General features: G+C 55.7%; 60 protein-coding genes, 3 pseudogenes and 1 other annotated feature (2 of these 64 cut by a window edge). Of the genes and pseudogenes, 42 read left to right on the top strand and 21 right to left on the bottom strand.

Translation table 11 applies throughout. The features are described 5' to 3' along the window. Together QMG93_RS00830 and QMG93_RS00825 are read left to right on the top strand one after the other, a co-directional pair. Positions 1-556, top strand: partial view of a DeoR/GlpR family DNA-binding transcription regulator gene (locus QMG93_RS00830; RefSeq protein ID WP_281933002.1) — the 3' portion only. It extends 230 nt beyond the left edge of the window; only the last 556 of its 786 coding nucleotides appear in the window; its start codon lies beyond the left edge, outside the window; it ends in the stop codon at positions 554-556. Between the two features lie 163 nt (positions 557-719). Continuing rightward, on the top strand, positions 720-1,577 hold the full coding sequence (locus QMG93_RS00825; RefSeq protein WP_281933001.1) for a hypothetical protein: 858 nt from the start codon (positions 720-722) through the stop codon (positions 1,575-1,577). Between the two features lie 81 nt (positions 1,578-1,658). Here the strand turns inward: QMG93_RS00825 and QMG93_RS00820 are convergent, their stop codons facing one another. The 3 genes from QMG93_RS00820 to QMG93_RS00810 are packed head-to-tail and all read right to left on the bottom strand — an operon-like array spanning position 1,659 to position 3,840. Next, positions 1,659-2,303 carry a TVP38/TMEM64 family protein gene (locus tag QMG93_RS00820; protein ID WP_281933000.1) on the bottom strand — a complete coding sequence of 215 codons (645 nt, stop codon included), beginning with the start codon at positions 2,301-2,303 and terminating at the stop codon, positions 1,659-1,661. A gap of 54 nt (positions 2,304-2,357) precedes the next feature. Beyond that, positions 2,358-2,840, bottom strand: coding sequence for a hypothetical protein (locus QMG93_RS00815; RefSeq protein WP_281932999.1), 483 nt, complete (start codon positions 2,838-2,840; stop codon positions 2,358-2,360). A 49-nt stretch (positions 2,841-2,889) separates the two neighbouring features. Continuing rightward, positions 2,890-3,840, bottom strand: coding sequence for a helix-turn-helix transcriptional regulator (locus QMG93_RS00810; RefSeq protein WP_281932998.1), 951 nt, complete (start codon positions 3,838-3,840; stop codon positions 2,890-2,892). Positions 3,841-4,054: 214 nt separating this feature from the next. On the opposite strand from QMG93_RS00810, the gene modA reads away from it, so the two are divergent. After that, on the top strand, positions 4,055-4,900 hold the full coding sequence (gene modA, locus QMG93_RS00805; RefSeq protein WP_281932997.1) for a molybdate ABC transporter substrate-binding protein: 846 nt from the start codon (positions 4,055-4,057) through the stop codon (positions 4,898-4,900). A gap of 5 nt (positions 4,901-4,905) precedes the next feature. Continuing rightward, positions 4,906-5,571, top strand: a complete 666-nt coding sequence (modB, locus tag QMG93_RS00800; RefSeq protein WP_281932996.1) for a molybdate ABC transporter permease subunit — start codon at positions 4,906-4,908, stop codon at positions 5,569-5,571. Between the two features lie 42 nt (positions 5,572-5,613). On the opposite strand, the gene QMG93_RS00795 is transcribed toward modB, so the two are convergent. Further along, positions 5,614-6,162, bottom strand: a complete 549-nt coding sequence (locus QMG93_RS00795; protein ID WP_281932995.1) for a DoxX family membrane protein — start codon at positions 6,160-6,162, stop codon at positions 5,614-5,616. Between the two features lie 585 nt (positions 6,163-6,747). Here QMG93_RS00795 and QMG93_RS00790 point away from each other — a divergent pair. Next, on the top strand, positions 6,748-6,840 hold the full coding sequence (locus QMG93_RS00790; protein WP_010493267.1) for a hypothetical protein: 93 nt from the start codon (positions 6,748-6,750) through the stop codon (positions 6,838-6,840). Positions 6,841-6,911: 71 nt separating this feature from the next. Here QMG93_RS00790 and QMG93_RS00785 read toward each other — a convergent pair. Both QMG93_RS00785 and QMG93_RS00780 read right to left on the bottom strand, forming a co-directional pair. Next, a pseudogene (locus QMG93_RS00785) lies at positions 6,912-7,116 on the bottom strand (cell wall hydrolase); the annotation flags it as partial. Beyond that, positions 7,061-7,213, bottom strand: coding sequence for a hypothetical protein (locus tag QMG93_RS00780; RefSeq protein ID WP_281932994.1), 153 nt, complete (start codon positions 7,211-7,213; stop codon positions 7,061-7,063). The gene QMG93_RS00780 and the pseudogene QMG93_RS00785, both read right to left, overlap by 56 nt. Positions 7,214-7,394: 181 nt before the next feature. On the opposite strand from QMG93_RS00780, the gene QMG93_RS00775 reads away from it, so the two are divergent. The 3 genes from QMG93_RS00775 to QMG93_RS00765 all read left to right on the top strand — a co-directional run bounded on the left by QMG93_RS00775 (position 7,395) and on the right by QMG93_RS00765 (position 8,845). Further along, positions 7,395-7,592, top strand: coding sequence for a hypothetical protein (locus tag QMG93_RS00775; protein WP_216791970.1), 198 nt, complete (start codon positions 7,395-7,397; stop codon positions 7,590-7,592). A gap of 23 nt (positions 7,593-7,615) precedes the next feature. Beyond that, entirely contained in the window at positions 7,616-8,434 is an 819-nt protein-coding gene (locus QMG93_RS00770) for a ferric iron reductase (RefSeq protein WP_281932993.1), read from the top strand. A gap of 87 nt (positions 8,435-8,521) precedes the next feature. Then, the gene (locus tag QMG93_RS00765; protein ID WP_036686265.1) at positions 8,522-8,845 is read left to right on the top strand and encodes a DUF2325 domain-containing protein; all 324 of its coding nucleotides are present in this window, start codon (positions 8,522-8,524) and stop codon (positions 8,843-8,845) included. Between the two features lie 61 nt (positions 8,846-8,906). Here the strand turns inward: QMG93_RS00765 and QMG93_RS00760 are convergent, their stop codons facing one another. Together QMG93_RS00760 and QMG93_RS00755 are read right to left on the bottom strand one after the other, a co-directional pair. Beyond that, positions 8,907-9,593: a FadR/GntR family transcriptional regulator gene (locus QMG93_RS00760; RefSeq protein WP_281932992.1), complete on the bottom strand. Its 687-nt coding sequence runs from the start codon at positions 9,591-9,593 to the stop codon at positions 8,907-8,909. Further along, a complete protein-coding gene (locus QMG93_RS00755; RefSeq protein WP_281932991.1) occupies positions 9,590-9,982 on the bottom strand; it encodes a DUF2500 domain-containing protein in 393 nt (130 codons plus the stop codon). Before QMG93_RS00755 ends, QMG93_RS00760 begins: the two co-directional genes overlap by 4 nt. 212 nt (positions 9,983-10,194) lie before the next feature. On the opposite strand from QMG93_RS00755, the gene QMG93_RS00750 reads away from it, so the two are divergent. From QMG93_RS00750 to QMG93_RS00740, 3 genes are all read left to right on the top strand, one after another. Continuing rightward, complete coding sequence (locus tag QMG93_RS00750; protein ID WP_281932990.1) at positions 10,195-11,715, top strand: FAD-binding oxidoreductase; 1,521 nt, start codon at positions 10,195-10,197, stop codon at positions 11,713-11,715. A 3-nt stretch (positions 11,716-11,718) separates the two neighbouring features. Next, complete coding sequence (locus QMG93_RS00745) at positions 11,719-13,092, top strand: (Fe-S)-binding protein (RefSeq protein ID WP_281932988.1); 1,374 nt, start codon at positions 11,719-11,721, stop codon at positions 13,090-13,092. Between the two features lie 336 nt (positions 13,093-13,428). After that, positions 13,429-15,123, top strand: coding sequence for a methyl-accepting chemotaxis protein (locus tag QMG93_RS00740; RefSeq protein ID WP_281932986.1), 1,695 nt, complete (start codon positions 13,429-13,431; stop codon positions 15,121-15,123). A 100-nt stretch (positions 15,124-15,223) separates the two neighbouring features. Here the strand turns inward: QMG93_RS00740 and QMG93_RS00735 are convergent, their stop codons facing one another. Continuing rightward, a complete protein-coding gene (locus tag QMG93_RS00735) occupies positions 15,224-16,945 on the bottom strand; it encodes a methyl-accepting chemotaxis protein (protein ID WP_281933268.1) in 1,722 nt (573 codons plus the stop codon). 198 nt (positions 16,946-17,143) lie between these two features. On the opposite strand from QMG93_RS00735, the gene QMG93_RS00730 reads away from it, so the two are divergent. After that, positions 17,144-17,602 carry a VOC family protein gene (locus QMG93_RS00730; protein WP_281932985.1) on the top strand — a complete coding sequence of 153 codons (459 nt, stop codon included), beginning with the start codon at positions 17,144-17,146 and terminating at the stop codon, positions 17,600-17,602. 61 nt (positions 17,603-17,663) lie between these two features. Here the strand turns inward: QMG93_RS00730 and QMG93_RS00725 are convergent, their stop codons facing one another. Both QMG93_RS00725 and QMG93_RS00720 read right to left on the bottom strand, forming a co-directional pair. Further along, positions 17,664-18,515 (bottom strand): alpha/beta fold hydrolase, encoded by an 852-nt coding sequence (locus QMG93_RS00725; protein ID WP_281932984.1) that lies wholly within the window; start codon positions 18,513-18,515, stop codon positions 17,664-17,666. Positions 18,516-18,798: 283 nt separating this feature from the next. Beyond that, a complete protein-coding gene (locus QMG93_RS00720; RefSeq protein WP_281932983.1) occupies positions 18,799-19,653 on the bottom strand; it encodes a hypothetical protein in 855 nt (284 codons plus the stop codon). Positions 19,654-19,758: 105 nt separating this feature from the next. Between QMG93_RS00720 and QMG93_RS00715 the strand changes: the two genes are divergently transcribed. The 10 genes from QMG93_RS00715 (at position 19,759) to QMG93_RS00670 (ending at position 26,021) form a co-directional block, all read left to right on the top strand. Next, complete coding sequence (locus QMG93_RS00715; RefSeq protein WP_281932982.1) at positions 19,759-20,394, top strand: stalk domain-containing protein; 636 nt, start codon at positions 19,759-19,761, stop codon at positions 20,392-20,394. Between the two features lie 215 nt (positions 20,395-20,609). Further along, positions 20,610-21,191, top strand: coding sequence for a spore coat protein (locus QMG93_RS00710; protein WP_281932981.1), 582 nt, complete (start codon positions 20,610-20,612; stop codon positions 21,189-21,191). A gap of 218 nt (positions 21,192-21,409) precedes the next feature. Next, positions 21,410-21,772 carry a response regulator gene (locus QMG93_RS00705; RefSeq protein WP_281932980.1) on the top strand — a complete coding sequence of 121 codons (363 nt, stop codon included), beginning with the start codon at positions 21,410-21,412 and terminating at the stop codon, positions 21,770-21,772. A gap of 192 nt (positions 21,773-21,964) precedes the next feature. Next, a complete protein-coding gene (locus QMG93_RS00700; protein ID WP_281932979.1) occupies positions 21,965-22,357 on the top strand; it encodes a hypothetical protein in 393 nt (130 codons plus the stop codon). 83 nt (positions 22,358-22,440) lie between these two features. Next, positions 22,441-23,307, top strand: coding sequence for an alpha/beta fold hydrolase (locus QMG93_RS00695; protein ID WP_281932978.1), 867 nt, complete (start codon positions 22,441-22,443; stop codon positions 23,305-23,307). Between the two features lie 135 nt (positions 23,308-23,442). Next, positions 23,443-23,736, top strand: a complete 294-nt coding sequence (locus tag QMG93_RS00690) for a hypothetical protein (RefSeq protein WP_281932977.1) — start codon at positions 23,443-23,445, stop codon at positions 23,734-23,736. A 124-nt stretch (positions 23,737-23,860) separates the two neighbouring features. After that, positions 23,861-24,364, top strand: coding sequence for a phosphotransferase (locus QMG93_RS00685; RefSeq protein WP_281932976.1), 504 nt, complete (start codon positions 23,861-23,863; stop codon positions 24,362-24,364). A gap of 135 nt (positions 24,365-24,499) precedes the next feature. Continuing rightward, positions 24,500-25,210 carry an HD domain-containing protein gene (locus tag QMG93_RS00680; protein WP_281932975.1) on the top strand — a complete coding sequence of 237 codons (711 nt, stop codon included), beginning with the start codon at positions 24,500-24,502 and terminating at the stop codon, positions 25,208-25,210. Continuing rightward, positions 25,207-25,848, top strand: coding sequence for a DUF1835 domain-containing protein (locus QMG93_RS00675; protein ID WP_281932974.1), 642 nt, complete (start codon positions 25,207-25,209; stop codon positions 25,846-25,848). The genes QMG93_RS00680 and QMG93_RS00675 overlap by 4 nt, the downstream gene beginning before the upstream one ends. A gap of 23 nt (positions 25,849-25,871) precedes the next feature. Then, positions 25,872-26,021, top strand: coding sequence for a DUF3658 domain-containing protein (locus QMG93_RS00670; protein ID WP_281932973.1), 150 nt, complete (start codon positions 25,872-25,874; stop codon positions 26,019-26,021). Positions 26,022-26,048: 27 nt separating this feature from the next. On the opposite strand, the gene QMG93_RS00665 is transcribed toward QMG93_RS00670, so the two are convergent. The 6 genes from QMG93_RS00665 to QMG93_RS00640 form a co-directional block, all read right to left on the bottom strand. Next, entirely contained in the window at positions 26,049-27,221 is a 1,173-nt protein-coding gene (locus QMG93_RS00665) for an aminotransferase class I/II-fold pyridoxal phosphate-dependent enzyme (protein ID WP_281932972.1), read from the bottom strand. A 67-nt stretch (positions 27,222-27,288) separates the two neighbouring features. Then, positions 27,289-27,512 (bottom strand) — a binding site (T-box leader). Positions 27,513-27,611: 99 nt separating this feature from the next. Then, on the bottom strand, positions 27,612-28,226 hold the full coding sequence (locus tag QMG93_RS00660) for an ABC transporter ATP-binding protein (protein ID WP_281932971.1): 615 nt from the start codon (positions 28,224-28,226) through the stop codon (positions 27,612-27,614). Continuing rightward, positions 28,216-29,169 carry an ABC transporter ATP-binding protein gene (locus QMG93_RS00655; RefSeq protein WP_281932970.1) on the bottom strand — a complete coding sequence of 318 codons (954 nt, stop codon included), beginning with the start codon at positions 29,167-29,169 and terminating at the stop codon, positions 28,216-28,218. The genes QMG93_RS00660 and QMG93_RS00655 overlap by 11 nt, the downstream gene beginning before the upstream one ends. 48 nt (positions 29,170-29,217) lie before the next feature. Continuing rightward, positions 29,218-30,087, bottom strand: a complete 870-nt coding sequence (locus QMG93_RS00650; RefSeq protein WP_281932969.1) for an ABC transporter permease — start codon at positions 30,085-30,087, stop codon at positions 29,218-29,220. After that, entirely contained in the window at positions 30,084-31,070 is a 987-nt protein-coding gene (locus tag QMG93_RS00645) for an ABC transporter permease (protein ID WP_281932968.1), read from the bottom strand. The genes QMG93_RS00650 and QMG93_RS00645 overlap by 4 nt, the downstream gene beginning before the upstream one ends. Before the next feature lie 25 nt (positions 31,071-31,095). Continuing rightward, entirely contained in the window at positions 31,096-32,691 is a 1,596-nt protein-coding gene (locus QMG93_RS00640) for an ABC transporter substrate-binding protein (protein ID WP_413789248.1), read from the bottom strand. A gap of 377 nt (positions 32,692-33,068) precedes the next feature. On the opposite strand from QMG93_RS00640, the gene QMG93_RS00635 reads away from it, so the two are divergent. From QMG93_RS00635 to QMG93_RS00610, 6 genes are all read left to right on the top strand, one after another. Further along, positions 33,069-33,392, top strand: a complete 324-nt coding sequence (locus tag QMG93_RS00635) for a metal-sensitive transcriptional regulator (protein ID WP_036686215.1) — start codon at positions 33,069-33,071, stop codon at positions 33,390-33,392. A 13-nt stretch (positions 33,393-33,405) separates the two neighbouring features. Beyond that, positions 33,406-33,606, top strand: coding sequence for a copper ion binding protein (locus tag QMG93_RS00630; protein ID WP_010493235.1), 201 nt, complete (start codon positions 33,406-33,408; stop codon positions 33,604-33,606). Between the two features lie 100 nt (positions 33,607-33,706). Continuing rightward, on the top strand, positions 33,707-35,950 hold the full coding sequence (locus tag QMG93_RS00625) for a heavy metal translocating P-type ATPase (RefSeq protein WP_281932966.1): 2,244 nt from the start codon (positions 33,707-33,709) through the stop codon (positions 35,948-35,950). A 275-nt stretch (positions 35,951-36,225) separates the two neighbouring features. After that, entirely contained in the window at positions 36,226-36,906 is a 681-nt protein-coding gene (locus tag QMG93_RS00620) for a response regulator transcription factor (protein WP_281933267.1), read from the top strand. Beyond that, positions 36,903-37,973 (top strand): sensor histidine kinase, encoded by a 1,071-nt coding sequence (locus tag QMG93_RS00615; RefSeq protein ID WP_281932965.1) that lies wholly within the window; start codon positions 36,903-36,905, stop codon positions 37,971-37,973. Before QMG93_RS00620 ends, QMG93_RS00615 begins: the two co-directional genes overlap by 4 nt. Positions 37,974-38,059: 86 nt before the next feature. Beyond that, positions 38,060-38,908: a hypothetical protein gene (locus tag QMG93_RS00610; protein WP_281932964.1), complete on the top strand. Its 849-nt coding sequence runs from the start codon at positions 38,060-38,062 to the stop codon at positions 38,906-38,908. A 326-nt stretch (positions 38,909-39,234) separates the two neighbouring features. Here QMG93_RS00610 and QMG93_RS00605 read toward each other — a convergent pair. Further along, positions 39,235-39,417 (bottom strand): annotated as a pseudogene (locus tag QMG93_RS00605) (polyketide cyclase); the annotation flags it as partial. Positions 39,418-39,794: 377 nt separating this feature from the next. Here QMG93_RS00605 and QMG93_RS00600 point away from each other — a divergent pair. Next, positions 39,795-41,009 carry a Kelch repeat-containing protein gene (locus tag QMG93_RS00600; RefSeq protein WP_281932963.1) on the top strand — a complete coding sequence of 405 codons (1,215 nt, stop codon included), beginning with the start codon at positions 39,795-39,797 and terminating at the stop codon, positions 41,007-41,009. A gap of 164 nt (positions 41,010-41,173) precedes the next feature. On the opposite strand, the pseudogene QMG93_RS00595 reads toward QMG93_RS00600, so the two are convergent. Continuing rightward, positions 41,174-41,467 (bottom strand): annotated as a pseudogene (locus QMG93_RS00595) (SRPBCC domain-containing protein); the annotation flags it as partial. A gap of 445 nt (positions 41,468-41,912) precedes the next feature. Between QMG93_RS00595 and QMG93_RS00590 the strand changes: the two are divergent. From QMG93_RS00590 to QMG93_RS00540, 11 genes are all read left to right on the top strand, one after another. Continuing rightward, the gene (locus tag QMG93_RS00590) at positions 41,913-42,719 is read left to right on the top strand and encodes an ABC transporter permease (protein WP_281932962.1); all 807 of its coding nucleotides are present in this window, start codon (positions 41,913-41,915) and stop codon (positions 42,717-42,719) included. A 4-nt stretch (positions 42,720-42,723) separates the two neighbouring features. Continuing rightward, on the top strand, positions 42,724-43,533 hold the full coding sequence (locus tag QMG93_RS00585) for an ABC transporter permease (RefSeq protein ID WP_281932961.1): 810 nt from the start codon (positions 42,724-42,726) through the stop codon (positions 43,531-43,533). 152 nt (positions 43,534-43,685) lie between these two features. Next, positions 43,686-44,804 carry a radical SAM/SPASM domain-containing protein gene (locus QMG93_RS00580; RefSeq protein WP_281932960.1) on the top strand — a complete coding sequence of 373 codons (1,119 nt, stop codon included), beginning with the start codon at positions 43,686-43,688 and terminating at the stop codon, positions 44,802-44,804. Positions 44,805-44,825: 21 nt separating this feature from the next. Next, positions 44,826-45,839, top strand: coding sequence for a Gfo/Idh/MocA family protein (locus QMG93_RS00575; RefSeq protein ID WP_281932959.1), 1,014 nt, complete (start codon positions 44,826-44,828; stop codon positions 45,837-45,839). Positions 45,840-45,868: 29 nt separating this feature from the next. After that, positions 45,869-46,156 (top strand): acyl carrier protein, encoded by a 288-nt coding sequence (locus QMG93_RS00570; protein WP_309299641.1) that lies wholly within the window; start codon positions 45,869-45,871, stop codon positions 46,154-46,156. Between the two features lie 45 nt (positions 46,157-46,201). Further along, entirely contained in the window at positions 46,202-47,374 is a 1,173-nt protein-coding gene (locus QMG93_RS00565) for a radical SAM protein (RefSeq protein WP_281932958.1), read from the top strand. 35 nt (positions 47,375-47,409) lie between these two features. Continuing rightward, on the top strand, positions 47,410-48,384 hold the full coding sequence (locus QMG93_RS00560; RefSeq protein WP_281932957.1) for a 3-oxoacyl-[acyl-carrier-protein] synthase III C-terminal domain-containing protein: 975 nt from the start codon (positions 47,410-47,412) through the stop codon (positions 48,382-48,384). After that, entirely contained in the window at positions 48,371-49,372 is a 1,002-nt protein-coding gene (locus QMG93_RS00555) for a hypothetical protein (RefSeq protein WP_281932956.1), read from the top strand. The genes QMG93_RS00560 and QMG93_RS00555 overlap by 14 nt, the downstream gene beginning before the upstream one ends. A 229-nt stretch (positions 49,373-49,601) precedes the next feature. After that, positions 49,602-50,309 carry a DUF308 domain-containing protein gene (locus QMG93_RS00550; protein WP_281932955.1) on the top strand — a complete coding sequence of 236 codons (708 nt, stop codon included), beginning with the start codon at positions 49,602-49,604 and terminating at the stop codon, positions 50,307-50,309. 328 nt (positions 50,310-50,637) lie between these two features. Further along, positions 50,638-51,288: a DUF6273 domain-containing protein gene (locus QMG93_RS00545; RefSeq protein WP_281932954.1), complete on the top strand. Its 651-nt coding sequence runs from the start codon at positions 50,638-50,640 to the stop codon at positions 51,286-51,288. A gap of 302 nt (positions 51,289-51,590) precedes the next feature. Next, on the top strand, positions 51,591-51,869 hold the full coding sequence (locus QMG93_RS00540; RefSeq protein ID WP_281932953.1) for an aminoglycoside 6-adenylyltransferase: 279 nt from the start codon (positions 51,591-51,593) through the stop codon (positions 51,867-51,869). 111 nt (positions 51,870-51,980) lie between these two features. Here QMG93_RS00540 and dhaK read toward each other — a convergent pair whose 3' ends face one another. Then, positions 51,981-53,738, bottom strand: coding sequence for a dihydroxyacetone kinase subunit DhaK (gene dhaK, locus QMG93_RS00535; RefSeq protein WP_281932952.1), 1,758 nt, complete (start codon positions 53,736-53,738; stop codon positions 51,981-51,983). A gap of 175 nt (positions 53,739-53,913) precedes the next feature. Here dhaK and dhaS point away from each other — a divergent pair, with 175 nt between their 5' ends. Beyond that, positions 53,914-54,486 (top strand): dihydroxyacetone kinase transcriptional activator DhaS, encoded by a 573-nt coding sequence (dhaS, locus tag QMG93_RS00530; protein ID WP_281932951.1) that lies wholly within the window; start codon positions 53,914-53,916, stop codon positions 54,484-54,486. Between the two features lie 13 nt (positions 54,487-54,499). Further along, positions 54,500-55,498 (top strand): DhaKLM operon coactivator DhaQ, encoded by a 999-nt coding sequence (gene dhaQ, locus QMG93_RS00525; RefSeq protein ID WP_281932950.1) that lies wholly within the window; start codon positions 54,500-54,502, stop codon positions 55,496-55,498. Positions 55,499-55,583: 85 nt separating this feature from the next. On the opposite strand, the gene QMG93_RS00520 is transcribed toward dhaQ, so the two are convergent. Beyond that, a protein-coding gene (locus tag QMG93_RS00520; RefSeq protein WP_281932949.1) for a phosphotransferase enzyme family protein crosses the window boundary here: on the bottom strand, positions 55,584-56,081 show its 3' portion. It continues 489 nt past the right edge of the window; the window shows 498 of its 987 coding nt (coding positions 490-987); its start codon lies off the right edge, out of view — the gene reads right to left on this strand; it ends in the stop codon at positions 55,584-55,586.

Genomic DNA, 56,081 nt, shown 5'->3' with positions numbered 1-56,081 from the left:
CGCCGACGAGAAGAAGCGGATCGGCCGGGCAGCCGCGTCTCTGGTGGAAGACAATGACGTGATCTTCATCGACGACGGCACGACGACCCAGCAGATGATTCATTTTTTGCTTAACAAGAAAAATATTACGGTACTGGCTTTTTCCGCTCCGGCGCTATATCTGCTCATCGATTACAAGAACAAGGAGCTGTTCTCCGGCGACGTTTATTTTATCGGGGGCAAGGTCAATGCCGCGCAGGCGCGGGTGTCCGGCTCGATGGCCGAGCGGATGGTCGAGCAGTTTTATGCGGACAAGGCGTTTATCTCGATCGACGGCCTTATGGTGAACCGTGGAATTACCAGCTTCGATGCCGAGCGGGGACAGCTCGCGCGCAAGCTGATCGAGCATTCCAAGCAATCGATCGTCATGACCGACCGCTCGAAGATCGGCGAGGGGCAGTTCTACAAGCTGGCCGATCTCAAGGAGATCGACATCATTATCAGCGACGTGAACATACCGAAGGAATGGGAAGCCGACCTTCAAGCTTCGGGTGTCACGTGGATACATGCCATGTAGGAAGCAACTGCCTTGCCTTGCGGAACCGTGCAGCCGGCCCGCGCTACCTAAACGAAAACCGTCTCCCTGAGGGTCACAAGCCCGGGAGCCTATCCGGAAGCCTAGGCTTCCGGATTTCGTCGTTTTGCCGAAGGATGAACAGATACAGATAGAAGAGAATGGGATGATGCAGATGGATCGGGATTTATTTGAGGCGATGAATTCAAGCGCGAGCAAGCTTAAAAAGATCGCGGAAGAAAATAAGGAACCAACGCTTGTCGATAAATTTTTTGCAAATAAGTACGTTAAGGCGGCTCTCAAGACCATGCTTTTTATTATGGCAGCCGTCTTTTGCATTTTGCTGGTTCTCTACTTGCTGATGGGCGGGATGGTTTTTTTAATGCTGGATGCCATCTTCAAGCAATTCACGTCCGATGAAAAAAGAGTGCAGGAAGAACTGGCCATTCATTTGAAAAACAAATATCAGGAAGAATTCAGAATTGAAAAGGTCGAGTATAACGGGACGATTGATCATTACGATGTTGAAGTGCGTTCTGCTGCAAAGCCCGATTATAAGATCCGTGTGGATGTTTCGGAGAAAAATAAGCGGTACCTGTTTAGAGACGACTATGTGCAAGCTTTTTGGAACGATGAACTGAAGGAGACGGTTTATCCGAAACTGAAAGAGCTGCTTCCGAAGGAAAAATACCGCATAACCAAAGTGTCGGACTACCATTCAATGTATGGGGAATTTCCAGACGAGAACAAAATTATTTTTGGGCCCAACTATATTTCTTTTCAAGAAGCGATTGACCGGCAGCTTCTTTATCTGGATATCCGGTATGAACGATTGGAAGAGGGAACAGCTGTTGGGGACGAGTTGAAAAATGTATATGAAATGGTTGATTTGGCGAAAAATTTTCGTATTAACAGGATGTGGATCGAAATGAAGTCTAATAAAGATAGAAGGGAACTAAGCTGTCGAATCAACGATGCGAATAGCATCACCAGCATGGCCGATCTGGAAAAGGTTTGCGATTAAACGGTCGAAGCCGGTTTCCTTGTTTCCCTCGTATCCCCCCATGGGGGAGGGATGATTGCCTCTGGCGCGGTGCGCCGGGATTCATCCGGTTCCCCGCTCGTCTCTGTTTAGACCTCGCTGTTCCTCTTTGGCCGCGGCCGCTTTTGTAAAATGCGCCTCGATTTTTTTGCTAAGGAACAGCGAGCCCCCGATAAAAAACACTACATAGAGCAGCTCAAGCGGCTCGCGGACGAAACGCTCCAGATCGTGCCCGATGTACGAGACGGAGAAGATCATGATCGCTTTGCCGGCGGCTACGGCGATCAGAAACGTATGCAGTCGCATGCGCGCGACGGCGGCCGCCATATTGACAAGCACGAACGGGCCGACCGGAAACACGCTCAGCAGAAACACATAGCTGAACCCGTTGTGACGGACCCACCGCATGCTTTTTTCGACTTTGGGTTTGCGTTTCCACCGTTCGAAGTACGGATGGCCGGCCGCTTTGCGAATGATGAGGAAGGTCGTCAGACATCCGGTAATCATGCCGATCCACGAATATAGAAAGCCTAGCCATAAGCCGTATACCGCCGCGTTCACTCCGACGATGACCAGCGTGGGCAGCGGAGGAACGAACGACTTGGCGAACGTCAGCAGGATGCCGGGAAGCGGCCCCAGGGAGCGGTATTGCTCCAGCCAAAGCTTGATGTTGTCCTCTGTCAAATGCTCGATGATTGAAAAATCCATGCTGATGCGATCACCCGAGTCCGGTTAGATTTTGTGCCAAGCGGTTTTCACGATTTATTCGGCCTCAGGGCCTTTTCCTTGGATAGTAAACGTTTTGACCGCTACGAGCGAGCCGTCCTTCCAATACTCTCCTCTATATTCTCCGGGCTCCCAACGATCGGAACGCAATCTGGCGGTAAACAAAAAGTCGCCTTGAGGATAAGCTGGCTCCGTCATGACGGGCAGACCGTCGCGAACGCGGATGACCAGAAAGCGGAAGGTGTGCTCTCCACGTACAAGTTCCGGATGCGCCACAAGCACGAGAATGTTTTTGCCGTCGGGGAACACCGTCCGAGGGTCCGCGGAAAACCTTTTCCATCCGGCCTTCGGAGGGAAAAATTTACTCCTGTAATCGTATAACTCGTACCCGTAAGAAATTTCGTAGTCGCTCGGCAATCGGTCTTGCTCATAAAGATGGTAACGCAGTCTCGGGTATAAGGGAAGGCAAGCCACAATAATGACACAGATGGCGATGATGATCCATACCCATTTTTTCAAATGCCCCACCCCCCAGTCCTGCCAGGCAGCGTTTATTGGAACCGGTCTGTCACGTTTCCAGCAAAACCTTGCCCGTTTCGGTCAAGTCGTACCCGCCGATGGAGCGCAGCTCGCCGAGAAAGGCGTCCGATTGCAGGATGCGCCGCACCGCTTCGATCCATTCGAGGTTGTCCGGCTTCTTCAGCATCACGAGATCGTAACGCTCCCGGATCAGCGGTATAAAATCGACGCCTCCGACGATTCTTGCCGCTTTCTCGATCCCGACCCCGACATCGGCCTCGCCCGCAGCGACTTTGCCGGCAACGCCCATATGGCTCGATTCCTCCGACTCGTAGCCTGCGAGACCCCCCGGTGCGATGCCGTGCAGTCGCAGCTGCTCGTCCAGCAGCACGCGCGCGCCGGAGCCTTTCTCCCGGTTGGCGATACGCAGGCCGGGCTGTGCAAGATCGCCCCAGCTCCGCAGTCCTTTCGGATTGCCCTGCGGCACGTAAAGCCCGGCATTTCGGGTAAGCAGATGCACGACGATATACGAAAAGCCGACCAGCAGCTTGCGGATATACGGTATATTGTATTCCCCGGTATCGCCATCCAGCAGATGCGTGCTCACGATATCCGATTCGCCGCGGTACATCGAGATGAGGCTGTCCAAGCTGCCGACGTACGAGCGCAGCGGGCGGACGCCGGGCGCCTGCTTCTCCAGATGCTTGGCCAGCATGTCGAGGCTGATGTCCTGCCCCGTAATGACGAGCGGACGGATGCCCGGAGCAAAAACGGCCTCCGGCCTAGAGGCGCCGGACGGCGCCGGAGCCGCTGCGGGCGGCATGCGGCCTTCGCGGGCTCTGGCTTTATAGGCCTCCAGATCCGTAGCGTCGATACGCATTTGCTTGCCGACGCGGTAGGCGGGAAGCTCGCCCTTTTTGATCAGGTCGTACACCGTCAGCTTGGATATTTTCAACAGCTTCGCAATTTCTTCGGTTGTATAGGAAACGTCGTTGGTCATGACGCTGAAACCTCCCGTCTTGCATTCGTCTTCGTAGGCAGCGCCGGTCGTGGTCCCGGCCTGGACACGAAGCCGTCACATCTATCATACGATGGAAGCGCCAGTGATTCAAACCGCTGTTTACAGGGTTCCTTTTTTTCGCTTATAATGAGTTTCGAGTTAAATATATCTAGTTATATCTAAACATAATTAAATAGATAGGAGAGAGGACGTTTTGCGCAAAATCGCTGCTTCTTGTTTATTCCTACTTCTTGCTTTATCTCTAGCCATCGGGCTTACCGGCTGTGGCGAAGCCAAGCCGACCCCGGCGGACGCGCCGAAAGCCGGGCAAGAGACCAAACAGGCCGCCCCCGCCGAAAAGGTGGAGCTGACCGTCTCCGCGGCGGCGAGCTTGACCGATGCGCTCAAGGAAATCCAAACCGCTTACGAAAGCAAGAACGCGAGCATCAAGCTGAACTTCAACTTCGGGGCCTCCGGCGCGCTGCAGCAGCAGATCGAGCAGGGTGCTCCCGCCGACGTATTCCTGTCCGCCGCTGCCAAAAATATGAAGGCACTGGTGGACAAGCAGCTTGTCGATGCGGCGCAGCAGAAAAACCTGCTCGTCAACGAGCTCGTCGTCGTCGTACCGGAAGGCGGCAAAGCGCAGGTCGGCACGATGGACGATTTGGCGAAGCCGGAAGTGAAGCACGTCGCCATCGGGGAGCCGGAATCGGTTCCGGCGGGAGGCTATGCCAAGGAAGCGCTGACGAACGCGAAGCAGTGGGACGCTTTGCAGCCGAAGCTCGTCATGGCGAAAGACGTGCGGCAGGTGCTGACGTACGTCGAGTCGGGCAACGCGGAAGCAGGCTTCGTCTACAAGACGGATGCGCTCACGTCCAAGAAGGTGAAGATCGCCTTCAACGTCGATCCGAAAACCTATAAGCCGGTCGAATATCCGGCCGGTATCGTCAAAGCGACGAAGCATGCCAAAGAAGCCGAAGCCTTCTATACGTACCTGCAAAGTAAAGAAGCGGCGGACGTGTTCGCGAAGTATGGCTTCACCATCCCTGCCGGGAAGTAGCCGGCATGCCTGGTATCGATTGGAACGCTTTTCTGTCGCCGGTCCTGCTATCGGTCAAAGTATCGCTGGTTGCTAGCGCGCTGGTGTTCGTTCTCGGGATCGTTGCGGCATGGGGCTTGTCCCGCCGTACGTTTCGGGGCAAAACGCTGCTGGAAACCGCGCTGATGCTGCCGCTGATGCTTCCTCCGACCGTGATCGGCTTCATCCTGCTGGTGCTTCTCGGCAAGAAGAGCTGGTTCGGCCGCTGGATCGAGGAGTGGTTCGCGGCTCCGCTCATCTTCACATGGTGGGCCGCCGTCATTGCTGCCGTCGTGGTCGCCTTCCCGCTTGTATACCAAACGATGAAGGTCGGCTTCGCTTCGGTCGACCGCAGCCTGGAGGACGCCGCACGCTCCGCGGGCGCGGGCGAGTGGCAGGTGCTCCGCTACATTACGCTGCCGCTGGCCTGGCGCTCCCTCGCTACGGCTTACATTTTGGGCTTCGCCCGGGCGCTTGGCGAATTCGGGGCGACACTGATGATCGCTGGCAACATCCCGGGGAAGACGCAGACCGTTCCGACCGCCATCTACATGGCGGTGGAATCCGGCCGCATGACGCTCGCCTGGTGGTGGACCGGCTCGATCATCGTCATTTCGTTTATGATGATGCTAATTGTGAATAAAAAAAAGTAAGACCACGGAATCGATCCGTGGTCTTCTTGTCATATGCTTGCATTATACTCCCATCGGGGCACGGGTGCCGCCGGCGGTTTTGTTAGGATCGTGGCCGTCTTCGCCTTTGTTACGGAACATTTTGCGGAGGTAAGGCAGTACGTAGTAGTCGCCACCGAATTTGCCAGTGTTGGCTCCTGCGGCCAAGAGGACGAAGCCGAGGAGGACCATCCAAGGGTTCGTGCTTACGGTTCCGGCGAACAGGAACATGAAGTTCATCACTAATCCGAAGAAGGCGGCTGCCGTCGCGAGTGTCCCGAGAATTAAGCCGAGACCGACGAGAAATTCACCGAGCGGGATCATGACGTTGATCAGCTTCGCGTTAGGCAAAGCGAAATTTTCGATAAATGCGTTGAAGGTCGGGTAAATCAATTCGTTTGTGGCCTTGTCCATCGGCGGTTTGGCAATGGCGCCCTTCAGGAACCCGGTGGCGTCGAACCCGCCGGTAAGTTTGTGGAACCCGGCCGTAAGCCATGTCCATCCGACGTACACGCGTAATATGAGCAGCAAACCGGCAGCATACACGTTTTCTCGTAACCATTTCATAATCATTATAATCGCTCCCTTTGGGTATCAAATTGTGTCCAAATAGTGACACTTGCCATTCATTATTGCACAACACTAAAGAGATGAAGAGGGATAAATTACCATCATTAAGGGATAATATCCATTTAAACTTACAGGATTAGACGGTTCATCGAATCCAGTTGATTTTCCAACGAGATATCGTGAAAATATTCACAAATTCCCGTAAGAAAAATCGTTCGCTTACCTTTCAATAAGGTAAGAGACTTTGTTAAGGCAAGATTGACTGCTATAGCAGTGATCGTCGGCCGGAGCGGGAACGAAGCACGGTGTTCATATCGCATGTTCCTTTCCTTTGATTGATGTCGGGATTTGCTTCCTCCCTACGCCTTTACTATAGCATGTCCGAGAGGAAAGTGATGTGAAAAAAATCACACTGTCGAACAATGGTTTATCCTGTCGCTTCAACCTGCCAATAGAATGGGCCGTCTGAATCCATGTTCCCCCCTCACTCGTCCATACGGGTTATTCATCCTCCGAATACATTAATATTGCGAATATTCGACATGGGGAGAATGGCGGATATTCAATTTTGTCGAAGGAGTGATCATTGTGGGTGGTTTTGGCGGTTTCACATCGACAGGCGTCATCCTGGTTCTGTTTATTCTGCTCGTGATTGTCAGCTGCAGCGTCTTGTTCTTCTAAGCTTCATAAGTGAAAGCAACGGCAAGCCGGGAACTGTGAGGGCCCGGCTTTTTCCAATGGAAGCCGTGTTCTCATTTGCAAAAAATATGGCTTCCGATTGTTTAATTGCGGCCTGGACCAGATCCACTGCGAGGTGGCCGTAGCCGGATTGAAATAGTACAGCGCTTCGCCGGAAGGGTCCCAGCCGTTCACGGTGTCATAGACCGCTTGGTAGGCTGTGCTATCCGGCGTCAGCCAGATCTGGCCGTCGTCCACGGCGGTAAATGCCCCGGGCTTCTCCGTAAACCGTTCGGGCCATCAGCAGCACGGGGGCAAAAACAAGAGCGAGGCATAGGATTGCTGTGAGCAGCAGTCCGTTCCACCTGCGATGCAAATGCAGCACCTCCTTGCATTAATTTGGGGCGGATTTCAAGTTTTATGCATCGTCCGGAAGACGGGACAAGAACATTAGGAGAAAAGAGGCACCCCATTGACAACGAGAATGATAACCATTATCATTTGTAATATACATGTTGTTGAGAATCATTATCATACAATAAGAGGAGGAGCCGTCCGTGGGTTTGCTGTATGAGCTGATCAGGCATAGAAACCTTAGCCGGGCAGGCAGCATTGCGGACCGTTCGATTCCCGACAGACTACAGCCGCAGCCGGAAGATCGCCGGTACGGTTCATACATACAGAGGATATCGGTTCAAGTGTTGGAAGAGGAAAAGGCTCAGGGGAGCATCGAAAGAGCGCCCGAGCGCCAATAACCGGAACGGGAAGGGAGAGCGGCATGGAGCAGGCAAGGAATGAAGCGCTGGCGGAGCAAGGTCTTAGCGATCTGGAGGCGCAGTTTTTTTTCATACGGGAGCTTCCCGACGAGGGGGAGTTATCGGTCAAGCTGTCGCAGCTGCTCGAACGCCGGCATGCGGACATGCTTCTGGTGAAGTATGGCAAGCATATCCGCGCGTTGGATGAGCAGGCGCCGGCCACTTACTTTAGCGGCTGGCTCGGCATGCTGTGCGCGGCGCAGCAGTATATGATCAGCCGGTATGATGCGGCGTTCGATTTTTCGCCGGGCAATCTGACGGTCAATTTGTATCTGAAGGAAGGCCGTCCGATGTTCGGGTTCCGGCTTCATGACGCCAAGACGCTGTCGGTGCCTGCGGGAGACCGGGCCGGGTGGAGACGCCAGGCGCTCTCCGCCTTGTATGGAGAGACGCTTCGGCCGCTGCTCGCATCGCTGGCGCAAGCGGCAGGGCTTGACGCGGGGCAGCTGTGGGGACAGATCGCGACACGGATGTATTACGTGCATGATATGGCGCTAGCCAAAGCCGATAGCGAAGAGCTGCGGGCCAAGCTGACGGAGGACTTTCAGGCGCTGATGTCGGACTTGCCACTGGACGTATTCGGCCGACCGCGGCACCCGCTCGATGTGAAGTTCCGCTATATCGACGATCCGCGGAATCCCGGAGAGCGGCTGCGGATGAAAGTTAGCTGCTGTCTCGCTTACAAGACGGATACAGATCACGGGTATTGCTACACCTGTCCGCGGATGAGCAGTGCCGAGCGCGAGGAACGGAAGCTCAAGCTGCTCGCGGGCGCGAAATAACGAGAATCGAAGGCATACACGATAAAAAATACATGCGCGGAAGGCTCTCTCAGGAGACAGCCCGTTAACGAAAAGGAGGCTCGAAACATGCCGTCGATTTTGGTCGTAGGAGCGGATCATTTGGGCAATATGCCCGATCATCTGGCGAATATCGGTTTTGACGAAGTGATGCATATGTCCGGACGCAAATGCCAAATGGTGAAGAAGGGGATTCCGGAAAAGGTGGACGCGGTGCTTGTGCTGACGGATTACGTCAACCATAATCTGACCAAAGCCATCAAGCAGCAAGCGAAGGAACAGGAAGTGCCGATTTATTATGCGAAGCGTTCGTGGTGCTCGGTGCAGAAGGCGCTCTGCTCCTGCGCAGACGGCTGCGAATGGTTGAAAAAGGGCGGAGGAGCCGCCCATTAAACGAGGAAAGCCCGTCGGAATATGCCGGCGGGCTTTTTCGCATGCACCTGGTCGTGTGCCATCACGCTTCATAGGTTAAACGGCGGAGCATCTGCTCTACCTTGCGCAAGTGGGAGGCGACGCGTTCTCGGGCAAGGGCAGCGTCCTGCAGCCGGACCGCGTCGACGATGGCTTGGTGCTCTTCAGAGAGCCGGACGGTCTGACTCTGCTCCGCGAACAGCCACAGCCGGCGGCTTTCCCGCATCGCCGGACCCATGGTCAGGAACAGCGTCTCCAGCGTGCGTACGAGCAGTTCGTTGCCGGACGCTCCGGCCAGCTTCAGGTGAAACCGGATATCGCATTGCTCCAGCTTGTCCTCGTCGGTCAGGGAAGCCATCTCGGCGAGGATCTTGTCCAGCTCCTTCAGATGCCCGCTGTCACGGCGCGCTGCGGCCAGTGCTGCGCCTTCGGTTTCCAGGATGAAGCGCAGCTCAAGCCATTGCCGGAGCTGCTCCACGTTGCCGATCTCGGGTGCTTCGATCTGAAGCGCGCCGCTATTGCGGAGCACGAACGTTCCGCCGCCGTGGCGGACGTCCACCCAGCCGTGCGCTTTCAGCGCCATGAGCGCTTCCCGGATCGTGGAGCGGCCGACCCCGAACTTCACGGCGAGCTGCTCGACCGAGTCGATCCGGGAACCGACCGGCCAGACGCCCTGCTCGATCTGCTCGCGAAGGGCGTCGGCGACGATTTCATAGCCTTTGCGGATCATGAATGCTCTTCCTTTCTCATGCGGACAAAATCAATGAAGCGGGTGCCCTGATACGTCAGCTCGCCGAAATCCCCTTCGACCAGCAGTCCGTATTGGGGGCCTTTCAAAGGAAGCTCAACCCGTCCGCCGTCCTCGAATTCGAAGGTTGCGAAATATTTCGTAAACGCACTCGAATCCCCGGACCCGCCCGACACCTGCGTGCGTTTGGCGACCACCCGGCCGGGAACGGTAAGACGTTCGGACGCATTGTTGGCGGACCAGACAGAGACGGAAGAGAAAATCCCGTACAAGACGACACCTACGATCAGAACCAGAATAAGCACAAAGAAGAAGATGAAGAAGGGCGGAGGCCCGTCGAGAGGACCCCTTGGAGTTGAGAAAAAATCCATAACATTCCCTCCAGTCGGGACGTAAGCCGACATTATGCAGCGGCTATGCATGAAGTGACAGCATACAAGATTTCCCTTATTGTACCATGTTTGCCGGGGCGAATCATGTCGGCTTGCGGTACGACGGAAGCATTGACGGAGGAAGTCGGGTGATTTTATAATAAAGTCATCAGATGACCTGATTAATTCAGGGGCATACGGGAGGGAACGCTTTGCTGGCTGCAACGGTTTGTCAACAATTAAGGAGCATTGTCGGGGACGCCTGGTTCCGCGACGATACCGAAACGCTCGTTTCGTACAGCTACGATGCTACGCCGCTGTATCAATCGATGCCGGACGGCGTTATTTTTCCCGCTTCGACGGAAGAAGTGGCGGCGGTGATGCGCGTCTGCGCCCAGCACCGGATTCCGGTGGTCACCCGCGGGGCGGGCAGCAATCTGTGCGCGGGCGTGGTGCCGCTGCACGGGGGGCTGATCATGGTCATGACGCGGATGAACCGGCTTGTGGAAATCGATCAGGATAACCTGACGGCGACGTTCCAGACGGGTCTGAATACTAAGCGCTTTCATGCGGCCGTTGAGGAGACGGGGCTGTTTTATCCGCCGGACCCGAGCAGCATGATCATCTGCACGATGGGCGGCAACATCGCTCTTGGCGCAGGCGGGCTGCGTGGACTCAAGTATGGCACGACGAAGGACTACGTCATCGGGCTTGAGGCGGTGCTGGCGAGCGGTGAGGTGCTGCGGACGGGAGGCAAGCTGGTGAAGGACGTCGCAGGCTACGACTTGACGAGGCTGCTCGTAGGCTCTGGAGGCACGCTGGCGATTTTGACGGAAGCGACGGTTAAGCTTGTGCCGAAGCCGGCGTACCGGCGGGCGATGATCGCGGTGTTCGCCGATTTGCCTGCGGCGGCGCGGACGGTGTCGCAGATTATTGCGAACCGGATTACGCCCTGTACGCTTGAGTTTATGGACCAAGCGACGATTGAGGTGGTGGAGGCGTTCGCCAAAATCGGCCTGCCGGTCGATGCGCAGGCGATTTTGGCGATCGAGCAGGACGGCGACGAGGCGCAGGTGGAGAAGGACCTGGAGCAGATCGAGACGATCTGCAGACGCGAAGGGGCGATTCAGGTGAAGGTGGCCGCGACGCCGGAGGAAGGGGCCAAAGTGATGGAAGCGCGGCGCAGTGCGCTGGCAGCGCTCTCCCGACTGCGGCCGACAACCATTCTTGAGGACGCGACGGTGCCGCGCTCGAAGATCGCCGACATGGTGCTGGAGGTGCAGCGCATTGCGGCGAAGCACAACGTGCGGATCTGCACGTTCGGCCATGCGGGCGACGGTAACCTGCACCCGACGGCGATGACCGATGCGCGGGATGCAGAGGAGATTCACCGGGTGGAACTGGCGTTCGAGGAAATTTTCGACGCGGCGATCCGGCTCGGAGGCACGATCACCGGGGAGCACGGCGTCGGGCATGTGAAAGCGCCATATCTGGAATGGAAGGTCGGCGCGTCCGGCATCAGCCTGATGAAGCGGCTGAAGCTTGCGTTCGACCCGGACGGCTTGCTCAATCCCGGCAAGCTGTTCGCGGAGACGCGCAAGCGCGTTGTATTTAAGTCGGAGCCGGAAGCGGGCGGAACCCCGGGATCGGAACAAGCCGGTGCCGGGGAAAGGGGCTTGTTCGGGGACGCGCTTGAGGACGGCCGCGATCCGGCAGCGAAAGGCGGTGCGTGACGCATGAGCACGGAGATCAAACAATTGACCGAGAAGCTGCAGCTCACGCTCGATCCCGATCAGCTGACCAACTGCATGCGCTGCGGCTTTTGCCAGACCGCCTGTCCGACGTTTCAGGAGACGGGGCTGGAGGCGGCGTCACCGCGGGGCCGGATCGCGCTGATGAAGGCCGTCTATGACGGCAAGATGGAGCCGGACGCGGCGTTCCGCACGCAGATGGACCTGTGCCTCGGCTGCCGGGCCTGCGAGCCGGCCTGCCCGTCGGATGTCAAGTACGGGCAGCTTATCGAACAGGCCCGCGAGTCGATCGCGGCGGTAACCGCCGAGCGGTGGCCCGTGCGGACGGTGAAGCGGTTGTTCATGGAGCGGCTGTTTCCGCATCACGGCCGGATGCGGCTGCTCGGCTCGTCGCTGAAGCTGTACCAAACGAGCGGATTGCAGAAGCTGGCGCGCGGGCTCGGCGTCATGAAGCTGTTCCCGCCTCATATGCGCGAGATGGAAGCGGTGCTGCCGCAAGCGGCCGGCGACGGCGTCATCCGCCGTTGGGAGAAGCTCGGCCTGTCGGCCCGTTGGGAACAGGCCGAAGGCGGACAGTCGCTGCTCGTGATCCCGGCCGAAGGCGAACGTCTCGGGCGGGTCGGGATGTTCCGCGGCTGCATCATGGATGTGCTGTTCACGGAGACGAACGTGAATACGATCAAGCTGCTGCGCTTGGCGGGCTACGAGGTCGTGGTCCCGGCTTCGCAGACGTGCTGCGGCGCGCTGCACGCCCATGCCGGCGAACGGGAGAGCGCCCGCCGTCTGGCCCGGACCAACATCGCCGCCTTCGGCGCGGCCCGCGTCGATGCCGTCGTCAGCAACGCCGGCGGCTGCGGTGCCACCCTGAAGGAGGTGGACCACCTCCTTCACGGCGATCCCGAGGAGGCGGAGGCCCGCCGGTTCGCCGCGCAGGTCCACGACGTGTCGGAGCTGCTTGCCGAAGGGCGTCCACTCCCGCTGAAGCCGCTCAGTCAGAGGGTGGAGCAAGTGACGGTCACGTATCAGGACTCGTGTCATCTGCGCAACGTGATGCGCGTCGCATCGGCCCCGCGGCAGCTGATCCGGACCGTACCCGGCGCGAAGCTGCAGGAGCTGCCCGACGCTGACCGCTGCTGCGGCTCCGCCGGGATCTACAATTTGACGCAGCCGGAGATGTCCGCCAGCGTGCTCGACCATAAGATGGAGCAGGTGGAACGCACCCGGGCGCATGTCATTCTGACGGCGAATCCGGGCTGTCTGCTTCAGATGAAATGGGGCGTGCACCGCCACGGGAAAGACAAGTCGATGCAAGCGATGCATCTGGTTGATTTTCTCGCCGAATCGGCGGGGGAAAGGTAATCCGCAGCGCAGCTCTAGTGCCGGCATATCCTTTAAGGATATGCCGGTTTGTCGTTCCATCGGCGCAAGGAACCGCGAATCGAAACTCCTGCAGCTGCGGAGCTTCCGCGCTCTATGACCGGACGTTAGCGAAATTCCAGCGAGACACTGTGGCGCTCCCCGGTTCCCCACTCCCAACTTCACCTTACTTCTTCCGTCTGCCGTAATCTTTTCTTCTCGTTGAAATTGTCGAAAAAATATTAAAGTAAAAAATTGCATATCATTTTTTTGTCTAAAAATGTCGATAAATATTGTTGAAAAATGTCGAATAAAATCAGGGCATTAGGGGGACTGCGGATGAAGATTTCAAGCTGGTTAAAGGTGATGGGTGGACTTTTATTGGTATTATCGCTGCTCAACTGGTTCAGTGTCAGCAAACTGGAGGATGGCATCGCCCAGGAGCGGCTGGCGGTACAACGGCAGGCGCAGTTTAAGCAGCTCGGCTTTGACTTGAAGAACGCCTCCGATTACTTGACCGAAGAGATGAGAAGGTATGTTCAGTTCGGGGACAAAAAGCATTACGACAATTATTGGAAAGAGGTCAACGAGACGAAGTCGCGCGACAAGGTTATCGAACAGCTGAAAGCGCTTCAAGCGCCGCAGGAAGAGCTGGATTTGATCGAGAAAGCGAAGAACAGCTCCGACACTTTGATCAAAACCGAGGAAGCCGCCATGAAGGCGGTGGAGGAGAAAAATTTCGACAGTGCCCGAAAGCTTATGTTCGGCGAACAGTACGATGCCAGCAAAAAAGAAATTATGGGCTATATCCAACAGTTTCAAACCAAGATGAACACCCGGGCGCAGCAGGAAACGGACGCGGCCCGTCAGACGGCTACTTCTATGATGAACTTCGCCGTGATTCTGCTGGTGGTGACGTTCCTGGCCTTGTTCGGCATTTTTGTCTTGATCTTTATCAAGCTGCGGCCTTTAAAAACGGTGAATGAGAAAATTGCCGAGCTGGCCGGCAACGGCGGCGATCTGACGGCCAGGCTAACCTCGAATACGAAGGACGAGATCGGCGAAATCGCAGGCTCGCTTAACCGGATGCTGGACAGCCTGCACGGCATGATCAAGGAAATTACCGGCACCTCCGAGAAAGTATGGGAGACGTCGGAGAAGCTGATTGCCAATACGAAGCAAACCTCTGCCGCAACCGAGGAAATCGGCAAACGGATGGCGGTGATCGAGCAAGGGGCCGTCATTTCGGTACAGAACACGCTGGACGGATCGCGGGCGATCGAAGAAATGGCCAAGGGCGTGCAGCGGGTGGCCGAATCGGCTACCGAGCTGTCCGAGGCGGCTGTGGATACGGAGAAAGAAGCGGTGGACGGCTACGGACATATGGAACAGGCTCAGCAACAAATGGATCATATCGACGAATCCGTTAGCCAATCCGCCCAGATCGTGTCCAAGCTGGACGAGCGTTCGTCCCACATCGGGCAAATTGCGGATACGATCGCTACGTTGTCCAAGCAAACGAATCTGCTTGCGCTCAACGCGTCGATCGAGGCGGCCCGGGCGGGCGAGCATGGCCGGGGCTTCGCGGTCGTGGCGGCGGAAATCCGCAAGCTGGCGGAAGGCTCCGCCGCCTCGGCAGGACAGATTGGCGAGCTGCTCCAGGAAATTCGCAGCGATTCGACGGAAACGGTCAAAGCGATGCAGCGGGTAAGCGAAGAGGTGGCCTTGGGCAGCCACAAGGTGCGGGCCGCCAGCGATTCGTTCCAAAAAATATTGCAGGCCACCAAAGAGGTCGCCGCCCAAATCCAAGAGGTTTCGGCCATTTCGGAGGAAATGGCGGCAGGCTCGGAAGAAATTGCCGCCTCCGTCTCCGATATGGCTGATGTGGCCAGAGAATCCCTGGACGGCGTGCAGATCGTCAACGACAAAACCCAAGCGCAAACCGCTTTGGTGCAGGAGGTTTCCTCCTTGTCCGAAGGACTAAGCCGAGAGGCAGAAAATCTGGAAACGCTGGTCCGCAAGTTTACAATATAAGCATGAAACATCGTGTGTAATGGAAAAAAAGGGGAGGAAGTCCGCAGCGCGTATATGCTGCAGGGACTTCCTCCCCTTTTTTGGGGCACCTGGGGCGCCCTTACAATTTGAACCGGTTGACCAGTTCGGACAAATCCTGCGCCGTCCGGCTTAACGATTCCGCAGACGAAGCGATTTCTTCGGCAGATGCGAGCTGTTCTTCGGTTGTTGCGGCAATCGTCTGTGCCGACTCGGCGCCATGTCTGGCGATTTGGTTCATTTCCGAAGCGGAAGCGGACACCTGCTCCGAGCTTGCCGCCATTTCTTCGGCTGCCGCCGCCACTTCCTGAATTTTGCCGGATACGTCGTTTGCGGTACGGGTGATTTGCTGGAACGCTTCATCCGCCTCAGTAACGGCTTGGAGGCCGACTCGCACCTCCGACAAGCTGCGGTTCATCGTGAGCACCGCTTTGGACGTATCGGTTTGAATCTGCGTGATGATGTCCGAGATGCTTTGAACAGCTTCGCCGGATTGCTGGGCAAGCTTCTTCACCTCGTTTGCGACGACGGCGAAGCCTTGTCCATGCTCGCCAGCTCTTGCCGCCTCGATGGAGGCGTTGAGCGCCAGCAAACCGGTTTGCGAAGCGATGTCGTTGATGATCTGCAGAATACCGCCGACGTTCACGGAATGCGTCTCCAACGTTTTGATATCGTCGCTCGCTTGTCCGACCGAATCGCTTAGAGCGTTCATTCGGCTCCTTGCTGCTTGAATGGCGTCATTGCCATGCTGTGCTTGGACGGCGGATTCTTGAGACAGCTCGGATACGTCCGACGTCGTTTCGGCGATACGTTGAATGCCTGCGGCCATCTCTTCCATCGCTCTTCCGGTTTCGTCCGAGCGCATCAGCTGACTTTCCGTGCCGGAGGCCATCTCTTGGATGGACAGCGTAACGGTTTTGGTCGCTATCGTATTTTGCTCCGAGCTGGCCTGCAGCTCCTCGGAGGAAGCGGCAACCGTCGTGGATGCTTCTTGAATTTGCACCACGGTCATTTTGAGATGGGCGACCATATCGTTCAGGGAAACAACCAGACTTCCGATCTCGTCCTTTTGCTTAACCGCGAGCGGTTCGACCGTCAAGTCGCCGCCGGCCACCCGGTGCAGCGCTTCGGATACAAGCTTCACGGGCTTGGATATGATACGGATCATCACGATGACCAAGGCGATTCCGATTATGACCGAGATAACGATTATGCCAATCGTAAGCTGGATAGTGCTTTGATAGATTTGCCCGCTTTCCTGCGTTGCCGCCTTGGCGCCTTCGTTATTGATTTTGATCATCTTGTCCAGCAGCTTTTGCATTTCGTCATAGGTTTGCTGGGATTGCGCCATCATCGCCGTCAGTTCTTTTTCCTGCTTCATCGCGCCTCGAACCAGGTCGATTTGCTTGCCCAACGTTACGGTGCGATCATAAACTTCTTTATAGCTGTTCCATTTCGCCCGAAGCTGCTCCGCATTGATGCGATCTTCGTCGCTAACGAACGTCTCGCTGTATAGATCCAGTTGCTTGTCGATTTCCGCAAACGTAGCATCGGCTTCCTGAATGTATTGTTGTTTTTTGGCGACTTCCGGATTGGTCAAAATTTTATATTGCAAAACAAGAACGTGTTCCGTCAAGTAGTTAACGTTGTTGGCAATCCCTACTCCCGAAAGCCAAGCGCCGGTAATTTCCTCCGTCTTGGATTGCATCTTTGCTCCCCGGTCCAGCGAGTTGAGGCCGAAGCCGGCCAGCAGCAAGATCAGGAGCAAAAACGACAAGAACAGTTTTCTCCCGACTGATAGCATAAAGTGATGTTTGCCCATTATGTTCTCTCCTTTGTTGTGATCACTCCTTTTATCGACACAATTCGCTAAAATCGTTAGGTATTTTCTGGGTGAATTTTTTGTTGCTAAAATAAATTGGAAACATATGGGGTTGTGTGCGATTTTGTGCTACACTGTCATCGAAAGGGAGGATTCTAAATTAGAAAGGTGGCGATCTCCGTGATCCAAGGGCTGTACGAAGCACATTTGCCCGTAAAAGATCTGAAACGATCCATCGCGTTTTATGAACGCATCGGCCTGGAACTGGCGCATCAAGGCCGTGGCTTGGCCTTTTTCTGGATGGAGAAAGGAAAGAGCTGGCTCGGTCTGTGGGAGGCAGAGCAGGTAAACGTCCCGTATCATCCGTCGTTAAGGCATATCGCCTTTCAAGTGGAGCTGGAGGATATAAAGCGGGCCAAGCAGTGGCTTGCGGACAAGGGGATTGAGGTGAGGGAAGCTTTCGGGTTTGCGCCGACGGGTCCCATCGTGTTACCCAACCGGCCGCATGCGCACGCGGCCATTTATTTTGAGGACCCGGACGGCAATTTGCTGGAGTTCATTTGCCCGCTTGAGCTGGACACGTCTTCCTTGACGCAAATGATCTATTTGGAAGAGTGGGAGAATAAGCTCAAGGGATGATAGCATCCATTATGAAGGATGTAATCGATAGATAAATGCGTGGAACACCTTGCAGGTGAGTTTAAATAAACTCTGATGCTCCGGACCCTGCCGGCTTCTCGCGCTTCACCGTATCGAGCCAGAGTCCGACATGATGCTGCACCAGCTCCCGCTGTTCGAGCTGCAGCAGATGGCCGGCTCCGTCCAATACGGCATAGGTCGCACGAGGGAACGATTCGAGCACGGCAAAATGATCCTTGTACCCGCAGATCACATCCTGCCGTCCGAGAAGAAACAACGTCGGCTGCGGAAAACGGCTGTCCTCCGGGATCGGATCGCATTGAAAATGGTACCCTTGCGTACGCCACTCCGAAGACAGAAATGCACGGTCGGCGAGCGGACGCCCCGGCTGCCATTCCTCCCGGAATAGCTCCCAGGTCTCCCGCGATTGCACGGTGGCCAACGTTTCGAAGGCGGCCCGTACCTCCGGATCGAGCTCTGCCAGCAGCGCCTCGTCCCGGACCGGCACGCTTCGTTCGGGGAGGGTGCGGGTCTTCCGGTGAAGCGCCGGGGCGAGAAGACACAGCCCGTCCGCCCGGCGGTGCTCGGCGCGCCAGATCCCCTGCGCCATGTAGCCGCCGAACGACATGCCCATAAGCGCGAACCGCTCGTTGTCCGGCAGGATCGCTCGGAGGCCGTCCAGCAGAACCGACAGCAGGTCGTCTGAGGTTTTCATCCAAGGCTCCACCGGACTCCGTCCGTGTGCCGGAATATCGACATAGATACGCTTCCAGCCCGGCCGCTGTTCGAACAGCGGCTCCATCCACGCCATCATCGACCGGTGGTCGGTCGCCAGCGCATGCAGCACGATCAGCGGGTATCCTTCGCCACGGGTTTCGTAGTATAGAGGCGGATTTGTTTTTTCGGTAGTCATTTTAGCTCTGGCCCACTTTCCTTAGTCAGTCGCCGTTGATAATAAAGCACGGCAGATGCCTTAATTGGCCTTAGTATACTGCAATTCGGAGAATAGAGGAACTGCGATGATTTATTGGCCGAAAATCAGGCGAGCGGGATAAAATTCGACACAAATAACGAACGTTCGTTCCTCTGTGTTGTTGGCGGGTGCACCCGTTTTATAGATAACGCATTAGTGTTCCTTTATTTTTCGAAGATATAGGTTGCAAGCCCTGCTTCCCCGGAGTATGGATAAGTTGAATTCATCCATCTACGGTCCAAGTCACTTTAAGCTTGCCCTTGATCCGGTCCCCGCTCGCTACAATGGCGTACTCGCCGTCGCGGTCGGCGTGGATCGTTCCTCCGAATCCGTGGTCGTCGCGGGAGAGCGGCGGACCCGGCCGGTAGTCGGCGTAATCGTTAGGGCCGCCCGGTCCCCGCACCTGCATGCCGTAGCCGCCGCCTTTGTCCGACTCCCACGTCATGGTAAAGGAAATGATCTGGCCTTTCTTCGCATAAACCGGAATGCTCCGCGTACCGTTCATATAACGGAATTCGGCTTCGTATAACCCTTCTCCTCTCGCTTCCTTCCAATCCTGCTTCACGCCCTCGGGATACGCTGTCTGGACGCCTAGCACGATGAGCGGAAGCGCGAGGCCAAGCAAACCCCGGACCCAAGCCGACCGCCGTCCCAAGCGGCTCCCCGCGTAGAAGAGGAGGGCGAAGACTGCCCCGACCGTACCGGCGATTCCGGTGATGACAAGGCTGCCCGGGAACGGAGCGAGGAACGGTATGATCAAGAAGCACAAAAGTCCGGCGGCCGCATGGAGCAAAGCCTGAACGGCGCTCCTGCGAAAGGCAGGCTTCCAGCGCGCCAGCCCGTCGATGGCGAACGTCACGAGCATGCCGTACCCGTACAGCATCAGCCAAAAAAACATGCCGATGCCAAGACCCGGCGCCGCATTGGGCCGCAGCGCTTCGAACGGCTCGAAGGCGTCAAAGTCGCTTTTCACCCACATGTAGGCGAGCCCTGCAGCAATGCCCAGTCCCGCTCCCGAAAGCTTGCTCAGCACATAAACCGCCGCCTGTTTTCCGTAAGGAAGAAGTCTAGTCTCCATAAGTCCACCCTCTCGTTTAACAATTATGCAACCTTTTTCCATGCCAACCTCGTCTTATCCCTAGTATAATGAATAGAATGCAACAACGAATCCAAGGAGGTACTCATGAAAAAATTTATACTTGGACTGCTCTGCGGAGCCGTGCTTGCCGCTTCTACCGCCGTTTACGCCTCGGATGAAATCCGGGCGACGCTGTTTCCCGTAAAATTGAAATTCAATGGAGAGGTTCGCGATACGGGCTCCCGGTTCGCAATCTTGAATTATGACGGACATACGTATGTACCGCTTCGCTTCATGGCCGAGAACTTGGGAGCCGGGGCTGTCTACGATGAAGAAGCCCGTACCGTCTCGGTCGTTTCCGAGCCGAAGAACGCCAGCGACGCGCAGAAAAAAATATGGGCCGCAACGTACCGCCTCGAACGAGGTATGGAGGCCAAGGATGTGAAAAGCGTGCTGGGCGAACCGTCCTTCCTGACGCTGATCGACAGCTCCAAGCAGCAGTTGTGGCGCTACGACTTTGGAGCAGCGGCCGGCTACAGCAGCGGCGGTCTCAGCGCGGACACCGAAGGCTTGCGCCGTGGCGACTTGGAAGGGCAACTGTTCATTCGTTGGAACGCAGGCGGACAAGTCGACCGGTACGAGCTGTGGACGGTGAAGAAAGCAGCGGACGGCACACGTAGCGTTTCCTCCTTCACCGTATACCCCGACGGCTCCACAAGCGGGTCCGCCGCCACAAACTAGGCTGGAAGCCGGTTCCTTTCGGGGCCGGCTTATTTTTATTGCACGATGAGAGGCCGTCGCTTCCAATAACTTGTGAAATCTATCACATTAGACGCAGGACGAATGCGGTCGGTTGCGGACGTCTGCAAAATTTTGGATGTATGGCGCATAATCATTTCCAATCCTTGGACATACTATCGGTGTTCCGAATTTCCATTCCAGTTCAGGAGGTTTTTATGCACACGCAGCAACGTTTTGCCGCCCACGAATTTCTGGAAACCCAAGAGGCGGTCCGCACGAAAGCGGCGCACATCGAACTGTACGGCGTTTTGTTCTCGATGGCGCAGGATACGCACTTGAAAGATATTTTGTTCAATCAGCAGCGACGGATGCTGGAGGGCTACGATTACGGCATCGGTCTGCTGCAAGGCAGAGGCATCGCCATGACGCCGCATACGCCCGAGCTGCGCATTTACGAAAGACCCCAAGTCGGACTGCAGCGGCCGTCCATGCCTGGGCCGAATCCGAACGCGACGCAGCTGTCGGATCTGTCCATCGCGACAATCGCGCTGAACCTGCACAAAACCGGCTCGGCTGTCGCCATGCTGTGGGCCTGCGAATGCGTTGATCCGCAAATTCGCCAGTACCATGCAACCTCGGCGAACATTTGCCAGGAGATGGCTTGGGAAATGTTCCAATACATGAACTACAAGGGCTTCTACCAAGCCCCGCAGCTGGCCGACCATACGATGCGGACCATGATCCAAGCCGTACAGCCTGCAGAGCCGCAGCAGCCTTACCAGACGCATTTTCAATAATAGCCCCCGCTGCTTTCGGGAAGCCGGTCGTTCTCTTCTTCAAGAGAACCCGGCTTTTTTATGTTGGCCATAGACCCTATATGAAGTTCCTTTCTCGGGAAAAATAAAAATATTCGGCTAAAAAAGGGACAAATTGTTCCTTAACCTAATAGTTTCTTAATAAAGCTCTGTCATAATAGGGATAAAACATTCACCTTAGACGGTTGGGGGTATTGCCTATGGCTAAAGTAATGGTAGTCGATGATGCCGCTTTCATGCGGATGATGCTGCGAACGATGCTGACGGAGGAAGGACACGAAGTGGTGGCGGAAGCGACGAACGGCATGGAGGCGGTCAACACTTATTTAACCGCCAAGCCCGACCTGGTCACGATGGATATTACGATGCCCGAGCTGGACGGAGTTGGAGCGGTCAAAGAAATCCGCAAGCACGACCCGAACGCGAAGATCATTATGTGTTCGGCCATGGGCCAAAAGGGCATGGTGCTGGAAGCCATTACGGCGGGAGCGAAAGATTTTGTCGTCAAGCCGTTTCAAAAAGACCGCGTCATCGAGTCGGTCAACAAGGTGCTTGGCTTGTAACACATCCGGCGGAATCAGGGTTATCGGCCGCCGTATCCATAACGGGCTCGAATCGCATTCTCTTCTTTTAAATGAAAAGCCGGTCGTTTTCGCCCAATGGCGGAACGGCCGGTTTTTTTGCATGCGGTGCAACCTTTTCGTGGTTCGTCAGGTCTAGTGGGTAAATGTTACATAAGACGGGAGGACGAACCGTTGGCTACGATCGTGCGGCATAAACCGAGCGGGCGGAAATATCTTTTTTTGGGCCCGGGATTCGGTGCTTACAAAGCGCAGAGAGCGGGCCTGCTTGGCGGCAATTGGTTTCCGCACGAGGAATCGGGCGAAATCATGGTGGCGGCGGTGTGCGACAAGAACGGAATCATCCGTTGGTTTCCGTCGGATGAGCTGCAGGTACTTGAAGTCGACGGCAAGCCTGTGAGCAACTGGTTCGAGGGCTTGGCCGATCCGGACGCACCGCAGCCGCAAGACGACGTATGCTGCGCACAAGCGGAAGCGACTGAGCAGTGTCCGGCTTGTTTGACACGTGTGACGGCGGAAGAGCGGGAATGCCCGTCCTGCGGACTTACGTTAATGATGGAACCGTGAGCGCGCATCTTTTGCGAAGGGGAAGGGCATGCTAGGAATTGCATTTACCTTCCAATTTGGAAAAGAAAGGCGGTGAAGCGGCCGTGCCATTCGCCAAGATTAACGGAACGACGCTGTACTATAAAGTGAAAGGCTCCGGCGTTCCGATCGTGTTCATTCATCCTCCGATGCTGACGAGCAGCAATTTTGCGGATCAACTGGAGCATCTTTCGGCCAGGTACCAGATTATTGCGTTCGATATTCGCGGCCACGGACAGAGCGGGCAGTCCGCGGAGCGGCTTACATACGGCCTGCTGGCGGAAGACATTTGCGGATTGCTCGACCATTTGGAGCTGAAAAAGGCCTATTTGTGCGGGTATTCGACCGGCGGATCGGTCGCGTTGGAAGCGATGCTCCGCTATCCCGACCGGTTCTACGGGGCGATTCTAATCAGCGCTATGTCGGAATTAAGCGACTGGTACCGGCGCAGCGAGGTTTGGGCAGCAGTCGGGCTAATGGGGCTTCGCGCCAAACGGATTGTCGCGGCGGTCATCGCTTGGGGCAACTCGAACAAATGGAAGACGTTCCGGCGTCTTTACCGCACGGCCACGGAAGGACAGCTGCGGAACGTGAACGACTACTTCAAGTGCAGCCTGACGTACAACTGCACGGAGAAGCTGGGGCAGATTCAAACGCCGGTCCTGCTCCTATACGGGGTGAAAGATAAAGAATTTCACCGGTATGCCCATATCCTTTACCACAGACTGCCCGACAGCACGCTGCATTTCTTGCCCAAGGTCGGCCACCAGCTTCCGACCAAGTCGGCGTCGTTGGTCAATGCGTTAATTCGCAAATGGATCGACGAGCGCCATCCTTGGAAGACGGCGGACAAATCCCGCCAGCAGGTATCGTCCTTGCCGGCTTTTCCCCCGCCGGATGTGCCGCAGGTCGATGAGACGACAGAGGTATAGGCATCTGGCTCGATGATTCTCGCAGGGGAGATATTGCGCATTAATAGCCGAGCGGCGAACAACTAAGCGGTCTACTACGATTGCGTTTAGACTGCTTTTCTCTTATTGCCTTTAATGAAGGAAAGGGGATCGAAAATGGATGTGCAGTTCGCCGAAAAGCAAGTGCAGGGGTGGGCAAAAGCAAGTGTCCGTTCGTTAGGGTTCAAAGGTTCGAAGATCGAAGCGAAGTATATTTGGAATCCGGGAGGATTTGTCAACCAATCCTATCGCTTATCCGACGGCGAAACGGTACGGCATCTGAAGCTTGCGCCAGAACAACGAGCCCCTCGTCTAAAACAATGGGCCATGCGAAGCGGGCATTTGACCGGCCATTATCATGCGCCGCGGTTGATCGAAGAGGTGACTCAAGAAATCGTTCCTGGTCATTGAAAAAGTTCTTGAAGCATTACACCGGCTGCATTCCGATCAAGAGCTCAAAAAGGGGGCCGAGGCCAAAGCTCGCTCGTATTCGGAGGCGTTTGCCGACGGGTATATTACCCGATTTGAGGAAGATTTGCAGACCATCCGATCTGAAAAGCATTTGCTGGACTTCGTGACGGACGACGCGTTAGACTGGTTTGATTCGGAAGTAGAGACGTTAAACCGGCTTGTGCATCAACTGCCTTCTTTTCAAAAGAAAGCGAACGATACCGTACATAACGATATCAACTGGCACAACGTGCTGGTGGAAGAAAACGGCGGTTTCTGGATGATAGACTGGGATGACTTAGCGGTGCATGGAGATGTCGCCATGGATTATTCCGTGTTCCTGTGGCCGTTATACGGATCTGAAGATTGGCCATTTTGGGAAGAGCGGCTCATGGATTTGGAAGGTCGCGAACGATCCGAACGGATGGAGATTTATTTTAGGGCGAAGCTGCTTGACGACGTGATCGATGTTCTTGCCGATTACATTGAAGCGGAGAATATGCCTGAGGTGAAGCAACGGACACAGCAGCGGGCAAAAGACATACATCTTCGCGCTTACCCCGAATATCTTAGACGATATGGCAAGTAGTCTCTATTATTCTTCGCTATTATTCATTGATTTCTCACCCGGCGGCAATCCATGCGATTGCGGCCTTTTTGCGCGCCGCTCGGAGGCGTAGTACAATAGCGAGACGATAAAGAACTGGGAGAGGATGACTAGTTTATGGACCCGATCAAACGAGAAAAGCTGCTGGAGCAGGCCGCCGCTTATGCGAGAGCCGAACTGGAACGAGACAGCAGCGGCCACGATTGGTGGCATATTGTCCGAGTAACCCGCACGGCCAAGCGGCTGGCGGCGGTCGAACGGGCGGACACGTTCATCTGCGAGCTGGCGGCACTGCTGCATGACGTAGCGGATGAAAAGCTGAACCCGAGCAAGGAAGCCGGACTGCAAAAGGTAGAGAACTGGCTCGCCGAAGCGGGAACGGACGAAGCGGACCGCGCTCATGTCATGGACATTATTTCGACGATGTCCTTTGGAGGAGGACATGGTCAGCCGATGCGCACCGCCGAAGGCCGGATCGTGCAGGATGCGGACCGCCTCGATGCGATCGGCGCCATCGGAATCGCCCGGGTGTTCGCTTACGGCGGCTGGAAAGGCCGGCCGATGCACGATCCGGAGCAGCCGGTCAGGGAGAACATGACGCCGGAGGAATACCGCAGTCATCCGGGAACGGCGATCAACCACTTTTACGAGAAGCTGCTGAAGCTCAAAGATTTGATGAATACGGACGCCGCCCGCGCCTTGGCGGAGGAGCGCCACCGCTTTATGGAGCGGTATTTGGAGCAGTTTTATAACGAATGGGATGCCGTGGACGGAGCGCCTGATCCCGCCGGGGAGACCGATTCTCCGGCCGAGACAGCGTCCCGATGACGGTCCAGATCGTCTTCGGTGAGGCAGCGGCAGGCTGTTTAAAGGTTGCTATGGGAACCAGACCCGACAAGTCGGTGATTCATTGGGAAGACGACTTGATGTCGGGTCCTCCGGTTTGCGCGGCCTCGCAGAATTGGGAGGACGTGCGTCTTTGCTGGCGGGAAAGCATCGCCAATGAGGAGGCCCGGCAATACTTGCCGTATCTGAAAAGCAACATGGAAGCTTGGCGGGAATGGCTCTCCCGTCTTTCCGCGAATCCGGTTCCTGTCGTGGTCTGGGCAGCCGACAACGTTTTTGAACAAACCGGGCTTCGCGGCGTGCTTGCTTCCCTGCCGCCCGGCGTTTCCGTATCCGTCATGAACGTCACCGTCGCTTCCGAAGGACGGCTCCGCTATACCGGAGAAGCCGCTCCCGACGAATTGGCTTCGTGGATCGGGAATGCGGAGCCGCTTGTGCCGCGGACCAGAGAGTGGCTTATCCGAGACTGGCGGAGACTGGTGAAAGAAGCGGGCTTGCTTCGTATTTATGAGAATGGTCACCTTCAGACGACGGATGAAAGCTATTTCGACGAAACGATCGTTCAGGTCGTCCGAACCTACAGGCAGAGGCCCAGGGCTGGGTTAAAATCGGACTGCTGATCGGGGAAATTCTTGTTCATGCTTTGGACTGTCCGATTTCGCATAGCTGGATCGAGTATCGGCTTCGCCGTTTAATCGAACGGGGCATTCTCATCTATACGGGTTCACTGGAAGCCATGCATGATTACGCCGTAAAGCTGGCCACGCCTACGCTTGCGGATTCGGTCGGTTAGCCCGCTTCCTACGAGAGCGTGCCCGTTTTACTCGAACTGCTTCAGGAAGCGGCCCATCCGCTCGATCGCCTCGGTCAAATTTTCTACCGAAGAGGCATAGGAGCAGCGGATATGGCCTTCCCCGGCGGAGCCGAGAACGTTGCCGGGCACGACCGCAACCTTCGTTTCCTCCAGCAGACGCCAGGCGAACGCCTCGGACGAAAGGCCCGTGTGCCGGATCGACGGGAAGGCGTAGAAGGCTCCCCGGGGCTCGAAGCAGGGCAGGCCGATCTCTTGGAAGCCTTTCAGCACGAGCCGTCGCCGCTGATTGTACGAGCTGACCATCTCCTTCATTTCCTCCGTGCCGTTCCGGAGCGCTTCGATCGCCGCTTTTTGCACCGTAATCGGCGCGCAGATCATCGTGTATTGATGGATTTTGGTCATCGCGGCGATGACTTCGGGATGGCCGCAAGCGTATCCGAGCCGCCAGCCGGTCATGGCGTACGCCTTGGAGAAGCCGTTCAGCAAAATCGTCCGATCCCGCATCCCCGGCAGCGCCGCAAAGCACGTGTGCTCGCCCTCGTAAGTCAGCTTGTCGTACACCTCGTCGGAAATGACGATCAAGTTATGCTTTTCTACGACTTTGGCAATTTCGAGCAGGTCCTCCCGGGACATCGTCGCGCCGGTCGGATTGTTCGGATAGTTGAACAGCAGCGCCTTGGTCCGCGGCGTGATCGCGGCTTCCACCTGTGCGGCGGTCAGCCGGAAATCGTTGTCCACCGTCGTGGTTATCGGAACCGGCACGCCGCCCGCCATCGTGACGCATGGCCCGTACGAGACGTAGCACGGCTCGGCGATCAGCACCTCGTCCCCAGTATGCACGATTGCGCGCAAAGCGAGATCGACCGCTTCGCTGACCCCGACCGTCACCAGCACCTCGCTGCGGGGCTCGTAATGCACGCCGTAAAATCCATGCAGGTGAGCGGCAATTTCCTCGCGCAGCTCCAGCAAGCCCGCGTTGGACGTATACATCGTGTATCCTTGCCTTAAAGACTGAATCCCTGTTTCCCGGATCGCCCAAGGCGTCACAAAGTCGGGTTCCCCGACGCCGAGCGAAATAATGCCGGTCATCTCCGACGCGAGATCGAAAAACCGCCGGATGCCGGACGGCGGCATATCCCGGATAACGGGGGAGAGGCGTTCGGACCAATTCAAAGTCATAACCATTCACCAGCTTTACATGGATTTGTTCGTGCAAATTTGCAAATAAAAAAGCCCCCGTCCCCAAAAAAGGGACGAGAGCTGTTGCTCACGCGGTACCACCCTCGTTGACTCCACTACATAGGAAGTCCACTCGGTCCTATAACGGCGGAACACCGGCCAACTCCTACGGCTGCTAGCTTCAGAGGGCGACTCCAGGGTGGCTTTCGGCAGGGCTTCTTTCCCGGGCTCGCACCTTCCCCGGGTCGCTTGGAAATACGCCGTGCTTACTTTCCCCATCGTTGTCTTTCACGAAAAATAAATTAACAGTACTATAGCACGGGTCGTTTTCGGCTGTCAATCATCTCTTCGGGCAGCGTCGCCGCGACAACACATTGGACCATCCGAAGTTCAGTCCGCGCCTGTAAGCTCGTTCCAGTTTATGACATGGGTGCAGAGATGCCGGATCAAGCCCGGCTCGTGGCTGACGACGAGCACGCCAAGCTGGCGCTGCCGGGCGATCGCACGCACGGCCTGCCAGATTTGCGCCTGCGTGATCGCATCAAGCATCGTCGTCATCTCGTCAGCGATGAGAAACCGCGTATGCGGCCCGAGCGCCCGCGCGACGCAGAACCGCTGCAGCTCGCCGCCGGACAATTCGCCGGGCCGGCGGCGGAGCCATTCCTGCTCGATGCCCAGCGCCTCCAGCAGCGCGGGATCGGGCTCCCCGCCTTCGCGCAGGACGCGATGCATCGGCCACTTCGGATTCACCGCCTTCTCCGGGTGCTGGAACACGAGCTGCACCGGGTGATAGCCGCTGTGCGGGATCGGGCTGCCGCCTATAGTAATGCGTCCTTCTGGCGGCTCCTCATACCCGGCCAGCAGCCGGCCGAGCGTCGTCTTGCCGCAGCCGCTCGGACCGACGAGGCCGGTCATTTCCCCCGGCGTTAACGTAAAGTCGACACCCCGGAACAGCCATGCGTCCCGGCCGCGCCGGTACCCGAGGCCTCGCGCTTCAAGTCGCATGGATGCACCTCACCGTCCCGCCGCGCAGCTCCCGCATCGCCGGCCGCTCGCGGCTACAATCCGTGCCGGCTGCGGCGCAGCGCGGCGCGAACAAGCAGCCCGGCGGCAGCGCGGACGGATGCGGCTGGACGCCGGGGATCGGCGTGAAGCCGTTCTGCGGCAGCGCCTGCCAGAGCGCCCGGCTGTACGGATGGCGCAGCCGCGCTCCGTCGCCGGAGAAGTCGCCGGCGGGCGCCGTTTCGACCGTCGTCCCGGCATAGAAGACGGCAACGTTGTCCGCGAAGGGAAGCACCGACTCGATGTCGTGAGTGATGAGCAGCACGGCACAGCCTTCATCCGCCAGCTCGCGGAACCGGCTTAGCGTTTCCCGCACCGCCGCGGGGTCGAGACCGGGCGTCGGCTCGTCGGCAATGACGAGCCGCGGGCCGCCGAACGTCGCCGTCGAGACGAGCACCCGCCGCGCCATGCCGCCCGACAGCTGGAACGGGTACCGCCGCTCGGTCCCGGGGGCAAGACGGTAGCGGTCGAAGATGCGTCGGACCGCGGCGTTGGCATCGCCTTCGCGGACCGAGCTCCGCACCTGATCGCCTACCCGCATTAGCGGATCAAGGAAATTGACCGATTGCGGCACCAGCGCAATCTCCTTGCCGCGCAGCGCCTCCTGCCGGGCAGGGGTCAGCGGCTCGTCTTCGTACCGCAGCGTCCCGGAGACGGCTGCGTTGTCCGGCAAGATGCCGAGGATGGCGTGGGCAAGCAGGCTTTTGCCGGAGCCGCTCGATCCGACGACCGCCAGCAGCTCGCCCCGTCCGATCTTGAGGTGCAGGCTGTGGATGACCTCGACCGTGGACTGCCGCAGTCCGCGGTCGTACCGCGTGAAAGCGACAGATAAATCGTTCACTTCAAGTACAGGGACATGAATATTTTGTGGGATAGATTCAGACACGTTGCGCCGAGCCTCCTCTTCGTATCATGCTGCGGGGCCGGATGTACTTCAGCTCTGCGGGTTCCGCGGATCGAGCAGCAGACGCAGACTTTCCCCGGCCCGGTCGAACGCCCGGACGACGATCAGCAGGCAGAGGCCGGGGAAGACGGCCAGCCACCACATGCCGGTCGACAAATACCGCATCGACTCGGACAAAATAATGCCGATCGCCGGCTGGTGCGGCGACAGGCCCAGGCCGATAAACGTCACGCCGGCTTCATGCAGAATCGCATGCGGGAACAGCAGCAGCAGCCCGACGAGCAGCTGTGGCAGCAGGTGAGGCAGCATGTGCCGCGTCGCTACTTGCCAGCGGGACTGCCCGAGCCGCCGCGAAATTTGCACGAATTCGGCGCTGCGCAGCTGCAGCACCTCCGCGCGGATGACCCGCGCCAAGCTCGGCCAATGCGTCAGAGCGACGCCGATCACGATGCCGCGCATGCCGCCGCCGCAGACGAATGCGATCAGAATGAGCGTGACGAGATGCGGCACGCTCAAGAACAAGTCGATCAGCCATGCGACGATCCGGTCGGCCGTCCGGCCCATCGTCGCGGCAATAAGCCCCAGCGCCGTCGCGATGACCACGCTGCAAGCGGCGGCGATCAAGCCGACCTGCACGCTTAGCGCAAGGCCTTTGAGAGTGCGGGTAAACATATCGCGTCCGAGCCAATCGGTGCCGAACGGATGCTGCAGCGACGGCGGAAGATTGCGCCACTCCAGCCGGGTGGACAAGTTGTCCGGGCTGAGCAGCAGCCCGATGAGCAGGGTTCCCAGAATGAGCACGGCCGCGCCGATCGCCGCGATCAGCGCTCGATGTCTCCGGCCGAGCCGCACCCGGGGGCGAAAGTGCGCCGAGCCGCTGGACGTTTGCAGTTTATTCATAACGCCCGTCCCTCCCGGATTCGCGGATCGACCAAGCGGTAGAGCAGATCCGCGATCAAGTTGCCGGTGAACACGAACAATGCGCTGAACAGCACGATGCCGAGCAGCAGCGGAACGTCGCCCCGCAGCCCGGCTTCGACGGTGGCTTGTCCGAGGCCGGGATAGGAAAATACCTGCTCGGCCAAAACCGCCCCGCCGAACAGCTCGCTGAACGCGGTGAACTGCAGCGACAGGGCGGGCAGCGCGATATTGCGCAGGCCGTGCCGCCGGAACATCCGGAAGCCGCGCTCGCCGCGGGCCCGGGCGAACAGCACGTAGTCGCTGGCGAGCACATCGAGCAGCTTTTGCCTCGTGTGCAGCGCAATGTTCGAGATGCCGACGATGCTTAAGGTCAGCGCGGGCAGGATCATATGCTGCACCCGGTCACTCCACGTGACCTCCTGAGCCAGCACCCCGGCAGGGACGCCCAACGCCACCGGAAACCAGCCGAGCCACACCCCGAACAGCAGAAGCAGCAGCAAGCCCATCCAGAACGCGGGCGTGGAGGCCAGCGTATAGCAGTACCATTGGATCAGCCGGTCGATCCACGTATCTTTCTTCATCGCGGCCAAGCTGCCTGCCGCAAAGCCGAGCAGGCCGGACAGCAGCCAGGCGGCGAACATCAGCGCCAGCGAACCTGCGAATCGCTCTCCGATCACCTCCGCCACCGGCCGGCGGTAAATCATCGAGGTGCCGAGGTCGCCCTGCAGCAGGGCCGTCCCCCAACTCGCGAAACGTTCGGCCGGCGGCTTGTCGAGTCCCCAATGCTCGGCGATCTGCTGCCGCTGCTCCGGGCTCACCCGCATCATGTCGGCCCCGACGTAGGCTTGTATCGGATCGATGGGGGAGGCGCTGACGAGCACGAAGGAAATCGCGCTGATTGCCGCCAGCAAAGTGACCAGCCGGACCGCTTTCAAGCCTAAAAACGTAAGCAAGCTGCGCATCGTCTCATAACCTCATTTTCCGGGCCTAGTTGTTCCATTTCCATTCTTCGATATTGTCCGTAACCGGCCAGCCGTGGCCGTGCGGATGAATGCGCTGCTTCCCGATATCCAGCTTGTCCTTGACCAGATACAGGTGGTCAATGTTGACCAGCCAAGCCCATGGCGCGTCGCCCTGCGCACTGACGCCGGTCGTACCGTCCCACTGGGCTTTTTTCCAAAATTCCCAGGCGTCCTCTTCTTTCGTGGCCCGGAGCGCCTTGTCCATCCAAGCATCGACCGTCGGATTGCTGTAATACCCGTTGTTGTAATATTCGACGCCGCGGTATTTGCTGCTGTATACGTTGTACATTTCGAGCGGATCGTTGCTGCCCCAGCCCATCATGACGGCGCTGGAATGCATCAGCTTCTTGATATCGTCCCAGCTCTTGCCATCGACGTTGACTTGAATGCCGACCGGCTTCAGCATGTCGGCCACAGCGAGCGCCAGCGATTGCCGCGTCACGTCGCCCGAAGGGTAGATGAGCGGGAATTGCGCTTTGAGCGCCCCCTTCTCCAAGATGCCGTCGCCGTCGGCGTCTTTCCAGCCCGCCTCCGCGAGCAGCTTTTTCGCGCCTTCGACATCGACGTCGGGAGTGACCGTCTGCGGATTCCACCAGGGCAACCCGTCGTTGATGGTGTAGGCCGGCGTGCCGTGCCCTTCCAGTACGCCTTGGACGAGCGCTTTGCGGTCGATCGCCGTGTTGACGGCTTTGCGGATCGCGATATCGGCCGTTACATCGTTGCCGATGGGATTGCCGTCCTTCGTGGTACTCCCGGAACGGGGATAAGGGAACACGATGCCCCGGTTGTCTACGGTATGTACGGCTTCGACCCGCATCCCGGCGACCGGCTGCTTGCTGAAGGCGGCGGGGATGTAAGCGGCGTCCACTTTTCCGGCCTTGGCGGCGGCATAAGCGGCATCTTCGTTCACGAACAGAAACGTCAGCTTTTTGAAAAACGGCTTCGGCCCGTAATAATCGGGATTCGCCTCGACGATGACCTGCTGGCCCCGGTCCCATTGCACGAGCTTGTACGGTCCGGACCCGACCGGCTTCTGGGCGTAGTCTTGGCCGTGGGCATGCTTCGGCACGATGCCCGTCTGCACGAGCAGCGTCAGGAACGTCGATTGCGGCTCCTTGAGCGTAAACTTGACTGTGGCGTCGTCCGCGGCTTCGACGCTCTTCATATTCGTGAGATCGATAATGGAGCCGTTTTTGGACGCCGTTTCGAACGTATACTGCACGTCGGCGGCGGTTACCGGCTTGCCGTCGGAAAACTTCGCGTCGTTCCGCAGCTTGACGGTCCATACGGTCCCGTCGCCGCTTACCTCGTAGCCGGTGGCCAGATCGTTTACAATTTTCATTTCGGCATTGCGCTTCAGCAGCGTGCTTTGAAACAGCGGCGAGCCGTACCGTCCCCAGCCGGTGGTCGGATCGAAGCCGGCTTCCGGCTCGGAGCCGACGGCCAAGATTAACTCGTCCTTCGTGGCGGCAACCGGTGGTTCTTCCTTTTTAGCGGTCGGGGTGGTGCATCCGGTTAAGATCAGGCCAAGGATAAGTCCCCATACGATCACCCTGAGCATTGCGGGCTTGTTCACGTTTTCTCAACTCCAAATCCGTAGTTATCTTATCGTCTTTCTCTATCGTGTTACGATTAAATAATATTGTAGCACACGCTATAGGGGGAGTCACTACGAACGTACAAAAAAGTCGGCCGGAAGGGCGCCGTGGTCGGATTTGCGCACCCGTTGGACTTTTCGCAGCTGTCTTGAAGGAAGCGGTCGTCCCCGAATCAGGGAAATGCAGCCTTATTTTCGAGGCGCCTTAAGCTATCATCCGGTTTAGAATAGCGTAGGAAATGGAAAACTAAAGCAGGACGGCTGCTTGAAAAAAAATGCAATTCACCCGTTGACATAGGGTAGGGGGGTATAGTAATATGAAACCAAGAGGAGGGAACACAATGGATAACATTACGGAGGCGGAACATTGCTGCTCCACAGACAGCGAGAGAAAAAGCCATCATTCCGATAAAGTCAAAGCCAACCTCATCACGCGATTGAACCGCATCGAAGGCCAGATCCGGGGTGTGAAGGGCTTGATCGAGAAAGACACGTATTGCGACGACGTCCTTAACCAGATCGCCGCGATCCAATCGGCACTGAACGGCGTCGGCAAGCTGCTGCTCGAAGGTCATATGAAGTCCTGTGTGATCGAACGCATTCAAGCAGGCGAGCACGAAGTCGTTGAAGAGCTGCTTACCACCATCCAAAAATTAATGAAATAAGGAGAGATCCCCTATGCAAACCATTACGTTAAAAGTCGAAGGCATGTCCTGCAATCATTGTGTGAATTCCATCGAGGGCGCTTTGAAGAACATCGGCGCAACCGGCAAGGTCGACTTGGCCGCAAAATCCGTTCAAGTGCAGTATGAGGAGTCGAAAACGAATCCGGATGCGATCAAAGCCGCGATCGAAGACCAAGGCTACGACGTGGTTTAATCCGCGATTCACCGGGTTTTGCCGAGGTGCGGCTCCGGCCGCTCTCTTTTTTTGATTAAAATATACCCCATACGGGTATATTGAGGAGAGGTGCTTAGCTATGGAACAGCGATTGGAACAACAACAGCAGCCGGATCAGCAGCAAGCCTCGCTTGCCATTACGGGCATGACCTGCGCAGCCTGCGCGAACCGGATCGAGAAGGGCTTGAACAAGCTGCCCGGCGTCGGGAAAGCGACCGTGAATTTTGCGTTGGAGACAGCCCACGTCGAATACTCCGGGCAGGCGGTATCGGTTGACGAGATGATCCGGAAGGTCGAGCAGCTCGGCTACAAAGCGGGGCTGAAGGAGGAGCGGCAGGACGACGGCGACCACCGGCAAAAAGAAATTGCCGCCCACCGCACGAAGCTGATCTTCTCCGCCATTCTTTCGTTCCCGCTGCTATGGGCGATGGTCAGCCACTTTTCGTTCACTTCGTGGATTTACTTGCCGGAAGCGCTGATGAATCCGTGGGTGCAGCTTGCGCTCGCGACGCCGGTGCAGTTCATCATCGGTTTGCCGTTCTATACCGGAGCTTACAAAGCGCTGCGCAACAAGAGCGCGAACATGGACGTACTCGTCGCGCTGGGCACGTCGGCGGCTTATTTTTACAGTCTGTATCTGACGCTGGAATGGGCCGCGGCCGGCTCCCTGTCGCACCATGGCATGCCTTCCATGTATTACGAGACGAGCGCCGTGCTGATCACGTTGATCGTGATGGGCAAATGGTTCGAGGCGCTGGCGAAGGGCCGCTCCTCGGAAGCGATCAAGAAGCTAATGGGCCTGCAGGCCAAAACGGCGCTTGTCGTCCGCGACGGCGTCGAGCTGAGCGTGCCGGTGGAAGAGGTGTTGGCTGGAGACGTCGTGCTGGTGAAGCCGGGCGAGAAAATTCCGGTTGACGGCCTCGTCCTCGACGGCATGTCGGCGGTCGACGAATCGATGCTGACCGGCGAAAGCATTCCGGTTGAGAAAAAGCCGGGCGACGCCGTCATTGGCGCCACCGTCAACCGGAACGGCAGCCTGCGGATCCAAGCGACCAAGGTCGGCAAAGAAACGGCGCTGGCGCAAATCATCCGGGTCGTCGAAGACGCGCAGGGCTCGAAGGCGCCGATCCAGCGGGTGGCCGACCGGATCTCCGGCATCTTCGTGCCGATCGTCGTCGGGATTGCGGTGCTTACGTTTTTGATCTGGTATTTTGCGGTTGTTCCGGGCGAATTCGCCAATGCGCTGGAGAAAGCGATCGCCGTCCTCGTCATTGCATGTCCTTGCGCCCTGGGGCTCGCGACGCCGACCTCCATCATGGCCGGATCGGGCCGCGCGGCGGAGTTCGGGATTTTGTTCAAGGGCGGAGAGCATCTGGAATCGATGCACCGGATCGATACGATCGTGCTGGATAAAACCGGAACAGTCACCAAAGGTAAACCGGAGCTGACCGATGTGCGCATCGAAGCTGCGGACGAAGCGACGGTTCTGCGCTTGGTCGCTGCCGCAGAGAAGCAATCCGAGCACCCGCTGGCGGAAGCGATTGTGGAAGGCATCCGCTCGAAAGGCATCGCATTCTCCAAAGCGGAGCGGTTCGAAGCGATTCCGGGCTATGGCATCGCCGCCGTCGTCGAAGGGCGCGAGGTGCTGGTCGGCACACGCAAGCTGCTGCGGCGCGAAGGGATCGAATTCGCGCAGGCCGAGGGGACGATGGAGCGGCTGGAGTCGGAAGGCAAAACCGCCATGCTGATCGCCGTGGACCGGCAGTATGCCGGCATGGTCGCGGTAGCCGACGCGGTCAAAGAAACGTCACAAGAAGCGATTGCCCGCTTGAAGCAGGGAGGCATCGAGGTCATCATGATCACCGGCGACAACCGCCGGACGGCGGAGGCGATCGCCCGCCAGGTAGGCATCGACCGCGTGCTGGCCGAGGTGCTGCCGGAAGGGAAGGCGGCTGAAGTCAAGAAGCTGCAGGCGGAAGGGCGCAAGGTCGCCATGGTCGGCGACGGCATCAACGATGCGCCGGCGCTTGCGACGGCCGACGTCGGGATCGCCGTCGGCACGGGGACGGACATCGCCATCGAAGCGGCCGACGTGACGCTCATGCAGGGCGATCTCATCCGCTTGCCGGACGCCGCGGCGATGAGCCGGAAAACGATGGCCAACATCAAGCAAAATCTGTTCTGGGCGCTTGCGTACAATACGCTCGGTATTCCGATCGCAGCGCTGGGCTTTCTTGCCCCGTGGGTGGCGGGAGCCGCGATGGCGCTAAGCTCGGTGTCGGTGGTGCTCAACGCGCTCCGATTGCAGAAGGTGAAGCTCTAAAAGTCTGGTGAATAACGAGTGGAGCAACCGAAAGCATTCTGTAGAAACGAAGTGTTCGCCTTTGTTTCCGGATTTCAACCTAAAGAGGGGTTGCATAATCCGGAAATCCGGGAACAACAGCGATCGGAAGAATGCTTTGGTTGCGCAGCGCCAGTTATTCACCGGACTTGCAGGTAGAGCGGAAGGCGGGTGCCCGGTTACCGGGCGCCCTTCTTTCGGTGAATACGGAGGAATCGGAAAGGAGCTGCAAAGCCGCGGTGAACAAGACGATTCTCATGGTCGACGACGAGGCGAAAATCAGGGATGTCGTCGCTTCGTATTTGCAAAAGGACGGGTACCGCACGCTGGAGTCCGCGAGCGGCTCGGAAGCGTTGGACGTGCTGGAGCGGGAGGCGGTCGATCTCGTCATCCTGGACCTGATGCTGCCCGATATGTCCGGCGAGGAGGTATGCCGGCGTATCCGGCAAAGGTCCTCGCTGCCGGTCTTGATGCTGACGGCCAAGGTGTCCGAGAACGACCGGGTGACTGGGTTGTCCATCGGCGCGGACGACTACGTGCTGAAGCCGTTCAGTCCGCGGGAGGTGGCCGCCCGGGTCCGGGCGATCCTGCGCCGCACGCAGGACGACGCTTTGCTGGCGGACCGGATGGCGTTCGGTGACGGCGAGCTGGTTATTCTCACGTTAAAGCGCGAAGTATACAAGGATGGCGATCCGGTTGCTCTGACGCCCAACGAATACAAGCTGCTGCTTACGCTTGCCCGTCACCCGGAGCGCTGCTTCACGAGAGACGAGCTGATCGTGAAGGTGCTCGGCTTCGACTTCGAAGGCGACGAGCGCACGATAGATCAGCATGTCAAAAACTTGCGGCAGAAGATCGAGCCGGTGCCGAAAGCGCCGCGGTATATCGTAACGGTGTACGGCGCAGGGTACCGGTTTGCCGGAGGGGCTTGGCCGTGAGAGGGCTGTATGCCAGATTTGCGCTCGTGTTTATCGGATTAACGTGCGGGATTTTGATCATGGCGCTCACGGTGCTGCTGGTGCAAGCGCATCGCCATTTTGTGATGTATCAGCAGCAGGCGGCGGCGAGCGCGGATATGGTGACGTTCAACGCGCATCTGGAGCAGGCGATTGTCCAGTCGGTCGTCTGGATTGCCGCCGGAGGCATTGTTTTGGCGGCCTTGGCCGGCTTGTACGCGGCGAAACGGATGGCTGCGCCGCTCATGGCGATGAAAGCGATGGCGGTCCGCATGGCCGGGGGCGAGCTGGAGGCCCGCACGGAGGTTCGCGGGAACGACGAGCTGGCCGACTTGGCACAGGCGATTAACGCGCTGGCTGCGCAATTGGAGAAGCAGGAGCGCCTGCGGAAGACGATGACGGCTGACGTCGCCCATGAGCTTCGCACCCCGCTGGCCACTTTGAAGAGCCATATGGAAGCGATGATGGACGGCGTCTGGGAGCCGACGCAGGTCCGGCTCGCGGCATGTCATGAGGAGGTCGAGCGGCTGAGTCATCTGGTCGGCGATTTGGAGCAGCTGACGCAGATGGACTCGCCTCATTTTCGGCTTCGCCTCCAGACAGAAGATTTGTCGGCCATCACCGCTCAGAGCGTGGAGACCGTCAAAGCCGCTTTTGCGCAAAAAGAAGTTGCCCTACGGTTCGCTGTTCCAGCACAACCGGTGCTTGTCCAAGCGGACCGGCGGCGGATCGGGCAAATTTTGGCTAATGTGCTCAGCAACGCCTGGAAGTACACGCCATCCGGAGGCCAGGTCGAGGTGACGGTGGAGCACGCCAATGACGAGGCGCGGGTCGTCGTCGCGGATACCGGGATCGGCATTTCCGCCGAGGAACTGCCTTATGTGTTCGAGCGGTTCTACCGTACGGACAAGTCGCGGAATCGCAGTACGGGAGGTAGCGGCATCGGGCTGACCATCGCCCGGAGACTGGCGGAAGCGCACGGCGGACGCATGGAAATCGAGAGCGAGGTCGGCCGAGGGACGGCGGTGCGGATTTGTTTTCCGGGTTAAAGCGCGGCGGAGAGTGATAATCTTCACAAGATCTTCAAAAGCTTCCCTTACACTAAATACAACCGAGAGAAAACAGGAGGGTATTTATGAAAAAAGCAGCCATTGCGACATTGCTGGGTGCGGCGCTGCTGCTAAGCGCATGCGGCCAGCAGGGGAAAGAAACCTCGGCCCCGAAGGAGGCTCCAAAGGAAGAAGCCGGACACGGCAATCACGGAGGTGGGGCGTCCGAAGCGCCGAAGAGCGCCGAGGTCGTCACGACCTTCAAGCTGACGCCGGAGAAGCCGCAGGCACGAAGCGATACCCCGCTCACGATTCAGATCACGGACAAAAACAACAAGCCGGTGGAAAACTTCGACATTACGCACGAGAAAAAGCTTCACTTGATCGTCGTCAGCAAAGACCTGTCGTTCTTCAACCACATTCATCCCGACTATAAGGGCGGAGGCCGCTTCGACATCACGACGCAGTTTCTGGGCGGCGGCGATTATAAGCTGATTGCGGACTTTGTGCCGACAGGCCAAGGAACGATGACGCAGACGCAGTGGATCAGCGTGCAGGGCGATGCGCCCGCGACCGCGGTGATCGAACCCGAGTCCGCGCTGGTCAAGACGGTGGACGGCAAGGAAGTCACGCTTGCGATCGATCATCTGATGGCGGGAATGGATGCGAATCTGACTTTCACGATTCGCGACGCCGCTTCGAAGCAGCCGGTGACGAATCTTCAGCCTTATCTCGGCGCGGTCGGACATGTGGTTATTTTGAGCGCCGATGCCGAGCAGTATCTGCACGTTCACCCGATGGAGGAGAAGGCCTCCGGGCCGGACGCCAAGTTCATGACGAACTTTCCGAAAAGCGGCGTATACAAGCTGTGGGGTCAGTTCCAGCATGAAGGCAAGGTGTTCACCGTTCCTTTTGTTGTGAAAGTGGCCAATTGAGGGGAATAGAGGGGTACGAGGGGGGGGGCTACTTCCGGTCGCTGCTCCACCCCACAAAGTGAAGTTGAATCAGGGAAGCTTAGGCCGAGTACTTTGCGGGGGCCCCGGGTCTGCAGGAAATTTTTGTTAGAAGCCGCTTAGCAGCGGATATTTCCCGCAGACAAAGGCGAACGCTATCGCTCCTCCAGTAGATACCCCACCTCCGTATGTTTCTCTATTCTTGTCAAAAACCTTTCTCAATAGCCCAAAGACCGATTCGCAGAGGCCGAATCGGTTTTGTTTTTATCGGGATGCTCTACGCGCTGTCTGTCACAGCAAAGTCGGCTTTATCGATTCACATGGGCGTCGGGAGCTTTATCCGACACCAGATGCAAGACGATATTGTGCTCAAGAAGTGCCTTCAGTCCACACAGTACGATCGTAAACCCCTCAGTCGAGCCAATCGCTTGCTTGACGATGTCATCCCCATCTCCTTGAAACCCTGTGTTCGTTACCGTCACGAACGTTTCGACCGCAACTTTAAACTAAAGTCTATTTTCAAAAAAACATGCTGATAATTATTAGCTCTGTAGAATTTATAACGTTGAACCCCACATGGGCAAAACCTTGTGTTAACAAGTCTTACACAGGGTGCTTTCTTTTCAAACTCAACAGACGGGAGATCAAGTTGGGCACACCGTGTAGACAAATTAATTGGTACCAATCTGGAGCCGGCACTTTGAGATGATATCAACTTACTTATTTTGTTCTGCTGAAATAGATCAATAAACCAGAATGTCCATAATAAGGGTTAATTTGTTTGGACAGTGATGGTAATTAATAGATATTATTATGTCGAAAGTAGTCGTTCATTCCGAAAAAAATACAAATCAAAGGTGGAAAAAGAATGAGTATTAAGTTGAAGAAATTTATGGTCTATCAGTTATTATTATTAGCTTTATTTTTCGTACCGACTTCTATTTATGCGGCAAATGAATGGGTTTTGGTCAAGGAAATGAGTTCAAAAAAGGCGGCTATCGGAACAGCTGTAGTTAGCGGTAAGATTTATGCTATTGGCGGGCAGGATTTTAATGGTATTCCAACTAATACTGTTGAAGAATATGACCCATCTACCAATACGTGGACACCTAAAAAAAGTATGTCAACGGCAAGAAGTGCTTTTGCTGTCGCAACTGTAAATAACAAAATATATGTATTTGGGGGTTATACAGGGGAGGCATGGGCCCACAATTCTGGACAAAGCCTTAATACTGTCGAAGAATACGACCCTATAAATGACACTTGGAACACCAAGAAAAACATGCCAACTGCAAGAGATTGGAATAGTGCAGTTGCTTTGAATGGGAAAATATATGTTGTCGGTGGAACAAACACATCGTCTAACATATTAGGAACAGTAGAAATGTACGATCCTGTTACGGATACTTGGCAAAGCAAAGCTGATATGAAAATAGCATTAAATGGTGTTGGGTTAACGGTATACAATGGTAAATTATATGCTATTGGTGGTGGAGGGATTGGTTCTGTCTCAAATACTGTCCAAGTGTATGATCCTAACACTAATGAATGGACCTTGAAGAAAAATATGCCGACAGCAAGAGACACGCTAGCAGTTGCTCAAATTGGCGGGAAGATTTTTGCAATTGGCGGAATTACTGACCCTGGGTATCAGCCACTTAATATTGTAGAGATGTATGATCCAATCACGGATAATTGGCAATCTGTACCCCAAATGAATGTGAAAAGGACTGGACTAGGAGCAGTAGCTCTCAATAATAGTATATACGCAATTGGTGGATCCAATGGATATGCAGTTAATAGTGTTGAGAAATACACATATTCCGATGATGGAACACCCCCGCCACAAACTAATAAAAGAGCGATTCTGGAAATTACATTAGATGAAGGTATTCAGAAAGAATACGATCTATCCATGACAGAAGTTAATTCATTCATTACTTGGTATGAAAACAAGGCAGCAGGTGTTGGTCCTGCATCGTTTGCTATTGATAAGCATGAAAATAATAAGGGACCATTTTTTAGTCGAAAAGAGTATATGATTTATAATAAGATCATCACTTTTGAAGTAAATGAGTATTAATCTCAAAGATAATATATTTAAAGAGCCGAAGCAGCTTTGTTTCGGTTCTTTAGGTATGTGGAAAAATAATAGAAAACCATGTTGAATTAATCCACGAAACAGCCTCTTGTAAGCATGAAGTCGATGGATAAAGAACGAGTGTTCTTAATTCTAGGAAAATGCTAATTTTCAACCCGGCGGGTAAAGATCCATTCGACCGTGGTATAGCCGTAAGACGCCTCCCATTCGATGAGAATGCGCCGGTTCTCCTCAATTTCTTTGACATGGACGTTGGTAGAAACGCCGTACATTTCCCAATCCCACCGGACGCTTTTGCCGGCTTCCAGCCTTCCGCTGCTTTTGGTGAACCAGAATCGCGTCGTAACCGCCGGTTCGACGAAAGCCTCGAATACCTCTTCAACCGGTTTGCGGATCAGCATTTCCGCTTTTGCAGCCGGTGCTTGACGCAGGGTTGTCATCCTACATTCTCCTTTCATCGTTTCCGTTTCTTGTACTATAGCATGTCACATCCGACACAATATTACATCGTTTGCTGTCTGTCGATATCAGGTGTCGTCGTTCTCGCCAAGCGCTAGGGGGACAATTGATCCCCGTGCACTATGGACAAAGTACCCAGCTCTTCAATACAATGAATGAAAGTAATGGGTTAATTTTACATACTGTAGGGTGCTTTCTTTTGGGAAATAGGTAATATTTGTCACGCCGAAATTTGTCAAGTGCTTTGAGTATGACAAGATGTAGAAACGACGTTTTTTCTGAAAAAATTGTTGATTCCCGAAAATTTTGACGAAAGCCGCACGTCGTTCAAGCAAGCAAACATTTCCGGACATCCTCCCCATCATTCACAAAATTGAGGACTGACGACCGAAGACGGTATCGTCGGACTCCGCGAGAGGTAGCGCCATGGCTCATCACAAGTATGTCGTCGCGTTCCGCATCGGCTTCCAAAGCTCGCTGGAATACCGCTTTAATTTTTTTCTCTCCCTGTTCAGCGCGGTATTTCCGATCGTCGTGCATTACTACATATGGACGGCGGTGTATGCGAGCGCCGGAGAGAGCGGTCTGTTCGGCTATTCCTATCGAGAGATGATCATGTATACGGTCATCGCCGCCGTCGTCTCCAAGCTGGTCATTACGAATATGGAGCACGCCATCGCCGAAGATATCAAAAGCGGCGGATTGAATAAATATATTGTCAAGCCGGTTGCGTACTTTGGCTTCCGCATCTGCTCGTTTATCGGGCAGCGCTTGCTCTATGTGGCGATTTCCCTGCTCGTCATACTGGCTCTAATCTTCGCATTGAACTCATTCTATAAGCAGCATACCGGACTTGAACGATTGCTGGCTTTTTTCCTCTCCCTGTGCCTGTCTGTCATTCTTAGCTTTTTGATCTCGTACGCCCTTTGCGCGTGCGCCTTCTGGTTGTCGGAAATCTCCTACTTTTTCGTTGTTACCAGCCTGCTGGTCAATATTATGAGTGGCGGCATGTTTCCGCTTGAAATATTCGGAGAAGGGCTGCAGCAACTGTTTCGTTACCTGCCCTTCCACTATATGATTTACTTCCCTGTCAACGTCCTGAACGGCAAAATAGCGGACGGGCTGATTTGGCAAGGCATCGCCGGACAAGGCATCTGGATCGGTCTGATGCTGATCGTCTGCCATCTGGCCTGGAAGCGCGGGATGAAACGGTACTTGGGGCTAGGAGGCTGAGCTTTTGAACTTCGTTACCGAACTGCGGCGGCATTTGCACATTCTGGCGTTATTTGCCAAAAACTCGGTCATTTCCCAGATGGAATACCGCTTTAATTTCATAACGGGCATATTCGTCGAAGCGGCGTTTCTGATGGCCAAGCTGCTGTATGCGGTCGTCGTGTACAAAACGAATGTGCAGATCAACGGGCTGTCGCCGGATACGATTCTGATGTTTATGGGAACGCATTTGTGGCTGACGGGCATTTACATGGGCTTGTTCTTTAACAATTTCCTGCGTCTCAGCGATCACGTCCGCACGGGCAGTCTCGATCTGATGATGGTCAAGCCGATTTCGCTGCAATTTCTCGTATCCTTGCGGGTTATCGAGGTCGGGATGCCGATCCCGAATATGATTGCGGGCACCGTGATGATCGCGATCGGCTGGAGCGCCGCGGGCATTCCGCTGACGCTGCTCCATGTCGCCGGATTTGTGGCTTTTCTGCTGGCCGCAACCGTCCTCACGTACTGCATTATGATCGTTCCTGCGCTGCTCTCGTTCTGGTTCGTCAATACGTCGGCCGCCAGCGAAATCTCGTACTCCGTATGGGATTCCAACAATATGCCCGCATCCATGTACAACAAGTGGATACAGCGGATAGGGACGTTTGTCGTTCCGGTGTTTTTGATTACGAACTTCGCCCCGATGTTGGTGCTCGGCAAGCTGTCCGCCGCCGAATTGGCCTGGGGCGCTTTGGCCCCGGTCGTCTGTTTCCTGCTGGTCCGCTTCCTGTGGAAGCGGGCGTTAGGCGTATACAGCAGCTCGAATTTGTAGCGGAACATTTGTTCGAAGCAGCAAATGACGAAAGGGAGGTGATGCGGTCCGGAACCAAGCGCAGACGGGAAGGCTCCGCAGATGAGGCAGTCTCAGGCTGAATCGACAGGTCCTATACCAACAATGATTCGAAAAATGGAGGAGGTTAGACGATGTCCGTACAACTTCGCAACGACACGGCTTCACCGATTTCACCGCTCTTGAGTACGTCGGCGCCCCGTTGGATTTGGCTGCAGCTTCTGGAGGCCTGTAATCTAAGGTGCAAAATGTGCTATGAATGGGGCGATAACGGCGCCTACAAGGAACGCACGATGTTAACGCAGCTGGATATTAAAGTGGTTAAGCAAATTATCGAGGATTGCAGCCCGGTCAAGCCGTATTACGATCTGTTTGGCGGAGAGCCTTTGATGTATCCGCAGATTGACGAGGTTCTGGCTGCATTAAAATATTACGGAAGCCAAGTCGCCTTCCCGACCAACGGAACGCTGCTGGAGAAGCATGCGGAGATGATTATCGAGAATGAGCCGCACCGCGTATGGGTGTCGATGGACGGTCCGGAGGAGATTAACGACCAGCAGCGCGGCAAGGGCGTGTTCAAGAGAGCGACCGCAGGCATTGAGAAGCTTCATGCGCTCCGGGAGGAGAAGGGCAAGGAGTTTCCGAAGATCGGCACGATCTTCATCATTACCCCGCTGACGTATATGCATGTGGAAGAACTGTTCTTCAAAAGCATGGATATTACGAAGCTGGACCATATCAGTTTGGAGTTTCAGTCGTTTATTACGCCGGAAGATCACGCAAATTATCGCAATATTCTGAAAGATGATTTTGATCTGGACACGAATGCGGCTGTTTCCAAGGGCTTCGTCCGCGAATTATCCGAGTTTAGCGAGATGAATGCAAAGGATATCTCCCGTCAGGTACGCAATATCGAGGAGTACTGTAAGGAGAAGGGCGTTTATTTCAACGCCTACCCGCAGAACATGACCGAGGAGACGGTCGAGCTGTATTTCAGCGGAAACAGCCACAAGCTGTCGCATGCCAAGAAGCGGTGCGAGTTCCCTTGGCTCAGCACGGAGATCAATGCGAGAGGCGACGTGACGTCCTGTCATGCCTTCTATGATTTGACTCTTGGCAACGTCAACGAGCAGCGGCTGCTCGATATTTGGAACGGACCGAAGTACAAGCAGTACCGCAATTATTTGAAAAAAAATTCATTCCCGATCTGTCAGGCTTGCTGTCTCAACTTCAAGACGAAGACGGAAAAATAAAGGAAGCACGAGGTTGTGCCCATGAGAAAGAAACGAATCGGCGTGCTCGGCTGCGCTCACATCCTCGACCGGGCGCTGTTCACGCCCCTCAAAAGTCTCGAACATCTCAGCGTTCACGCCATTGCGAGCAGGACGAAGCCCAAAGCCGAGTCCTATGCGGACAAATACGGCATTCCGCACGCGTTCGGCAGCTATGAGGAGCTGCTGGCCTGCGGGGAGGTTGACTTCGTCTATATCGCGCTCAGCAACGAGCTGCATACGGAATGGACGCTTCGAGCGCTGCAAGCCGGGAAGCCGGTGCTGGTGGAGAAGCCGATCTGTCTGAACACGGAGGAGCTTCGGCGGCTGATGGACGCGCAGGCGGCGTCCGGCTTGCCCGTGCTGGAAGGCCTGATGGTACAGCACCATCCTTGGCAGAGCAAGATCAAGCGGATGGTCGGCGAGAACGCTTACGGCCGCCTCTTGCAGGTGCGATCGCAAATTTCGGTTCCGTTTCAGGACCCGGAGCGGCAAAACTACCGCAGCTTCCCGGAACGCGGCGGTGGTGCCTTCTACGATTTCGGCTGCTATTGGCTGCAATTCCTTCAAGCGGTACTGGGGCTGGAGACGTTGGGCTGCGATGCGGAGTCGGATTTTGCGGGGCCGGGCGGCTGCGATTGGACGTTTCGTGCGGCGCTGGAGTACGCGGACGAGGTGCGCGCCGAGCTTGTCGCCTCCTTCGAGCTGCCGGGTATTTCCAGGCATACGCTCGAATTTGAACGTGCCGTTGTGACCGTGGACGATTTTTTCCGCGCGAGCATGGGAACGTACCGTATTGCCATTCGCATTCAAGATAAGCAGACCGGGTCGGTGGAGAAGCTGGCCTTTGAGCCGCAAAATTACTTCGCGAATCAATTGGCGTTTTTCAGCGAGGTGCTGGACGGGACAAAAGACAATGTGCCGATCGCTCAATCGTACGAGCGCATGGCGATGCATGAGCGGCTGCTGGCGCTGGCGAGGGCGAAGCTGCCCGGATATCCGATGGTCTCAGGCTAGCCACTAACTTAAATGAGGAGGAGTTTCTTATGATTCTGCAAACCGTGATCAAAATTTTGAGCGAAATCAAGGAGTCTCCGGAGCTGCTGTCCACGTTAAAGCCGGAGACGGATATCATTAACGAGGTCGGACTCGATTCGCTGCAAATGATCAATTTCGTGCTGGCCATCGAAGATGCTTTCGATGTGGAAATCGACTTTGATAATTTCGACATCGATCACTTGAGCTCCGTCCAAGCTTTTGTGACTTTCCTGGAAAAGGAGCGGGCGGCGGTCGCAAACAGCACAGGCGGCCAGGCAGCAGAGCAGCCGATCTAGTATCGAACATGAAAAAACATTCACCGAAGGATAGGAGGGGTGTCCATGCAACCGCAAACAAAGGTCACCTTTGACCAGAGCACGTTTCAAAATATGAAGCGGACGATCCGCAACATGTCCGTGACAAGCAAAGCGCTAAGGCACGATCCGACGTTCGCGCTGGATATTCCCGAGGATATCGGCATCAAGCTGAACAACGGCTGCAATCTGCGCTGCAAGCACTGCTTCGAATGGGCTAGCGATGGTTTCCATCATGATATGGCGAAGGAAATAAAGAATCAGGAGATTGAGTTTTCCATGCTCGAACGTCTGCTGGAGCAAACGCGCCAGCGGAAATCCCGGTTGTTCCTTTGGGGCGGCGAGCCTCTGTATTACAGCAAGTTTGACGAATTGGCCGACTTGCTGGAACGCGATCCCCGTAATACGACCATCTGTACCAATGCACTGCTCGTGGAGCAGAAGCTGGATTCCGTGCTGAAAATATCGAAGGATATGACGCTGCTCATCAGCTTGGACGGCTTTGAAGCGGAGAACGACGCCATTCGCGGGAAGGGCACGTACAAGAAAGTCGTCCAAACGGTGAAGCTGCTGCTTGACCTGCAGCGAACCGGCGAGTATCAAGGCCGGATCTCGATCAGTTTGACCATTAGCGATTCCATGGTCACGAAGCTGTACGATTTCATGGCATACTTCGAGGAGCTCGGCGTCGACACGGTCTACTTCGTGTTTCCGTGGTACATCCCAAGCGAGATTGCCATGAAGATGGACGACTACTATGCGCAGTACTTCCCATGGCTGGAAGCGGCGCAGCAGCAGCAGCGGTACAGCTGGCATTCCTTCTCCTTCCGCGTCTCGGAATCGAATATCGAGCCGCTTACCGCCGAGATCGACCGGATCAACGAGCGGGTGTGGAGCAGCCGAATCCGGTTTCAGCCGGCGCTGGAGCGGGATGAGATCAGAGACTTTATTCTTGGCTCCGAGAAGCCGGCGATGAAGCGGGAGCAATGCCTGGCCATTGCCAACCGGGTGGATGTGATGCCGGATGGGAAGGTCAACCCGTGCAAGTTTTTCCCTGAGTTTACGCTCGGCGACTTGAACGGGGCAGACTTGAAGGACGTGTATCATGGCGAAAATTTCCGGCGGCACCGGGAGACGCTCGGCCTCGGCTTGACGCCGATCTGCTCGCGATGCGTGCTGCTCTATAACTACGGCCGATAAATGCCGCAAGCTAGCGGCGACAGGAGAGAAGGCGGATGATGCAAGGACGGTTCCATATGGACGGTCTCTCCGTCTACCGGCCCGAACTGACCGTACCGATTGCCGACGTCATCAGGGATGCGGAGCAGTGCGGTTACCCCTTCAAGGAGGATGAAGCGCATTACCGGAAGATGGGGTTCGAGACGGTCTCGGTCGAGAGACGCCTGTCGCTGGAGGAGATGGCGGAGCGGGCGCTGGAGCCGATAGCGGAACGCTGCGTGCGGGAAGGCATCGTGCTTGGGGAGATCTGGTTCGCGCATACGTCGAAGGTAGCCTGGCACGAGTGCAACCTGTTCAAGACGATACTGCGGCGCTGGCGGTGGGAGGATGTTCCCTTGTATCCGGTCGAGGAGCATTCCTGCTCGACGTTCCATTGGGTGCTGCGCATGGCTGGTCCTCCATTCGCCAGCGATCCGCACAAAGCGGTGCTGTTTGTGACCGCCGATTTGGGCATCCATCCGTTCTACTATATCGACGACTTCATGATCTGCGGAGATAGCGCCAGCGCCTGTTTGTTCCGGCGGGAGCACGGCGATCATCGGACGCTTGTCGTGAAGTACAAAGCGGCAGGCACGGTTTACGACGACGATCCGTCGCGGATACGGCAGTTCCATGCGATGTACTACTTGGGTATTCGCAAGATCATGCTGGAGACGCTTGGCGAAGCCGGGTTCGCCCTTTCCGACATTCGTCTCGTCGTGTGCGGCAATATTAACCGGCAGGCTTGGGAGACGGTAGCCGGCGCGCTGCGGGTTCCGAGGGAATTATTTTTCTACGCCACCATGCGGGAAACCGGGCATATTGCCAATTCGGACATCCCTTCCAATCTTCAGCATGCGGTATCCAGCGGAGCGCTGCGGCCGGGAGATTATTATTTGACGGTGACCGTAAGCATGGCCGGTACGTTCGGCTGTGCCCTGCACCAATATGTGCCGGTGAACGGGGAGAGGGGAAGGCATGAGCGCTCATAATCTTGCAGGCGGCACCAAGAAGCTGTGTATCGGCGGGCTTCGGTGCATCGTACCCGCAGCGGAACGCTCTTGGGAGGCCTACTGTAAGCATGCCGGACAGCCGTGGGAGGACAGTCCGCCCAAATGGTTGTTCGAGCATGCCGGCATGTCTTCATCATGGCCGCCCATGGAGCTGGGGCCGTCAGCTTCTTCGCTTCCCGCGATCCGGATTCCGGTGTTCGATAAGCATCCCGTCGAATACGTGCGCGAGGAAGGGAACCGCCGCTTCGGGGCGGACCGGAAGTTCGATCTGATCTGCTACTGCCACGAGACCGTGCAGCGTCCGCTGACCATCGCGCCGGGCATGATGCTCGCCAGCGCGTTGGGTCAGCGCCAGGTGCTGCCTCTCACGCTTGGACAGTCGGGAAGCCTGGCTTGCCTTAGGGCGCTTCACTGGAGCAGGCGTATGCTGGAGCATGGGGAAGGGGCGGACGGCTTGCTCTGCATTGCGGATCGAACGGATTATCCGTTCAGCCGTTCGTCCTGGACAGGCTCGATCAAAGGCGATGCGGCGGTGTTCTGTACAGTAAACGCCCAAGCCGGCGATTACGAGGTAGTGGATAACCGCATCGAGCCTCTCTTTCCCGAGGGCCCGATGCATGCGTGGACGACGGCCGATTACGAGCGGACGACGCTGGCGCTCGCCCGGCATGCGGAGCAAGCGCTGCGGGAGCTGGAGGCGGCGGGGAACGTACCCGATCGGCTGGTGATTCAGAACGTGTCCGATTCTTTCGTGACGGCTGTCGGCGAGGCCGGGGAACGCTGCGGGATTCCTGTCTATGTAAGGCAAACGAGGAAAGCAATAAATTTTTTGGGCAGCGATCCGTTCCTCACTTTGCAGGAAGCGGTATCGAAAGGCCAGCTTCGGGAGGGACAGTCGGTCCTGCTCCTGTTTGCCAGCGCCGACTACGGCATCGGGCTGCTGACGCTGCGCAGCGCAGGCGGCTAACCTCCCAAGTTGAATACGCAATATTGCAAAAGATCGCCTTCCCTGTGAAGTGCGGTCTTTTTGCAATGGAAGGTCATTTTGGAAATGCCGGGAAGGTTTGAAGGGACTGCGCATCCATTATTTTCAAATGTTGGTTTTTGTGATATTATTTACTTACCGATAGGTAAGTAAGGGGTGCAGTGTTTGTATCAAACTGCCATCTCCGGAACAAGTCAGGAGGTCTTAGCTTATGAACATTTCTCGGTCATCGTACCAAAAACCGACCGCAGTCGGCTTTTCCTCCGCTGTCCGTATTCTGCTCTTTGTGGGCTGCTCCGCCCTCGGTATTGCACTCGGGTATTTCATTCCGCTGATCGCCAAGTGGGCTTTGACCTTGCCTTGGGTACCGTTTCAAGGGCCGCTTAAGCTAATCACGGCTTTCTCCGGGGTGTGGGTGACCATCGTCACTTCGGTTCTTGGTCTGCTCGCCGGCCTTTGGTTCGCCGAGGAAGTGATCAAAGATACGCTGCATGTGGTCGTCTCCGGTGAAACGATCCGGTTGGAAAAAGACGGAACCGTCCAAAAGTTCATGCGAGAAACGATCGGCAGCGTCTTTCTTGACGGCAAGCAGCTTGTAATCCTTGGAAATAACGGCGAGGAACATGCCCGCGAGACCTATGATTGGGCGAGCGAGCGTATCGCCGGCGCTTTGACGGAGCACGGGTATCCTTGGTCGCCGGGCGGCGACCCGTACCAGGATCAGTTCCGCCGCTGGGTACTCGATACCCCTGATTTGCCGCCTGCGGTCAACGCGCTGTTGAAGGCGCGCGAAGTTGCGCTTCAGAAGAAGGAAAGGGGCGAAGCCAAAGAACTGCGCCGCGAGGTAAGCAAGCTCGGCTTCGTCGTCAAGGACGAAGAGACGCGTCAATATTGGCGGGCGCAGACAACCGGGCAGTGAAAGGGTGAAAAACGTCCTCCCATCGATTCAATAGCGAACAAGTGGAGGCTGCCTCCCCTCCGTCAAAACGCTCCGCTGTGCTCCAAACCAAATAAAAAATCCCCCGGCAATTCGCAAAGGATACCTGACAAAGAAGGCAACGACGGCGTCTTGTTCCTGGCAGCGCATACTTCTCCAATTGTTATCTTTATTTAGAGTAAAACATTAAAGTACGTATTATAAACTTTTTTGAATTGATATTGCGTTAAACCAGGGGTATGTCGGATTTACCTTGGCATTTGCATAAATGTTATACAATTAAACTAGAAACGGAAAGGAGGACATTTTATTGGAAAGTGGTAATCTTGCTTCCACGCCGCTCGGCGAAATCATTACTTTCGGAACTTATCCGCAGATGGCGGACGGCGGAGACAGAACGCCGATAAAGTGGCGGGTGCTGCGAAATTCAGGTAGAGAGCTATTCATTTTGAGCGAATACATTTTGGACTGCAGACGGTATCACGGCGAGTGCGTGGATATTACGTGGCGTGACTGTGATTTGCGCGAGTGGCTGAACAATGAATTCTATAACACCGCATTCCATGCTGCCGAAAAGCGATTTATTAAGACGACATGTCGCACGGACAACGGAGAAGGCAGCCCGGATACGGAGGACAAGGTTTTTTTGCTTAGCGTTACCGAGATAAAGGATTTATCTGATATACACGGCAAGGATTTACGGCGCGCCGTTGGAACGGACTTTGCCAAAACGAAAAAAACCGATGGATGCAGCTTATATGTATATGATAAAACGAATAAAGATAACTATATCATCAAAAATGGCGAAGAAGTTGGCTGTTCCTGGTGGTGGCTGCGAACACAAGGAAACAAGCCTTCGCGTGCGTTTTTCGTCGGTCCAAGCTGTAGTATTCGCAGCTATGCGGATGTCAGTCTCGCCCGTGATGGCGTGCGTCCCGCTTTAAACATTATTCTTCAATGATAAAATGGAATGATTTGCTCTAAACTAGCGGAGTACGATAGTTCAATGGATAGTCCGCTGTTGGAGGAAGCGCCGGGCCGTAAGAGATCTCCCGTTGGGGAAATTTGCCCCAAGGAAGCTGAGCATATACAAAAGACTTACAGAAATTTACTTGGAAGGAGAGGCATAATAGGAAGAAGCTGCTCGATAAGCTCTAACCGTATGTTCACGTGCACTTCGTTTCTTATCTTGCACGCGGACCGCCTCCTGCCGACATTTTGAACGGCGTTATCATCTATTAGAATGCGGAGGTTGGTTAAACGATGAGAAACGAACAAGAGGTACTGGCGCAGCTCCTGCAGCTTGCCGAAGGGGACGAGCGCATTCGATGCGTCGTCATGAACGGTTCGCGGGTCAATCCTAACGCCCCGGTCGATTTTATGCAGGATTACGATATTGACTTTTATATGACGAATCTGGGGGACCATCCCTACAATTCGGACCGAAGCTACGACTATCCGGCGGACGAGGAACGCAATGTAACGAAGTATGTGGAAAAAGTCAGACGCCTGCCCCGGGATGCGCAGTCTTTGGACGGGTAATGCAGGATTTCGGACATAAAAAGGGATATCAGCAAAAAACCGCTGTTTACGGCGGTTTTTTGCTGATTTTATACAATAAATAATGTCCTTATCCGGCCGCTATTCCCGGGATTATTTCAAGTTGCGGGTGATTTCCGTAAAGATGACGCCAAGCGCGTAGGCGCCTGCATCCGGATAGCCCAGGCTGCGTTCGCCGACAGTGCCGGCCCGCCCCATTCGGGCGACGATTTGTTTCGTTTTTTCGGCGCCTTTCACCGCAGCTTGCGCCGCCTTTTCAAAAGCGATTTTAAAGTCGTCGCCTGCTGCAGCGCTTGCTGTGAATGTATCTGTGAATGGTACCAGCGCGTCAATCAGCGTTTTGTCGCCAACGACGGCGCCTCTGCCGAAGGAACGCTCCCCAGTTGCCTGAATGCCTTTGACTGCGGCTTGCAGCATTTCCGCATATTCCGCAACAGTCAGTGCCGCTTTATCTGCCGCCGCTTTGCCGGCAGCGCGGAACGCCGAGCCCCAAATCGGTCCGGAAGCGCCGCCGCAATATTCCATAATGACCATCGAGCACGCGTCCAGGAAAGAACCGATCGTTAAAGGCTCTTGGGCCAAAATCGCGCTCCATTCCCGCTTTAGCTGCTTGAATCCTTTGGAGACGCTCATCCCGAAATCGCCGTCCCCCGCGTGCGAGTCGAGTTCGCAGAACGGAACTTCATTATCGATAATGATTTCGCTCATTTTATCGACGATGTAGATCATGTTGTGAAGCGTCAGCACGCCGCCTTGAACCGCCGCGTAATGTTCCGGCGTTTCCGTTTTGAAGGAAACCGATCGATCGTCGTCGGCTTCCGCGATGTCCGCATACTCGACTTGCGGTACCGGACCGTCTACCCGGAATGCAGGCGCATGACATTCTTTCGATAAGAGCGTTTTCAGTTCGTCATCGAGCTTCAAGACCGTCAGCGAAATGCCCGCCATATCGATGCTCGTCATATAGTTGCCGACAAACGTGCGGCAAATCCGGATGTTCCGGCCTGCGAGCTCGCGAACCGCCGCGTTGTTAAACAAGTACAACTCCTGCAATGGGGTCGCACCGAAGCCGTTGACGAGCACGGCAACTTCCGCGTTGGCCCCGTCTCGGATGCCCAAATCTTTTAACAGCTCGGTCGTCATCCGCTTCGCCAGTTCGTCCGCACTGACGATTTTTTCCCGCCGCTGGCCCGGTTCGCCATGAATGCCCACGCCGTATTCCATTTCATCTTCACCGAGTTTGAACGTCGGCGACCCGTGTGCAGGAACGGTGCATGAAGTGAGCGCCACGCCAATGCTGCGCACGTGATGCGCCGCTTTCTCCGCGACCGCTTTCACTTGCATTAAATCGCGGCCTTCTTTCGCAGCAGCTCCGGCAATTTTATGGACGAGCACCGTTCCGGCAACGCCGCGGCGTCCGACCGTGTACAAGCTGTCTTCAACGGCAATGTCGTCGTCGACGCGCACATATTCGACTTGGATGCCGTCTTCTGCGGCCAGTTGAGCGGCGTTTTTGAAGTTCATGACGTCGCCGCTGTAGTTTTTGATAATCAGTAGCGTCCCTTTTTGGCTCGCTGTCGCTTTAATGGCTTGGTACACCTGAATTTGGGACGGAGATGCAAACACATCGCCGCATACGGCCGCATCCAGCATCCCTTTGCCGACAAATCCGGCGTGAGCCGGTTCGTGCCCGCTGCCGCCGCCGCTGATCAAGGTGACTTTGTTTTCGTTAATTTCTTTTTTCTTGATCACCTTATATTTCTTGATAAACTCCAGCTCCGGATGGGCCATGACGAGTCCGTTGCACATTTCCGCGACGAGCGTCTCCGGTTTGTTCATGATCTTTTTCACTTTGCCCTACCTCCCGCGATCCATAAATTCCAAATCGTTTGATTAATCCCTATGATAGAATGAAAACGTTTTATCGTAAACGGACAAAAACGGCAAACTGTCAAACAACGCTTGCTTCAATAATCATGATGATTTTGTTAAGATTAACAGTAAACCTAGGGCTGGGAAGATGATCATGACCAATTCGCTCATTACCAAAAAGATCATAGCGAGTTCCTTAAAAAAACGGATGGAAACCCAATCGTTCCACGAAATTTCCGTAAGCGATATCATGCAGTCTTGCCAGATGCGCAGGCAAACGTTTTACTATCATTTTGTGGACAAGTATGAGCTCTTGGGCTGGATTTACAAAGAAGAAACGAAGGAAAACATCGAGGACTTTTTGGATTATGAGAAGTGGGAGAACATTTTCGACTTGTTGATGGACTATTTTTACGAGAATCAGCGGTTTTACCGCAGGGCGTTTAAAGTAACCGATCAAAATTCGTTTAACCAGTATTTATTTGAACATACGAAAAATTTATATATTAAAATCATCGATGAACGGTTGACGGACAAGCCGATCCATATCTCCGAGGCGAACAAAAATATGGTGGCGTCGTTTTACAGTCACGGGTTTGTCGGGACGATCAAAGATTGGATTGAACACCATTGCTCCATTCAACCTTCGGTGTTGTCTTCGCTCATCAAAGAGATGATCCGTAACCAACTGTTGCTGCTCGAGCAGACTGGAAACAAACCAGAGTAAGGTGGAGAAACAAATGACGAAAATCATCAACGATGTTCAAAATATCGTCCGTAATATGCTGCACGGATTCTATTTTGAGCATAAAGACCGGGTGTCCTATAACGAGAAATATAATTTGATATTCCGTCAAGACCTTGCGGACATGGGCCAGCAAGTCGTGCTCATCAGCGGGGGAGGAAGCGGCCATGAGCCGGCGGATTTCGGCTATGTGGGCGACGGCATGCTTTCCGTTGCGGTTGTGGGTGAAATTTTCGTGCCGCCGACGCCGGAGCAAGTGTTGGAGGCGATCCGCCTCGTGGACAGGAGCAGAAGCGTGCTGCTCATCGTTAAAAACTTTACCGCGGACGTCGGCAATTTTTTGACGGCGGAAGCTTTGGCGAAAGAAGAAGGGCGAATGGTCGACCATGTGATCGTTAACGACGATGTATCGATCGAAGATGACGTGACGTACAACAAAAGAAGAAGGGGCGTCGCCGGTACCGTTTTGGTCCATAAAATATTGGGGGCGGCCGCGCGGGAAGGCTACACGCTGGAGCAACTGAAGGAACTCGGCGAGCAAGTGATCGGCAGGCTGCACACACTAGGCGTGGCGCTGTCGCCGGCGAACGATCCGACGAAGGATGAACCGTCGTTTACACTGCAAAAAAACGAAGCGTATTACGGCGTCGGTATCCACGGGGAGAAAGGGTACCGCAAAGAGGTGTTTTCTTCTTCGGAAAAGCTCGCGGTCGAGCTGTTCAATAAGCTGAAAAGCGTATACCGTTGGAGAAGGCAAGACCCTTTTGCGATATTGGTTAACGGTTTAGGAGCGACCCCGCTGGTCGAACAGTATGCGTTTGCCAATGACATTCGCCGCTTGTGTGAACTGGAAAACTTGGATGTCCGGTTCGTCAAAATCGGCACGCATTTGACTTCGCTTGATATGGAAGGAATTTCGCTCAGTTTTCTTAAGATCGAAGATCCGAAGTGGGAAGCGTGGCTGAAAGCGGACGTTGAAGTAGCGAAATGGTAGGATGGCAAAATCATAAGAATGAGCCCCTGGTCTTGAAGCCAAGGGCCACCAAATATTTACCTAGATTTTCCACGAACTGCATAGGTCATAATAAGGTATTCCCGTGAGAAATTTGTTCCACATTCCGGTCAAGCCACTCGCGGATCGCCGCACTCGGAGGCTCGGCGACTGCGTTTTGCAGGAAGATCATGCACATATCGCAGCGGCGTCTTTCCACGAACAGCGGCAGCTGCTTCAGCCAGTGGCTGCTTAGCTCGTGCTCCCGCCGGTATCCGTTCATAAAGCTGTCCAGAAACCGGTTGGCGAATTCGGACACGCGCTTCGGGTCGGCTTCGGGCCGGCCCCAATCCCCCAGTACCGAGGCATAATAAACGGCCATGGCGATATCCTGCACGAAAAAGTCGTACCCGCAATCGTCGAAGTCGAACGCCGTGATCGTTTCCCCATGCACAAAAAAGTTTTTGTGATGCAAATCCCGGTGACATAAGCCGAAGCCGTCCTGTTCCGGCTCTAGCGCGTTGATGCGCGCCTCCACCTCGGCGTACCGGCCATGGGCCAAGGCAATGTCAGGATGGGACAAATA

The sequence above is a fragment of the Paenibacillus tyrphae genome, from assembly GCF_027925525.1.
GTDB classification, from domain to species: domain Bacteria; phylum Bacillota; class Bacilli; order Paenibacillales; family NBRC-103111; genus Paenibacillus_G; species Paenibacillus_G tyrfis_B.
The sequence above is the reverse complement of the archived record's forward strand: the minus strand, read 5'-3'. Positions and strand labels throughout refer to the sequence as shown.

What these genes read in the sequence shown, in the direction of transcription:
- QMG93_RS00825 (WP_281933001.1), top strand. Translation starts at nt 720, where the DNA reads ATGATGCAGATGGATCGGGATTTATTTGAGGCGATGAATTCAAGCGCG.
- QMG93_RS00690 (WP_281932977.1), top strand. Translation starts at nt 23,443, where the DNA reads ATGGATGTGCAGTTCGCCGAAAAGCAAGTGCAGGGGTGGGCAAAAGCA.
- QMG93_RS00760 (WP_281932992.1), bottom strand. Translation starts at nt 9,593, where the DNA reads ATGATCCGCAAAGGCTATGAAATCGTCGCCGACGCCCTTCGCGAGCAG.
- QMG93_RS00745 (WP_281932988.1), top strand. Translation starts at nt 11,719, where the DNA reads ATGAGCACGGAGATCAAACAATTGACCGAGAAGCTGCAGCTCACGCTC.
- QMG93_RS00645 (WP_281932968.1), bottom strand. Translation starts at nt 31,070, where the DNA reads ATGCGCAGCTTGCTTACGTTTTTAGGCTTGAAAGCGGTCCGGCTGGTC.
- QMG93_RS00630 (WP_010493235.1), top strand. Translation starts at nt 33,406, where the DNA reads ATGCAAACCATTACGTTAAAAGTCGAAGGCATGTCCTGCAATCATTGT.
- QMG93_RS00625 (WP_281932966.1), top strand. Translation starts at nt 33,707, where the DNA reads ATGGAACAGCGATTGGAACAACAACAGCAGCCGGATCAGCAGCAAGCC.
- modB (WP_281932996.1), top strand. Translation starts at nt 4,906, where the DNA reads ATGCCTGGTATCGATTGGAACGCTTTTCTGTCGCCGGTCCTGCTATCG.
- QMG93_RS00820 (WP_281933000.1), bottom strand. Translation starts at nt 2,303, where the DNA reads ATGGATTTTTCAATCATCGAGCATTTGACAGAGGACAACATCAAGCTT.
- QMG93_RS00735 (WP_281933268.1), bottom strand. Translation starts at nt 16,945, where the DNA reads ATGCTATCAGTCGGGAGAAAACTGTTCTTGTCGTTTTTGCTCCTGATC.
- dhaS (WP_281932951.1), top strand. Translation starts at nt 53,914, where the DNA reads ATGACCAATTCGCTCATTACCAAAAAGATCATAGCGAGTTCCTTAAAA.
- QMG93_RS00665 (WP_281932972.1), bottom strand. Translation starts at nt 27,221, where the DNA reads ATGACTTTGAATTGGTCCGAACGCCTCTCCCCCGTTATCCGGGATATG.
- QMG93_RS00550 (WP_281932955.1), top strand. Translation starts at nt 49,602, where the DNA reads ATGAACATTTCTCGGTCATCGTACCAAAAACCGACCGCAGTCGGCTTT.
- QMG93_RS00650 (WP_281932969.1), bottom strand. Translation starts at nt 30,087, where the DNA reads ATGAATAAACTGCAAACGTCCAGCGGCTCGGCGCACTTTCGCCCCCGG.
- QMG93_RS00590 (WP_281932962.1), top strand. Translation starts at nt 41,913, where the DNA reads ATGGCTCATCACAAGTATGTCGTCGCGTTCCGCATCGGCTTCCAAAGC.
- QMG93_RS00620 (WP_281933267.1), top strand. Translation starts at nt 36,226, where the DNA reads ATGGTCGACGACGAGGCGAAAATCAGGGATGTCGTCGCTTCGTATTTG.
- QMG93_RS00715 (WP_281932982.1), top strand. Translation starts at nt 19,759, where the DNA reads ATGAAAAAATTTATACTTGGACTGCTCTGCGGAGCCGTGCTTGCCGCT.
- QMG93_RS00580 (WP_281932960.1), top strand. Translation starts at nt 43,686, where the DNA reads ATGTCCGTACAACTTCGCAACGACACGGCTTCACCGATTTCACCGCTC.
- QMG93_RS00795 (WP_281932995.1), bottom strand. Translation starts at nt 6,162, where the DNA reads ATGATTATGAAATGGTTACGAGAAAACGTGTATGCTGCCGGTTTGCTG.
- QMG93_RS00770 (WP_281932993.1), top strand. Translation starts at nt 7,616, where the DNA reads ATGGAGCAGGCAAGGAATGAAGCGCTGGCGGAGCAAGGTCTTAGCGAT.
- QMG93_RS00600 (WP_281932963.1), top strand. Translation starts at nt 39,795, where the DNA reads ATGAGTATTAAGTTGAAGAAATTTATGGTCTATCAGTTATTATTATTA.
- QMG93_RS00610 (WP_281932964.1), top strand. Translation starts at nt 38,060, where the DNA reads ATGAAAAAAGCAGCCATTGCGACATTGCTGGGTGCGGCGCTGCTGCTA.
- QMG93_RS00810 (WP_281932998.1), bottom strand. Translation starts at nt 3,840, where the DNA reads ATGACCAACGACGTTTCCTATACAACCGAAGAAATTGCGAAGCTGTTG.
- QMG93_RS00570 (WP_309299641.1), top strand. Translation starts at nt 45,869, where the DNA reads ATGATTCTGCAAACCGTGATCAAAATTTTGAGCGAAATCAAGGAGTCT.
- QMG93_RS00565 (WP_281932958.1), top strand. Translation starts at nt 46,202, where the DNA reads ATGCAACCGCAAACAAAGGTCACCTTTGACCAGAGCACGTTTCAAAAT.
- QMG93_RS00540 (WP_281932953.1), top strand. Translation starts at nt 51,591, where the DNA reads ATGAGAAACGAACAAGAGGTACTGGCGCAGCTCCTGCAGCTTGCCGAA.
- dhaQ (WP_281932950.1), top strand. Translation starts at nt 54,500, where the DNA reads ATGACGAAAATCATCAACGATGTTCAAAATATCGTCCGTAATATGCTG.
- QMG93_RS00725 (WP_281932984.1), bottom strand. Translation starts at nt 18,515, where the DNA reads ATGACTACCGAAAAAACAAATCCGCCTCTATACTACGAAACCCGTGGC.
- QMG93_RS00635 (WP_036686215.1), top strand. Translation starts at nt 33,069, where the DNA reads ATGGATAACATTACGGAGGCGGAACATTGCTGCTCCACAGACAGCGAG.
- QMG93_RS00680 (WP_281932975.1), top strand. Translation starts at nt 24,500, where the DNA reads ATGGACCCGATCAAACGAGAAAAGCTGCTGGAGCAGGCCGCCGCTTAT.
- QMG93_RS00740 (WP_281932986.1), top strand. Translation starts at nt 13,429, where the DNA reads ATGAAGATTTCAAGCTGGTTAAAGGTGATGGGTGGACTTTTATTGGTA.
- QMG93_RS00575 (WP_281932959.1), top strand. Translation starts at nt 44,826, where the DNA reads ATGAGAAAGAAACGAATCGGCGTGCTCGGCTGCGCTCACATCCTCGAC.
- QMG93_RS00640 (WP_413789248.1), bottom strand. Translation starts at nt 32,691, where the DNA reads ATGCTCAGGGTGATCGTATGGGGACTTATCCTTGGCCTGATCTTAACC.
- QMG93_RS00710 (WP_281932981.1), top strand. Translation starts at nt 20,610, where the DNA reads ATGCACACGCAGCAACGTTTTGCCGCCCACGAATTTCTGGAAACCCAA.
- QMG93_RS00705 (WP_281932980.1), top strand. Translation starts at nt 21,410, where the DNA reads ATGGCTAAAGTAATGGTAGTCGATGATGCCGCTTTCATGCGGATGATG.
- QMG93_RS00755 (WP_281932991.1), bottom strand. Translation starts at nt 9,982, where the DNA reads ATGGATTTTTTCTCAACTCCAAGGGGTCCTCTCGACGGGCCTCCGCCC.
- QMG93_RS00660 (WP_281932971.1), bottom strand. Translation starts at nt 28,226, where the DNA reads ATGCGACTTGAAGCGCGAGGCCTCGGGTACCGGCGCGGCCGGGACGCA.
- QMG93_RS00560 (WP_281932957.1), top strand. Translation starts at nt 47,410, where the DNA reads ATGATGCAAGGACGGTTCCATATGGACGGTCTCTCCGTCTACCGGCCC.
- QMG93_RS00765 (WP_036686265.1), top strand. Translation starts at nt 8,522, where the DNA reads ATGCCGTCGATTTTGGTCGTAGGAGCGGATCATTTGGGCAATATGCCC.
- QMG93_RS00675 (WP_281932974.1), top strand. Translation starts at nt 25,207, where the DNA reads ATGACGGTCCAGATCGTCTTCGGTGAGGCAGCGGCAGGCTGTTTAAAG.
- QMG93_RS00720 (WP_281932983.1), bottom strand. Translation starts at nt 19,653, where the DNA reads ATGGAGACTAGACTTCTTCCTTACGGAAAACAGGCGGCGGTTTATGTG.
- QMG93_RS00555 (WP_281932956.1), top strand. Translation starts at nt 48,371, where the DNA reads ATGAGCGCTCATAATCTTGCAGGCGGCACCAAGAAGCTGTGTATCGGC.